This is a genomic window from Comamonas avium (assembly GCF_014836675.1).
Classification (GTDB): domain Bacteria; phylum Pseudomonadota; class Gammaproteobacteria; order Burkholderiales; family Burkholderiaceae_C; genus Comamonas; species Comamonas avium.
Genome location: NZ_JACSQK010000003.1, coordinates 240,434 through 298,104, shown reverse-complemented (window position 1 = coordinate 298,104; position 57,671 = coordinate 240,434). Strand labels below are relative to the sequence as shown.

Genomic DNA, 57,671 nt, shown 5'->3' with positions numbered 1-57,671 from the left:
CGATTGGACAAGCCCTCAGCCAGCAGCTTCAGGATCTGCAGCTCCCTGTCCGTCAGATCGTCTAGCCCCCCACTCACCTTCGCTTTGCCAAGCAAAGGCATGGCGCTTTTGGGAAAGAAAACATAGCCATCCGCAATCGTCTTGATGGCCTTGGTCAGCTTGTCGATAGGTTCACTCTTGCTGACAAAACCGCTTGCCCCGGCCTGCAGGCACCGCGTGGCATAACTGTCTTTGGACTGCGACGTAAACACAAGCACCCGGACGTCGAGTTTCTCTCTGGTAATGCGCTTGAGCACGGTCAGCCCATCAAGCTTTTCCAGCCCGATATCCAAAATGACGATATCTGGCATTAGCGACTCAATCATGCGCAAAGCATCAATGCCGTCGGCGGTTTCACCAACGGCCTCAAAGCCAATGGGCAGCAAAGCTTGGCGTATGGCCTCGCAAATCAATGGATGATCATCAACGATCAGGACTTTCTTTCGCATGGGGCCATCGCAACCTTAAGAAGTACCGCTTTTGCTCAAGCGGCAGGGGTAATTAGGCTTTTCTGTGACCTACTCCCCCAATAGGCGTGCCGGTACCGAGTGAGTAAGTCCAAGCTTTTAGAGGTTACTCCATCTCTAAAGGTTGCACTCGATTGCCTGTGGCAATTGACTTTTGATGACCTTTGCTAACATTTGCAGGCGCAGCAGCGCGCCTATTTTTATCAGCCCATTCATGGCGCAGCGCCTGCCCCGGCAAAACGTTGATGAGCCCGTCCGACAGCCTGTAGACATTGAATTTTTTCTGCACAAGCAAGCGCAGACCCATGCGCAGGCAAACGCAACCACCCCTGATGCCATTCAAGGCCGGTGCTGCAGTAACGCGCCAGCCTTGCTGCGAACGCGCCCCCTGCACGCACGCTAACGCTGAAGGGCCAAAGTGGTGAGCAGCGTGCACACCCTTGCTTTATCTGGCCCCACCCGCATTGCGTGCACCAGCTGCGGTTGCCTGCCGCCCGCCGATCACATCTGCCGCAGCCATCACAACCATCGCCTTCATCACAAGCATTGGGTTCACCGGGTAGCGTGGTCCGCGCTTAGGCTGTTTCAATGCCATGCTCCGCATCATAAAAATAATAGCTTCCATCGCTTACAAAAAAAGGTTTTCAGATAGTTTTATATCTGAAAACCTTTATGGGTAAGCCTTAGAAGCTATTAAAACAACTTAAGCGCCAATCACTCGGCCCTTGGAACTCAGTTGTAGTCAATCACGTAGTTCATCGTGCCATTCGCTTGGCCAGCCTTGACTGTGCTGTTACCGATACGCTCATAGCCCACATCCATGGGCAGTCTATAGCGCTCTCCACCAGACTCCGAGCGCATCCAGTCCATATCAACTGCACTCCCGGGCAGTTTCGCGCCATTCCTGCTCAAGGCAATTTCAACACCTGTTGCACCGCCTGGCGTAAGGCTGAGCCTGCCCGGACCATTGAAGCGGCCCTCAAAATAAACCTTGACTGGCAACTTGGAGCCAGCGGGCAACCCGGTACATACCACCTCCAGATTTAAGCGACGTGTTTTGCGCAGCGGCAAATCCGCCGCATTGACCTTACCTAGCGGGAAAGTGATGGTCTGGGCACCCGCGCAACCCGTGAAGTACTCCTTGGTGGTCAGCAAAACCCTGCTGTTGGCATAAAAGGTCAGTGCCGTCCAATCATGGTATCTGGCATACACCGTGAAATTCAAATCGACATTGCCAGTTTTAATTTCATATGCCGTGCGAATAAATTCCACATAGAGATCACTGATACCAAAAGCAAGAGCCACTGCGTTTTGCCTACTCCTGCTGAAAGGTACCGTGTCCGTGAAATAGTCTTTCTCCGCGAGCCTGAACCCTACACCGGGCACATTCGTTTTGTAGACATCGCTGTAGCCTGGCTCCAGTGTGGCCCCCTCCAGCCAATATGAAGTGTTTACTGTTGGCACTTTCAAATGCGGGCACTTAAGATATGGCATGCCCCTGAAGGCGTAGTCCAACCGAAAACTGCCCATAGATCGACCAACGGGAACAACCTTGAGCTCTTGCGTTGGAAGGAACACAAAGTTGGTGGTGCGCGATGCGGTGCCCGGGATTGAAGCTGCCGGTTGCTCGAGCCAATAGCATTGGTTCCTGTTTTGAGCGCTGGCGCTCAGGGCCGTGAACACCGTTGCTGCGGCAAGAAGAAGGTTTTTAATCACAGGGTGGCTCCGTGTTCAGCCTGCGCATCACCGCAGGTAACGTTTACTTGGTCATAGGTCAGAGCACTGTCCTTGGCTGGCAAGGTGTAGGGGGCTGAACAGACTCCCCCGCCCCAGCGCACAGTCACCCAGCCGTCATCCTTGATGCCAAATACCAGGGCGCGGGACTGGTGGTCAATCACCGCCAGCACGCTGCCCGCGTCATCCTCTACGCGGGCACCAAAAGGCAGTTTTTCGCCATCGCTTGTGGTCAGAACAAACTGCACACGCCGGCCCGAGGATGCGTCAAAGCTGGCCTTGACCACGGCACCGCGCCGCGGCACAACGTACTGCGATGTTTCACGCACATCCACGTCGGCACCCAGCGTCAGCGTGTCAATGCCAATGCTGTTGTAGCGATAGGGCTGCACATAACTCTCAATGGCATAGCCCGCCTTGTTCGTATGAGTGAGCGCTCCGTTCACGCTCACTCCCTCTACTCCGGGCACTTCCACCAGCGCAAAGGTTTCTCCCACCGGCTGACCGAAGGTGATGCCACCGGCATGCGCAACCACAGAGCCCGAGGCAGATGCATCAACGTGGCGCAATGCACCAGATTGCGAGTAGTTGCCAGCCAGCTTGGCCGCAGGTGCATCCCACAACACGCCACGGCTGCCAGAGCGCTGGCTGTCAGCCGAGCCCGCTTGCGCGAAGTAAGACAGCCTGCTGTCATCGTCCAGGTAGCCCGATACCCCAGCCTGTACGGTGTTGCTGCCGTCGCTCGAACGGGTCATCTGGCTGTATACCCGTTGTTGCGAGCGCGAGCCCAGCGGAATGCTCACTGATACGGCAAGCTGGTTTTCTGGCTTGCGCAAGGAGTTGGTATTTTTTGTGCGTGATGCTGAGATGCTGTAGCTGATGTTGCGAAAATTGCCGCTGTAGCCCAGTTGCATGCTTTGTGCACTGCCCGCACGGTCGCGGTAGCTGGTTTCACTCATGCTGGCGTATACCGAGCCATAGCTACCCAGAGGCTGGTTCAGGTTCAGGTTGATGCGTTTCTTGGGCCGGCCGTTGACGAATGGGTACAGATCAGAGCCGTTGCGCTCCTGAATATGTTCACGCACCGTGCGATAACCCACGGTGGAGTAAAGGTAGCCCGCCATGGTGAAGGCTGTGCTGGTGCGAGAGAAGGTTTTTGAGTAAAGCAGGCGTGTACTCTGACCGGTCGTGGTGTTGCCGCCATGACGGCTTCGAGACTGGCTGTTGGTAATGTCCAGCGACACACCACCGAATGCACTGTTCAAACCCAGGCCGAGGTTGATTGCGCGATAGCCGCTGGCGCTTAAAAAGCCACCAGAGACCGTCAGATTGTTGGTGGCACCATAAACCGCGGTGGCCTGCAGCAGATGGGGCGCCTTCAGGCCATCGGCGTCGTACTCACCCACCGACAGGCTGTATCGAAAGGCACCCCGGCGCACCATCACCGGCAGGTGGGAATAAGCTTGAGTGAATGTGCGCTTGCGGCCATCAGATTCAACGATTGTTACGTCAAGATCGCCGTTGGAGCCGCCGGGGTACAGATCGCGAATCTCAAAAGCGCCCGGCGACACGGTGGTGGAATAGATGACGTAGCCGTTCTGGCGCACTTCAACCGTGGCGTGCGTTTCGGCAATGCCATGCACCACCGGTGCGTAACCGGCCAGGTCATCAGGCAGCATGCCAATGTCCGAACCTAGCTGCACACCGCGAAAGCGGCTGCTTTCAAAAATATCGCTGTTCGTATAAAGCTGGCCAATGGCAAAACGACCTTTGAGCGAAGTGACATCACGCTCCACGTAGCTGCGGTTGCTGGAAAAACGACGCTTTACCCCCGTGCTCTGGCTCAGGGATGAATCGTTGCGCAGGCGCCATTGGCCAAGGTTTAAACCATTGCGCAATCCCAGGTACGCGTAGTCACTGCGGAAGTTGCCGCCCGTGTTGCGGTTCACGGTCCACTGGTAGTTCGTGAAGGCCGCTGGCACACCTGCATCCCAAAGTGAGGGGTCTACGTAGCCCCGCGAGTTACGGCTGATATACGCCTGGGGAACACTGAGAAAAAGGGCGAGCTTGGAGACATCCATCTCAACGGCAGAGCCCTCAATGCGCGCCAAAGTAACGGCCTCATCGTCAGCGCCGTTTTCAGACACGATGCCTTCTTTTTGCAGCCGCTCAATGTCCACCCCCATTTCGCGCAACAGGCCAATACGGATCACCGGCTGCACCTCTGAGCGCGCTCCCTGTGCAATGAAGTCCATGCTCTGGCGGCGTTCCAGGCGCTGATTCAGATAGAGATCGACGCGGTAGCTGCCGGGCACCATACCGTTGGACTTTTCAAAGAAGCGCAGATCAACATTGGCCCCCTTGTCTTTGAGGAACATGGGGTTGAACTGGATGGCGTTTGCGGGCGACACACTCATCAGGCATGCCACTGCCAGGCAAGGCAGTGGCGCGCCTGCCTGCATCCAGATGCGCTGCCTTCTGGGCTTTTCTTTGTTTTTTTCATCTGTATGCAACGCAGTTGGAGCCCACGTGAAAGGCACGTTCTGCGCAGAGGTAGTAGCCGCATCAAGTGAGTGAATGAAAAAAACTGGGCCAATACCGCGTCACAGACGCAGCGAGGCCTGGTGCTTGACCAGCCCCCCGTAGTCATTGATAGATTCCCAGCGCACTTGTGCATCGCCGCTGAACGTGGCGGGTAGCGGCAGGGTGAACGCCATGCGCTCGGTGCCCTGAGGCGCAACCATGGAAGGCTCCACCCCATACTCTTTCTGGTCCACGACGATGCTCACCTTGGCGAACGAGACATGGAACGCAGAGTCATTGCTGGCCAGCAGCACAGGAGAGCCCGAGGTTTTCTCGATGCGCCATGTCAGGTTGCGCGCAGCAGCATCGGCTGTGCCCGGCAGATCCTTGGGGCGATAAAACAGCTTTAACCGCTGCCGGATAGCGATCTGCAGACTGTTCTCAAACTCGCTGACCTGGGGAATTTCTTGAACGCTCAGCCACACCACTGACTCGCGGTCCTGCGGCAGACCCACGCCCTGATAGAAGATGCGCAGCGTCTGCTCTTTGCGGTGGCCCAGGCGAGCCAGCGATGGTGTGATGGCAAACGGGACATCGCTCTCAGCCTGACTGGGCATCGCCTCAATCCAGGACTGAATCATGATGTCGTTAACGCCTTCATTGCGTACCTGAAGCGTGGCCTCCTGCTGCGTGGCGGGAAAAATAACTCTTGTTCCGCCAATCTGGATGCCAGCCACGCCTATTGCTGTGTACGTCGAAAATACCAGTACCAGATATACGCGTAAAAATAACTTTATTTTCATTAACGGCTCGCTGAAACTGGGGGCATAAAAGCCCCCCGGCACAATTTATTCGTACGTCATGGAGAAAGGCAAAGTGCCGTCGGCTGTGCCAACCACCAGGGTCGCACCGTTAGCAACATACGAAGCACGCATGCGCAACTCGGCAGTAAAGTTGCCAGCGCCGGCATCCGTCAGTTCTGCAACATATGCCTGGTTGGCAGACAGATTAATGAGCTGGTTCGATTCGTCGTACAGCCCAATACCTACGCCTCGTGCCACACCGTCAGTTTTCAGAAGGCTGTTATTGCTCGCATCGATACCCGAGCCGGACATGGGATCAAATTTGAACTTAACTTTAGTCACGCCGGCTGCAGTGCAATCGAGTGACAAGTTAATCGACGCACCGGCAACCATATTGCCGGTACCAGCATTGGTAATACTGCTGGCACTGACCTTGCCCAGCGGCACGTTGATGTTCTTGCCATTGACATCGGTGCCAGCCCCGCCTGTTACCACGCACGAAGCGGAGGTGATTTCACCGGTGAAGTTAATGGTGCCATCAGCAGCCATTGCGGTACTGGTCAATGCGCAAGCTGCGCAGGCCGCAATAATGGTCTTCAATTTTTTCATAATTTAGAACTTCCATACTGTTCGCCGTTATTAGCGAGTGGAAATTCGCTAAATAATAGAAAATAAATGAACAAGAATTTTCTTGATAACAAATAAGACTCTTCTCCAATACACGAAATAAATGCAATGAGCGCATCCTCAGATTCAGTCACTTGATAATTCAAGAGCCAATATATTATCTATTCAACTTTAAGCAATAAATAATAAAGACTTTCATCAATAATTAATCAAGCATGATTTTTTACTGCGTAGTCTTAAGTCAAGCGGCACTGTATTTAAAGAAATATTTTCGAGAGTTACAATGAAATTTCGCACAACGAAACAAATACAGCATGGGCAACCCTTCCGACCGCAACTTGCCATTACGTTCTGAGATGAAATCCAATACAGCCTGCGCGCAGGTACAAGAAGTCAACGACCCAGACTCTGGTGCTGAACCTGAGGGCGCAATCCCATCAACGGGCAGCGTTATTGCGGTCATCCGGGCGATGAAGGTGCTGGATGCTTTTGCGTTGGGAGAGTCGCATCTGACGCTGGCCGAGCTCAGCCGGCGCTGCCAATTGCACAAGACCACTGCACTGCGCATTGCACGCACGCTTGCGCAGTCTGGATATCTGGTTCAGCGCGAAGACGGTGACTGGCGTCTGGGCCCCGCAACAGGCTGGCTGGGAGCGCGATACCAGGCAGGTTTTGACGTGCAAAACGTGCTTGAACCTGCACTGCGCGCCCTCACTCTGGCCAGCGGAGAAAGTGCTGCCTTCTACGTCAGAGAAGGCAATGTGAGAACCTGTCTTGTGCGTGTAGAAGGGCCACAAGCGCTGCGCCATCACGCACGCATGGGTGAAGGCCTGCCGCTGGACAAAGGCTCTCCAGGGCGCGTGATACTTGCTTTTTCTGGAGCGCCCGGGGAGTTATACGAAGCCATACGCCAGCGTGGTTTTCACTGGTCTATCGGAGAACGCGAGCAAGGCGTGGCCACCATTTCTGCACCCGTTTTTGGCAAGCACTGGCGGCTTCTAGGCTCCGTGTGCGTGTCTGGCCCTGCTTCACGCCTGCCTCAGCAAAAATTGGAAGAAATGGCCAAAACGGTGATTGCTGCAGCCAACCAGCTGTCCTATGCACTGGCCGGAAATACGGGCACAGCAGCACCTCTAGTCCGAGAAAGCTACTGGCACCCGTGATGATGGCCGCGCCCTCTTCCCTCAGAGGGGCTGACACAGGCGTGCAAATCAAAGGCTTGCGCTAGAGACAAGGCCTGAGCAGGTGCCCCAATTCAAGATGCTGGCGAGCAGCTGCAGGTGCTATGCATGGGGGTCATGGGGCCAGTAGTGGCTGTCCGGCACAGGGCGAGCACCAAAGATGGCCTGACCAACGCGCACCACCGTAGCGCCTTCCTCGATGGCGATCTCGAAATCACCGGACATGCCCATGGACAGTTCTTGCAGCCCGATGCAGGGGTGCGTGCTCTGCTGCAATTGGTCGCGCAGCTTGCGCAGCAGCACGAAGCACTGGCGCACGCGCTCAGCCTCGCTGGAGAACAGCGCCAGCGTCATCAGCCCGCGCACGCGCAGCGCAGAGAACGCAGGCAGCGCCTGCATGAAGGCCAGCGCATTCTCAGGAGCCACACCGTACTTGCTGGCTTCGCCCGAGGTGTTGACCTGCACGAACACGTCCAGCGAACGGCCTTCGATCTGCAGGCGGCGATCCAACGCTTGGGCAACGCGCAGGCTGTCCAGCGCCTGAAACTCGGTTGCAAACCGCGCCACCAGTTTGGCTTTGTTGGTTTGCAAATGGCCAATGACCGACCATTGCAGATCGTGCAGATCCTGCATGGCTTCGTATTTGCGGTGCGCCTCTTGCACCTTGTTTTCACCCAACAATCGGCAACCGGCAGCGTAGGCCAGCCGCAGGCTTGCCTCGGGCTTGGTCTTGCTGACCGGCAGCAGGCGCACGGTTGCAGGATCGCGGTCACAGCGGCGGCAGGCTGCCTCGATGCGCGTGCGCACTGCCGCCAGATTGCGTTGCAAATCTTCGACCGTGGTGGCCTCGGGGTAGTGACCATGCTGTGGCTGTGTTTCAGAAGGCTTGAACATCATCCCACTCTCTTGCCGGCTGGCGCCGGGGAAATGACAGCTGTCGAAGCTCTGTGCGGCAACCGGCCATTGAGCACTGCATATGCAACCAGCCCGATGACCAGGCCCCAGAACGCCCCGCCAATGCCTAGCAAGGTGATGTTGGCAGCAGCAGCCAAAAAGGTGATCAGTGAGGCCTCGCGTGTCTTGGGATCAGCCATCGCGCTGCCAAGGCTGGCACCGATGGTGCCCAGCAGCGCCAGACCCGCCAGCGTGGTGATGAAGGTTGCAGGAAAGGCCATGAAAACAGCCGCCAGCGTCACGCCAAACACCCCGACCAGGGTGTAGAAAATGCCTGCAGCAATGCCGGCAATCCACCGCTTGGATGGGTCTTCATGCGCCTGCGGGCCAGTGCAGATGGCAGCGGTGATGGCGGCAATGTTGAAGGCGTGCGAACCGAATGGAGCCATCAGCAGGGAGCCAAGTCCGGTCATGGCGACGATGGGGTTGGCACTGGTTTGAAAGCCATCGTTGCGCAGCACCAGCATGCCGGGCATGTACTGGCCCGTCAGGGTGATGAGAAACAGCGGCAACGCCACACTCAGCAGTGCGTTGACAGAAAACGCGGGCATGGTGAAGACCGGTGCGGCCAACGTCAGTGACAGCCCCGACAGATCGATACGCTCTTGAACCAGCAGGAAAACCAGCCCCAGCAACAAAATACCCACCACCGCATAGCGTGCGCAAAAGCGTTTGAGCACCACATAGGCAACGATTAACAGCCCGGCCAGCAGCGGCTCTAGGCTCATGCCGCCGAAGGCTTTGATTCCGAATTGCAGCAAGATACCTGCCAGCAGCCCCGCCGCCACGCCCGGCGGTATCAGGCGAATGACCCGGTCAAACCAGCCTGACAGGCCCAGCACCACGAAGGCGGCACCGCAGATCAGGTAGGCACCAACCGCTTGTGCGTAAGGCACGCTCGCCAGTGCTGTGACCAGAAATGCCGCCGCTGGTGTGGACCAGGCGGTGATGATCGGCTCGCGAGATATCCAGCTCAGGATGATCCCCGTTACCCCCACACCAATGGAAACTGACCACACCCACGATGCCGTCAGCTCCGCGCTGAGGCCGGCCACCTTGGCTGCCTGGAACACCAAAATGAAAGTACCACCGTAGTTGACGATGACTGAGATCAGGCCCGCCACGACGGGATGGGTGAAATCGTTCCAGCGAAACGACGAAGGTAAAGAAGCAGATGGCATGGCCTGACGGTGACTGCGAAAGCGTGTGCTGAGTGGATGGGGAAATGCATTTGTAGCTTTAAAATGGCCTGATGTTCCCCGCCATTTTTTTAATGAGATACCGGCCAATTGTTCAAACACGCGCAACTTGAATCCGTCAAAGCCTGGATGGGCGACCCTGCACACGGCGCTTTGCCACTGCATGCGCGTGTGCAACGTGCCATTCGCCAGTTAATCCTCGACGGTGCGCTGGATGTGGGAAGACCATTGCCCGCATCACGCGCGCTGGCAAAGTCGCTGGAGGTTTCGCGCGATACGGTCGAGTCGGCCTATAGCCAGTTGCACGCGGAAGGCTTCATCGAGCGGCGTGTGGGCAGCGGCAGTTTCGTATCGGAGCGGGTGCAACGCCTGCCGGGACGTGGCAAGCGCAGGAACATGGATGTGGGCCACAAGGAGACCCCGCGCCTGAGCCAGCGCGGCCAGGCAATGTTTCAGGATGGGGGCGTGCGTGACTTTCTGGCGCCGCGCCCGTTCGCGCCCGGTGTGCCCGAGACACGCAATTTCCCGCTCTCTACCTGGGAGCGGCTGGAGCGGCAGGTGCTCAAGGAATACGGCACGCAAGCGCTGCTGCATAGCCCGCCGCAGGGAATGGAGCCACTGCGCCGGGCCATTGCCGATTACGTCAATCTAGAGCGGGGGGCATGTGCCACAGCCGAGCGCGTACTGGTGCTGACCAGCTCACAGCAGGCTTTGACCCTGTGCGCCAGCGTGCTGCTGGATGCAGGCGAGCGCATCTTCATTGAAGACCCTGTCTACCACGGTGCACGCAAAGCGTTCGATGCCGCCGGGCTGCAATGCGTGCCGGTGCCACTGGATGCCGATGGCCTGCAGGTAGAGCACCTGCTTGAGGCGACGCAAACGCTTGGTGAGGCGGCCCGCGCTGTATTCCTGACGCCGTCGCACCAGTTCCCCACCGGGGCAACACTGTCGCTGGACCGGCGGCTGGCCATCATCGAATGGGCCAGGCAGCACCACAGCTGGATCATCGAAGATGACTATGACAGCGAGTTTCACTACGCGGGCAAACCCACCGCCTGCGTGCAGGGTCTCGATCCGCATGACCGGACAATCTACATTGGCACCTTCACCAAATCACTGTTTCCCGGGCTGCGCATCGGTTATATGGTGCTGCCGCCGTCGCTGGTCGCGCCCATGACGGTGGCCCGCACGCTGCTGGATGGACACAGCGCACCGATTCCGCAACTGACACTTGCACGCTTCATTGAAGGCGGCCACTTTGGTGCCCACGTGCGCACCATGCGCGCCGTTTATGCCGAGCGCCGCGATGTGCTGGCAAGGCTGATTGGCGAGCATCTGGCAGATTTTGTGGAACCACATGTGCCGTCAGGGGGCATGCAGATGCCCTGCGTATTCATCCGCGACATTCCCGAGCGAGAGGCGGTGGAGGCCGCACATCGGGCTGGTATCGACTTACTGGGCCTGACAGCGCTGCACGCATCGAGCCGGCACCAAGCGGGCTTTCTCATGGGGTTTGCCGCCCATGCGCCACACGAGCTAGAAACCGCAGTAAAGAAGCTGGCGAACGTGCTGCTCAAGTTGTGCCCCTAGCCCCCTTTGCACCTACTGGCAATGCAGGAGGAGAAATGGGTGGCAAGCCATAACACTTGCTTATGGTGACAAGACTGTTTTGGGGCGTTGCCCTGAAAAACCGCACAGGGGTCGGCAGCACTTCATGCGCTGTGTGATGGCGGACTCTTTTGCAGGACGGCCACAATCAGCACTCTGGGCTGGCTGAACAGCTCGGTGATGGACTGCTACCAGCCCTGCGCAGACCTCAGGCCTTTATCTCGACCACCTGCTCGAACCCTCCGAAGATCATGCGCTTGCCATCAAAGGGCATGGGAGGATTACCCGGAGAAGAGGGATCCATCCGGGGGTCTTCCATCATTTTTTTCATGGCAGCATCGCGAGTTGCCTTGTCCGGCCATTCGATCCACGAAAAAGCCACTGTCTCCTCTGCCGTAGCTTGAACTGAGCGCCTGAAGTCAGTGACTTTGCCATCGGGCACATCATCGCCCCAGCCCTCAATCACACGCAGTGCGCCCAGCTCGAGGAATATCGGATCCAGTTTGCGAGCATGCTCAATGAACTTTTCTTTGTTGGCCGTGGGAACGGCAATCACAAACCCGTCGATATATGACATGTTTTTCACTCCTGCTAAGTTGGCGGGTTGAGATTGATAAAGCGCCGCCACCCAATGCCCGCTCGATCAGCTGCTGCGCTGCGCACAGCGTAGACCGTTTAAGCGCCCAAGTCACGCTCATGCAATCCACGCAAGCATGGCCTTTACAGATGGTTCGCGAGATATAGCGCGCGAGTTTTAACCACTACGGCAACGCTGCTTGCGAGCACAAAATCAGGTGTGCTTGCCTGCCACTTCTGGCGCCTGTGTGAGTTCGGCGCGCATCGCAGCCAAGGCCGTTGCAATTGCTGACACGCCCCGAATGGCTGCTATCTGTGACAAGAACGAACAGGGAGCTTTCAGCCATGTGCAGCCATTGCACCTGCAGCTGCCTCTACGGCAGATTCAAGGCTATTCGGCAGCTTTTGGAGTGTTGCGAAAACTAATAGCCATCCGGTTGTAAGCGTTCATAAGGCTAATAGCCACGGTCAAATCAACCAGCTCTTTTTCGGTAAAAACAGCTTTAGCCTGTGAGTAGTCTTCATCGGGCACCCCTGTCTGGTCAACCTTGGTCACTGATTCAGCCCATGCAAGGGCGGCTCTCTCACGGATATCAAAAAGCTTACCTGCTTCTCTCCACGCCTGAACCAATGCCAGCTTCTCGACCTTCACCCCCTTAGCGAGCAAGTCGCGGGTATGCATGTCCAGGCAAAATGCGCAGTTGTTGATTTGCGAGACTCGTAGATAGACCAATTCCACCAACTCGGGCGGTAAGCCGCTTTTCATCACATAGCCATAGACACCGGCCAGCGCAGCAGATGCGCCTGGTGCAACAGTGTTGTAGTCAATTCTTGCTGTCATATTTACTCCTATCAAGACAAGATAAGCCAAGGAAAAACTCCTGACTGATCACAAAAATTAGTCCATGTTGTTGCATGGGCCCATTGGAGTGAAGAGTGCCGTGGGTCGACAGCACCTGTCCATTGCGAGTGATAGCGAACTTTCACCAACCCTTCAACTGCACGGCAGCCACTGTCTGGTGCTCAGCCTCAGGGCAGCAACTGCGCAGTTACAACTTTGTGTGAAGGCCTACCCCTTGAAAGCAAAAAAATTTCCCTTATTATTAGCACTCGATGGTGTTGAGTGCTAACAGCACCAACTCCTCACCAGTTAGAACCAATCCTGCCTTGGCAGGGTTTTAGATCTATTCACCTTGTTGATTGATATCTAGGAGATGTTATGAACCTGCGTCCTTTGCACGACCGCGTAATCGTCAAGCGCCTTGAGAACGAAACCAAGACCGCTTCGGGCATCTATATCCCTGACAACGCTGCTGAAAAGCCTGATCAAGGCGAAGTGCTGGCTGTGGGCCCTGGCAAGCGTAACGACAAGGGCGAGCAAATCGCTCTGAACGTGAAGGTCGGTGACCGCGTTCTGTTCGGCAAGTACAGCGGCCAGACCGTGAAGGTCAACGGCGACGAGCTGCTGGTGATGAAGGAAGACGACTTGTTTGCAGTTGTTGAGAAGTAATTTTCTCGCTTCTTTCCAACTTTCAAATTCATAGCTTCAAGCTCTTTATTTACAAGAACTTGCGGTTAAATTGAACCCAATTTGTAGGAGCCAAAAATGGCAGCAAAAGACGTAGTATTTGGTGGTGAAGCCCGCGCTCGCATGGTTGAAGGCGTGAACATTCTGGCCAACGCAGTCAAGGTGACTCTGGGCCCTAAAGGCCGCAACGTTGTACTGGAGCGTTCGTTCGGCGCCCCTACCGTGACCAAGGACGGTGTGTCCGTGGCCAAGGAAATCGAGCTGAAGGACAAGCTGCAGAACATGGGCGCTCAGCTCGTCAAGGAAGTGGCCTCCAAGACCAACGATATCGCTGGTGACGGCACGACAACTGCTACCGTGCTGGCCCAGGCCATCGTGCGCGAAGGCAGCAAGTACGTTGCCGCTGGTCTGAACCCCATGGACCTCAAGCGCGGTATCGACAAGGCTGTGGCCGCTCTGGTGGAACAGCTGAAGACCCAGTCCAAAGCCACGACCACTTCCAAGGAAATCGCTCAGGTTGGTTCGATCTCCGCGAACTCCGACGAATCCATCGGCAAGATCATTGCTGACGCGATGGACAAGGTTGGCAAGGAAGGCGTGATCACTGTGGAAGAAGGCAAGAGCCTGGACAACGAGCTGGATGTCGTTGAAGGCATGCAGTTCGACCGTGGCTACCTGTCGCCTTACTTCATCAACAACCCAGAAAAGCAATCTGCTGTTCTGGACAACCCCTTCGTGCTGCTGTTTGACAAGAAGATCAGCAACATCCGTGACCTGCTGCCTACTCTGGAGCAAGTGGCCAAGGCTGGCCGTCCTCTGCTGATCATTGCAGAAGACGTCGAAGGCGAAGCCCTGGCAACGCTGGTGGTCAACACCATCCGCGGCATTCTGAAGGTTGTGGCTGTGAAGGCTCCTGGCTTTGGCGATCGCCGCAAGGCCATGCTGGAAGACATCGCTATCCTGACCGGTGGCAAGGTTATCGCTGAAGAAGTGGGCCTGACTCTGGACAAGGTCACTTTGGAAGACCTGGGCCAAGCTCAGCGCGTTGAAATCGGCAAGGAAAACACCACCATCATCGACGGTGCTGGCCAAGCTGATGAAATCGAAACTCGCGTCAAGCAAATCCGCCTGCAAATCGAAGAAGCGACCAGCGACTACGACCGTGAAAAACTGCAAGAGCGCGTGGCCAAGCTGGCCGGCGGTGTTGCAGTGATCAAGGTTGGCGCTGCGACCGAAGTCGAGATGAAGGAAAAGAAGGCCCGCGTGGAAGACGCCCTGCACGCAACCCGCGCTGCTGTGGAAGAAGGCATCGTGGCAGGCGGCGGCGTGGCATTCCTGCGCGCCAAGCAAGCTATTGGCAACCTGAAGGGCGACAACGCCGAGCAGGATGCTGGTATCAAGCTGGTGCTGAAGGCCATCGAAGCGCCTCTGCGCGAAATCGTGGCCAACGCCGGTGGCGAGCCATCGGTGGTGGTGGACGCTGTGCTGAAGGGCCAGGGCAACTTCGGCTTTAACGCGGCCAACGACACTTACGGTGACATGCTGGAAATGGGTATCCTGGACCCAACCAAGGTGACCCGTACTGCACTGCAGAACGCTGCTTCCGTGGCTTCGCTGCTGCTGACCACCGAGTGCATGGTTGCCGAAGCCCCCAAGGCTGAAGGCGCTGGCGCCCCTGACATGGGTGGCATGGGCGGCATGGGTGGCATGGGCGGCATGGGCATGTAATTGCCAAGCTGCCAACCGAAGTGACAACACTTCGGTTGCTGCACACAATAAGACAAAAGGCCGCTTTCGCGGCCTTTTGTCTTAGCGGGCAACGCGGCTTTGACGCTTACCCGCAAAGCGTGGATAGCGCCTCTTTAATTGCCATTGACTGGCGACTCTGCCAGGCGCTGCATCAAGGAAACAGTCGATGGATCTACACCACGCCAGTCATCGGTTTGCTGGCAGACGCGCAGCTCCTGCGCCAGCTTTTTACCCAGCTCTACACCCCACTGGTCAAAGCTGTTGATGCCCCACACCGCACCAGAAACAAACACACGGTGCTCATACAATGCGATCAGCGCCCCCAAGGACGCGGGGTCCAGCGATTGCAGCAGCAAGAACGTACTGGGCCGGTTGCCTGGACAGTCCCGCTCCACGCCCTCGCCATGGCGTCCGACCATCAGCGCCTGTGCCTGGGCAATGGCATTGATTACCAGACTTTGGTGGTGTGCACCCAGATACTTGCCCCCATCGCGCAGCGCAATGAATTCCACTGGAATGACATCAGGGCCCTGGTGAAGCATCTGAAAGAAGGCATGCTGGCCATTGGTTCCGGGCTCACCCCAGACCACGGCGCAGGTGGGCACCTCCAGCTTGTGGCCATGGCGCGTCACGCGCTTGCCATTGCTCTCCATCTCCAGTTGCTGGAGATAGGCTGTCAACCGGCGCAACCCATGGCTGTATGGAGCAATGCAACGGCTGCTGAAGCCGCAAAAGTTGCGATTCCACACGTCCAGCAGCCCCAAGCGCATGGGTAAATTCTGCGCATCAGGTGCGGTAAAGAAGTGCGCATCCATTGCATGCGCGCCCTGCAGCAGGCGACGAAATTGCGTTGCCCCTATCGCAATGGCAATTGGCAAGCCAATGGCTGACCACAGAGAGAATCGGCCACCGACCCAGTCCCAAAAGCCCAGAGTGCGTGAAATACCGAAGGCAGCCGCAGCCTCTGTATTGGTTGTCAGCGCCACAAAGTGGCGATCAATATTGCACGCATCTTCGGCGCTGTCACTGCCCCCGTTGGCCAAGAACCACTCACGTGCGGAATGCGCATTGAGCATGGTTTCCGCCGTAGTGAAGGACTTGGACGCAATCAGAAAGAGGGTGCTCTCAGGTCTGACCTTGCGCAGTACATGCCCAAGTTCATGCCCGTCGACATTCGAGACAAAGTGAAATTGTTTGCCCGTATCGACCCAGTCTTCCAGCGCCTGCACCACCACTTCCGGGCCAAGGTGCGAGCCACCAATACCAATATTGACCACATCCGTGATGCGCGAGTCTGCGCGCAGTTGCTCCGCCAATTGGAGCATGGCATTCAAGGTGCTGTGAACATCACCCAATGCCTGGCGCATGTCTGCCGGCCATGCCTGCACAACTTTGTTTTCACGCAGCAAGCCACCATCTTGTGGCGTGCGAAGCAGCCAGTGCATGGCGCCACGCCCTTCACTTGTGTTGATGGCCTGCCCGGCCAGCATGCTGTCACGCAACGCATGTACCTTGCGTGCATGGCCCAGTTGGGCCAGCAGTGCTTCCGTATTTTCCAGCAGCCAATTTTTGGATAAATCTGCAAACACATAAGGCGCTTGCTGACTTAGTTTTTCCAGGCGCTGAGGATCAGCACCGAACGCTTGCTGCAGGTCAAAGCCTTCTTTGAAGGCTTGAAAGTGCACTTGCAGCTGCGCCCACTCTGGCGCTTCATGACAGACCAAATCCATGCTTGACTTAGCGCTTGCGCACTACCACGCTTCCCACGGAATACCCTGCTCCAAAAGAGCAGATCACGCCCGTATCACCGGCCAGCAGATCTGCACGGTGCTTGTGAAAAGCGATGATGGATCCCGCAGAAGCGGTATTGGCAAATTCGTCCAGAATCAGCGGCGCACGGTCAGCCGAGGCTTCTCCCACCAGTTTCTTCAAGACCAGCTGGTTCATCCCCAAATTAGCCTGGTGCAACCAGTAGCGGCGGACTTGCTCAGGTGTCTGATCCATTTTTTCCAGATGCGCTTGAATGTGTGCCGCAGCAATCGGCACAACTTCCTTGAATACCTTACGGCCTTCTTGCCGGAAAGTCTTGTCACGCGCAACAGGATCACTGTCTTCACTTCGATTCATGAAACCGAAGTTGTTGCGAATATTGTTGGAGAACTGTGTCGCCAAATGAGTGCCCAGCACCTCCCACGCATCCTGGCTGGTGGCAGTGTCTGCACGTTCAATGATCACTGCCGTACACACATCACCAAAGATAAAGTGGCAGTCGCGGTCACGCCATTCAAGGTGTGCAGACGTAATTTCTGGATTCACAACCAGTACACATTGAGCAGTGCCACAACGCACGGCATTAACGGCTTGTTCAATCGCAAATGTGGCCGATGAGCAGGCTACATTCATGTCAAACCCATAGCCCCCGGCCCCCAGGGCTTGCTGAATTTCCACTGCCATGGCGGGATAGGCACGCTGCATATTGGAAGCTGCGCACAGCACCATATCAATATCAGCACCCGTTTTACCGGCCTGCGCCAGTGCTTCATGGGCGGCGGCGACTGCAATTTCTGCCATCAATGACAGCTGATCGTCAGAGCGCTCCTGAAAACGTGGATACATGCGCTGCGGATCAAGTACCCCCGTTTTCTCCAACACGTAGCGTTGCCCAATGCCAGAGGCTTTCTCGATGAATTCCACGCTCGAATGCTGCAACGCCGGGCGGCTACCCGCTGCTATGTCGCTGGCGAAACGTGCATTTTGAAGATCCACGTAGCTATTGAAAGCCTCCACCAGCTCGGCATTGGTGATGGTGTGAGGCGGCTGATACAAGCCCGTACCGCTAATAACAACAGAATGCATAAAAATATTTCCATGACCCGCCAGCGCGGCGCAGCCTGCAAGTTTAACGATCAGGCCGCTTCGATGAGCTGTTCCAGCTTGATGGCATCGGCAGCAAAGGCTCGAATGCCTTCCGCAAGCTTCTCCGTGGCCATGGCATCTGCATTCAAGGCATAGCGAAAGCCTGCTTCATCGTAATGCTCTGCATGCAAATTAAGACTTCGTGCCTGCTGCGCATCCAGTGCCCGCTGCACCGGGGCTTGACTTTGACTCAGCTGCGCCAAGAGCTCAGGCGCAATGGTCAGCAAGTCGCAGCCCGCTAACGCCACAATTTGCCCCGTACTGCGAAAGCTGGCGCCCATGACTTCCGTCGTGATGCCGAAATGCTTGTAGTACTCATAAATCGCACGCACAGACCGCACTCCAGGATCATTGGCACCAGACATAGCGGCCTCATCCCACTGCGCGCCCGCCTGTTTCTTGTACCAGTCGTAAATACGCCCCACAAACGGCGATATCAGGCACACCTTGGCTTGTCCACAGGCAACGGCCTGCACTTTAGAGAAGAGCAAGGTGAGGTTGGTATGAATGCCGCGCATTTCCAGCAACCGAGCCGCCTCAATGCCCTCCCACGTCGCGGCAATCTTGATCAAAACACGGTCAGTGTGTATGCCCGCCGCTTGGTACAGCTCGATAAGCCGCTCTGCACGCGCAAGGGTGGCTTGTGTATTGAAAGACAAGCGGGCATCGACTTCTGTAGAGACACGGCCTGGCACCACCGACAAAATCTCGCAGCCAAACCTCACCAGCAAGCGATCCGTCACTTCCTCCAGAGATTTGCCTTGCCACTGGCGCGCCATATCCACCAGCAAAGGCCGATACTCTGGCAGCTGGACCGCCTTCAAAATCAGGGAAGGGTTGGTCGTCGCATCTTGTGGCTTGAACTGCGTGAGTTGCTGAAAATTACCGGTATCTGCCACCACCACCGTACATTGCTTGAGCTGCTCCAACTGGTTCATCTTGTCTCACTTCTTGTTGTGTGTTTTTCAAATCAAAAACCAAGTGTAGTGTGCGTTTTAGGCATACGGCTGCGCAAAACCTGCATCTGACTTGGTTTGTTGCAAGTGACGCAAAATTGCACCTTTTCCGACACTTCACCAAGGCCTGCACATGCTTGATCGAATTTCAGCCTCTCTCCCTTCGCTGGCGCCTGCCGAGCAACGGGTGGGGCAGCTTGTGCTGGCAGATCCTCACAGTTTTGCACGCCTGCCTGTCCGTGAGCTGGCAGAAAAAGCGCAAGTCAGCAAACCAACGGTGATCCGCTTCTGCCGAAGCCTGGGGTACGACGGCTTGGCCGATTTCAAGCTCAAGCTGGCAGGCAATGTGGCAGAAGGTGTTCCATTTGTACACCGCAGCGTTGATGCCGATGACAAGACTTCAGACGTCTTGGTCAAAGTCATCGACAACTCAGTCGCTGCATTCTTGCAGTACCGCAACGCTGCCAACGCAACGGCCATTGAACACGCGGTAGATGCCATCGTGAATGCCTGGAAGGCTAAAAAACGTGTGGAGATTTATGGTGTCGGCAACTCAGGCGTTGTTGCCCAAGACGCTCAGCACAAGTTTTTTCGCCTTGGCATCAGCAGCCAGGCCACCAGTGACAGCCACATCCAGACCATGGGTGCAACCATGCTCAGGCAGGGCGACTGCCTGATCGTCATCTCCAATTCTGGCCGCACACGAGAGCTGGTCGACGTGGCCCACATCGCCCGCTCTCAAGGCGCGACCATCATTGCCATCACATCCAGCCATACGCAGTTATCTGACAGCTGCCACATCCTGCTGGCTGCCGATAATCTGGAAGGATCTGACCTCTACAGCCCTATGGCGTCGCGCCTGCTGCACTTGCTCATCATCGATATTCTGGCCACCGCAGTGGCCTTAAAGATGGACGGCAGCTTGGCGCAAAATTTGCAGAACCTGCAAAACCAGCTGCAACAAAAACGCTATGGCATTTAACGCAGCCTGCACCACCGAGCCAGTCTAAGAGTTGCTGCGTTAACGAAGCGCCAAGCCCAAGCAGCAAGCAGCCCAAGTGGTGCAACACGGTCAAGCAGGGGCTTAGAAATAGGCCGATTGCGCACTCTCTGCTATTTCAATAGCTATCAAGGCTTAAAAACAAAGGACTTCAGATATAAAACTATCTGAAGTCCTTATGTGACAAGCGCTAAAAGCTCTTATTTTTTCTGCTTAGAACAAGGCCTTTAACATGCTTGAGCGCTGTTAACACCTCCCAGCAAACCACAAGTAGCTCAAGCCGTACGAGTACGGCGCGGCAACGCAAGGGCAAATTAACGACTGTGCTAGCAGCTCCAGGGTGCTGCAAACGAAAAAAACCGGCAGTAACGCCGGTTTTATGAAGCTGCCAATAGCTTAGAAGCGATGGCGCAGGCCTGCGGTGATGCCTGTCCGGCTGCGTGCCAGGCTGGCTGCATCGATATAGATCCTCTGCCCACCAGACACCTTGGTGTGATCTACCGCGAAATATGCATCAGTGCGCTTGCTGAATGCATAGTCCAGCGCTGCCACCATCATGTTGGACTTGCCATTGGAGACACCCGAAGTGGAGCCAGACTGCTTGGCATGAAAGTAATGCATGCCAGCATTAATCTGTGGCGTCACCTGGTAGCCAAAGCCCACTTTGATCATTTGGCGCTTGTCCGAATCACCTACTTGGAAACCACCATTGGTCTGACCTTGCCACATGTTGTTAATGATGGCCTGATCAACCAAACGGTCAGCCAGTGCGCCTACATAGGCTCCAACGGTCGTCGGTGTGCCGGGAGACTTCCACTTCACCTTGTTTTGTCCGTAACCTAAATTAAGGTACAAAGCCCCGGTGCGGTAAGAGCCGCCAAAAGTCCAGGCATCCAGATCAGAACCACCAGGCAGCGATGTTCTCAAGAAACCGCCACCGACTGAGATTCCATTTTCCGAATAGCGCAAGAAACCACCCATTGTTTTCAGCGCCCCTGATGCGATGCCACCAGCTGCAGTCGTCAGCGCATTGGGCGTGGTACTGCCAGTGGCTGCTGCAACAGCGTTATCAATGCCAGCCTTCACTGGAGCAGACAATGGTGTGGCGCCTGGGAATGGCAGCAAACCGAGCCCGACATTACGCACGTTGTCAGTGTTGTCGTTGCCTTCGGCAAACGAGTACTGCACCGTACCTACCCAGCTACGCGTAGGGGTGGCCAAGGTGTACTTCAGTGCATTGCTGGTACGTGCGCCTGCCGCCATACCCAACTCGGGCTTGAACGCTTCCATATAGGGCGAGTAAGGGAACGATGAATAAGTGCTGGTCACCACATCAAACAGCACGTTCCACTGACGACCCATCGTCAACCGGCCATAAGGTCCCTGCAAGCCCACATAGGCCAGCTGAAAAAACGGTGTGCTTACTGTGCCATCGTCCGCATTAAAGCGATTTTCCAACTCAACGAGCGCCTTGGTTCCGCCCCCCAAATCTTCCTCCACTTTGATGCCCCAGCGGCTTTGAGACATGCCGCCGCCGATCATTTTGGTCAGATTACCTTTAGCGGGACCTTCATTGTTGGTGTGGCGAATAGCCGCATCCACAATTCCCCACAGCTCCACCTTGCTAGCGCCAGTTGCCTGGGCCATGGCTGGCATGACAGTGGCACAAAGTATGCCTGCGGCGAGCGCTACGATTTTCTTTTGCATCTGCTTGTCTCCTCTTGAAGTGAAATTGTTCGATTCAGGATGCAATTTCATTCTAGAAAAGCACTGCCGTTCTAATTTCATTCTTAGCACGAAAACCACGCTCGTTTTCCCGCGCCACAGACGCTGCAAATGCAAAAAGCCAGCCCGAAGGCTGGCTTTTTTATCTAACAAAAACTGAGGCTAGCCCAGCTTCATATTAGAAAGCGTGGCGAACACCAACTTGCAGACCGTGCATCTTGCCGGAGTCATTAGCGCCATTAACGCCAGTGAAAGCACCGTTCAGACCGAAGTTAGCACCGTCCTTGTTCTTCAGGTAAGCGTATGTGCCGTACAAAGCTGTGCGCTTGGACATGTTGTGCACGTAGCCCAGCGAGAACTGGTTGGCCTTGCCGCCGTTGTCGCTGATCTTGTAGTTGTTGTAGGTGGCCTTAACTTCACCAGCAGCACCCACAGGCACGGACACGCCCACGTTGTACGACTTCAGACTTACGTCATCACCTGTAGCAATTTCGTTGTACTTGGTGTTCTTGTAGAAGGCCAGCAACTTGGCTACGCCAAAGTTGTAAGAACCACCCAGTTGCCAAGTCTTCAGGTCTTCAGTACCAGCAGCTGCCAAGCCGTTGTTTTGCTTGTCGTAACCCAGACCCAGGCTCAGAGGGCCGTTGTCATAGGTTGCGCCAACGCCCATGTAACGAGCTGTGCGGTTGGCTTCTTGCTCACCAAAACCGTAGTCGATACCCACGCCAAAGCCCGAGAACTTAGGCGAGATGTAGCTGATCATGTTGTTGCTACGGTTTTGGTAACCAGTTTGTGTACCGTTCCATGCCAGGGTAGAACCCAGACCCACGGTACCGAACAGGTCGTAACGGCTAACAGCGTTGTACGAAGCTGTCAGAGCACGGCCCAGACGCACTTGACCGAAGCTGCCGGACAGGCCAACTGTGGATTGACGCTTGAAGTTCAGGCCACCAGCAGTGCCGTCATCAGGCTGCAACTCGCCTTCAACAACAAACTCAGCCTTCAGGCCGTTGCCCAGGTCTTCCACACCGCGGAAGCCCAGACGGCTTGTAGCGTTGCCGCTGTTCAGCATGCCAGAAACGCTATCTTCACCCTTCACGTAGCCGATGCTGGTGTCAACAACACCGTACAGGGTCACGGAAGACTGAGCCATTGCAGCGCCGGAAGAGGCCAGCACGGCCAAGGCGATCAGAGATTTCTTCATATCAATTACTCCAAGGTTTATAGAGGGCACGCAGCAGCAGTTTTTTGTTGCCTTGACTCAATCAACTCGAGCCGGGCCTGTTGAGCGCGCCAACCTCCTGGTGGGGAAGTTGGGCTTATTGCACCAGACTGGACACCCTTGCGCAAAGAAAATCCCCTGCTCAGGGCTGAATTCATCCCATTCTGTTGCTCACGTGCAACAAACCACTCTCAAATGGTGTGTCGCACGGCAATGTCGCAATTTCAAATAAATAACGACACTTCTTCTGACTGCGTCGCAGCTACAGCAGTAAGTGCACACCGACATGAATTCACGCACCCTATTCACGCGAGCACTTCGCCGCCTCTGTGCATTCAATCGCCTGCGGTTGATATAAAAAATACATAAAAAAAGCGCCTTTTCGGCGCTTTTTCAAATTTTTAAAGCTTTTAAGCTTCGTGCAGCTCAAAGCTGGTGGTGATCTCAGCAGTCTTGCCCAGCATGATGCTGGCCGAGCAATATTTCTCATGGCTCATGGCAATCGCGCGCTCTACTGCGGTTTCGGGCAGGCCCTTACCCGTTACGGTGAAGTGCATATTGATCTTGGTGAAAACCTTGGGCTCCACTTCGGCGCGCTCTGCGGTCAGCTTGACGGAGCAGCCACGCACGTCATGGCGGCCACGTTTCAAGATGAGCACGACGTCATAGGCCGTGCATCCACCAGTGCCTGCCAGCAGTGCCTCCATGGGGCGCGGGGCCAGATTCTGTCCGCCATTGGCAGGATTGCGCTCATCCGGAGCACCATCCATGGCCAGTACGTGGCCGCTGCCTGTTTCGGCAATAAAACCCATTCCAGATCGTGTGCTTGCTGCGCCTGTCCAGCTTACGGTGCATTCCATGTCGTTTTCTCCTCAGAGATGTAGTCAGTTGGCCGGTTTGCCGCAACTCAGTCAGCGAATGGCAAAACTGTAGTTTCAGAAAACCTTGAAATCTTGTTGCAACGCAACATTTCTCGCGTTACAATGCGCTCCTGCGTTAAATCGCTGGTTCTACCCGGCGACACCACAGTCGGCATTGGCTACTGTAGCGCACCAGTTGTCTCCTCCACCTCCTCTAACGGTGGATTCAGCCCCAAGCCCTAGCGGCTTGGGGCTTTTTTTGTGCCGCGATGGCCGTGTTGCAGCACTGTCATGGCGCGCACGGCGGTCACATGCCTATGATGACGGATCTGGACTGTGCGCCTTCTTTGCGCCAGCACGCTTGATTTGTCGCCCTATGCCTGCACAAAAGACACTTACGCCCTTTGATTACCTCACCAAGATTCTGAACGCCCGCGTCTACGACGTGGCAATTGAATCTGATCTGGACCCGGCCAAGAACCTCAGCCGCCGTCTGCACAACAAGGTGCTGCTCAAGCGAGAAGACCAGCAGCCTGTCTTCAGCTTCAAGCTGCGTGGTGCCTATAACAAGATGGCACACCTGACGGCTGAGCAACTGGGCAAAGGGGTGATCTGCGCATCCGCGGGCAATCATGCTCAAGGCGTGGCCATGAGTGCCAAGAAGCTGGGCTGCCGCGCCGTGATCGTGATGCCCACCACCACCCCGCAGGTGAAGGTGGATGCCGTAGCTGCGCTGGGCGGCGAGGTCGTACTGGCGGGGGAAAGCTATTCCGATGCCTACAAGCACGCGGTCAAGCTGCAAAAAACCGAAGGTCTGACCTTTGTGCACCCCTTTGATGATCCGGACGTGATTGCCGGCCAGGGCACCATCGCCATGGAGATGCTGCGCCAGTTGCAAAAGTTGGGCAGCCAGCGCCTGGATGCGGTGTTTGTAGCGATTGGCGGCGGCGGCCTGATCAGCGGTGTGGCCAACTACATCAAGGCTGTGCGCCCCGAGATCAAGGTCATTGGCGTGCACACCAAGGATTCCAGCGCCATGCTGCAGTCGGTGCAGGCGGGCGAGCGCATAGAGCTGGCCGACGTGGGCCTGTTTGCCGACGGCACTGCGGTGAAGCTGGTGGGCGAAGAAACTTTCCGCATCGCCAAAGACCTTGTGGATGACTATGTGGTGGTGGACACCGATGCCGTCTGCGCGGCCATCAAAGACATTTTTGTAGACACGCGCTCCATCGTCGAGCCCTCAGGGGCGCTGGCTGTGGCGGCCATCAAGCAGTACGTGGCCAAGCACAAGACCAAGGGCGAGACCTACGCGGCCATTCTTTGCGGCGCGAACATGAACTTTGACCGCCTGCGCTTTGTGGCCGAGCGGGCCGAGGTGGGTGAAGAGCGCGAGGCCCTGTTTGCCGTGACCATTCCCGAAGAGCGCGGCAGCTTCAAGCGCTTTTGCGAGGTGGTGGGCAAGCTGCCCGGCGGTCCGCGCAGCGTGACCGAGTTCAACTACCGCATCAGCCACGACAGCAAGGCCCACGTTTTTGTCGGCCTGACCACACCCACCAAGGGCGAGAGCGAAAAAATCTGCAAGAATTTTCACAAGAATGGCTTTGATGCGCTGGACCTGACGTTTGACGAGATGGCCAAGGAACACCTGCGCCACATGGTGGGCGGACATTCGCCGCTGGCACAAGAAGAGCGCCTGCTGCGCTTCGTCTTCCCCGAGCGTCCCGGCGCACTGTTCAAGTTCCTCAGCCTGATGGCACCGACCTGGAACATCTCGCTGTTCCACTACCGCAACCAGGGCGCCGACTATGGCCGCATTCTGGTGGGCATGCAGGTGCCTGAGAAAGACAGCAAAAAGTTTGATAGCTTCCTCAAGCAACTGGGCTACCCATGGGTGGAAGAGACCCAGAACCCTGCCTACCAGTTGTTCTTGAAATAGCATTTCAAGCTTTTCCCTACCCAATCCTTTTCGCACCCAAGCGCTGATGCATAAAGCGCTTGCAGCCCACCTGTTTAAAAGCTTTCATGCAAGCCCTTCGCCATTTTTTGCTGGCCGTGCAGTTTTTCAGCCGCATTCCGGTCACAGGGCGCATGGCTGCGTGGGTGGGCTGGAGCGCCGAGATGCAGCGCGCCAGCGCAGCCCATCTGCCCGGCGTGGGCTGGCTGGTGGGGCTGTGGGCAGCACTGTGGATGGGTGGTGTCTGCTGGCTGATGCCAGATACCCCGTGGACGCCGCTGCTGGCAGCCGTCCTCAGCACGGCAGGCACCCTGTGGCTGACGGGGGGGTTTCACGAAGATGGCCTGGCCGATGTGGCCGATGGGCTGGGTGGCTTTGTGCCACCCGAACGCGCGCTGGAGATCATGAAGGACTCGCGCCTCGGTGCCTATGGCGTGATGACGCTGGTCATGGCCTTGCTGACCAAAGTGACCCTGATCGCTTTGCTGCTCAGCGCCATGCAAGACTTTTGGGGGCCGGTCCCCATCCTCGTGCTGGTGTGCTGCATCCACGTGCTGTCGCGCTTTGCGCCACTGGTGCTGATGCGCAGCCTGCCCCATGTCGGGCTGGCGGCCAGCAGCAAAACCCTGCACGTGGCGGGCCAGCAGATGGGCTGGCAAGGCCTGCTGACCGGGGCCTTTTGGTGCCTGCCTGCACTGGTACTGCTGGGCTGGCTGGGTATTTACAGTTTTGTCCTGGGCCTGCTGGCTGCCATGGCTGTCACCACATGGCTGCTGCGCTGCTGGTTCAAAAAACGTCTGGGCGGCATGACAGGCGACTGCCTGGGTGCATGCCAGCAGCTCAGCGAGCTGGCCATGCTGTTGGCCACGGCCCTGTATCTGGGCCGCCAGCTATGACGCTGCGATGAGCACGCTGTGGCTGGCGCGCCATGCACGCCCCCTGATTGACAGCGGCATCTGCTATGGCCGCCTGAATGTGGCTGCCGATGCGGCGCTGACTGCCGCTGCGGCGCAAGACTTGGTGAAGGCACTGGCTGCCAACACTGCAAAGAACTTTTCATCCCCCACCGCTTGCACCGTCGTGCTGCGCCACTCGCCCTTACAAAGATGTGAGCAACTTGCGCACGCATTGATTGAGCAACAGTCCCGCCTAGTTTTTCACCCCCACGCCGACACACGGCTGCAAGAGATGGATTTTGGCGCGTGGGAAGGCGTGGCGTGGCACGACATCTCCCGCGCACACGTTGATGCATGGGCCGCCGACCTGCCCCACTACGCCCCCGGCGGGAGCGAGTCACTGGCCAGCATGCTGCAACGCGTTCAAGCGGCGCTGCAGCACAGCTGGCTGGTGGATAGCCAGCAGGGCACGCGCGATGTCGTCTGGGCCACCCATGCAGGCGTCATCCGCTGCGTGCAGTGGTTGCTGCAACACGGCAACGCCCTGCCCAGCAGTGCCGCATGGACCCTGCCCGCGCCCGGCTTTGGGCAATGGCTGGCACTGCCGTGGGCCGCAGCCGCCCCCCGCCTTTCCCACCTGAACCCTTAACTGCGCTGCTTGGCGCTGAGAGCTACACCGCAATGTCTTTGCAACTCACCCCTGAATCCCAGCAACAGGCGATTGCCTCTATCGAACGCTATTTCCGCGAGCACATGGACGAGCCGATTGGCAATGTCGCCGCTGGCGGGCTGCTGAAGTTTTTTCTGCAAGAAATTGCCCCTGTCGCCTACAACCAGGGCGTGGCCGATGCGCAAGAGCGCCTGCAGCAACGTGTGGCAGAAATTGACATTGAAGTGCACCACGCCCCCTTCACCTACTGGCCGCAGCCCGCGCGCTCGCGCCGCAGCTGAGCGGCTGCTCACAGCGCATGGCTGCAACGCCGCCAGGTCTTGAAACTGCACAGATGCTGACTGCAGCTGCGCGCCTTAACTGCCAACAAATCTGCGCTGAAATGGCTGATGCCAGCAGCACCAAACCTTTGACACAGCCATAACCCGACACCATCCCGGGCTTGGCACCTGCCCCACAATGGCTGCATGTTTGAATCCCTGCGCACTTGGGCCACCCCCTACGGTGGCGATGCTTTTCTCTACATCACGCTCTTGGCCGTTGCCAGTTTCATCGCCCTTGTGGTGCTGAAACAGCGCCTGAGCACGTTCACGCTCAACCGCCTCATTCGCATGGGCGCACTGGTGGCATTGCCGCTGTCCTTTGTCGCGATGGAGATGGGCGACAACAACTGGGGCATCGCAGTCGTTGCCATTGTGTGGTGCGTACTGGTGGCCATCATCTGCAAGAACGAAACCAGCCAGCGCGCCATTCAACAAGGCGCATCTAAAAAATGAGCTTCCATCGCTTATCAGAGCTTGTTTTCAGATAGTTTTATATCTAAAAACAAGCATGCATAAGCGCTGATAGCTTCTATTTCAAGAGTGGAGCTTCCCATGCATTTCAAAACGCCCCGTCTGTCCATGCTTGACCTGGTGGCTGTGCGCGAAGGCGGCACCGTGCGCCAGGCGCTGAACATTGCCGTACAAACCGCACAGAAAGCCGAAGCACTGGGCTTTGCCCGTTACTGGCTGGCCGAGCACCACAACATGCCGGGCATTGCCAGCTCAGCCACCTCGGTACTGATTGGCCACATTGCCGGCAAGACAGAACGCATCCGCGTGGGCTCGGGCGGCATCATGCTGCCCAACCATGCACCGCTGGTAGTGGCCGAAGCCTTTGGCACGCTGGCCGAGCTGTATCCGGGCCGCATTGATCTGGGTCTGGGCCGTGCCCCCGGCACCGATGGAGCCACCATGCGCGCGCTGCGCCGTGACCGCGTGGAAACTGAGCAGGACTTCCCCGCTGACGTGGCAGAGCTGCAGCGCCTGCTGGGCCCCGCGCAAGAAGGTGCGCGCATCACCGCCACACCGGGCACCAACACCAACATCCCCATCTGGCTGCTGGGCTCCAGCCTGTTTTCTGCACAGCTGGCAGCCATGAAAGGACTGCCCTACGCCTTTGCCTCGCACTTTGCGCCGCGCTTTTTGCACCAGGCCATTGAGCTGTATCGCAGCATGTTTCGCCCCTCTGCCACGCTGGCAAAGCCTTATGTGATGGTGGGCGTGCCCGTGGTGGCAGCACCCACTGATGAAGAAGCGCAATTTCTGGCCACCAGCACGCAGCAGCGCGTGCTGGGCATCCTGACCGGCCAGCGCGGCCAGCTGCCTGCGCCCGTTGAAGGCTTCATGCAGCAACTGGGCCCGCGTGAGCAAGCCGCCATCAACGACTTTCTGGCCATGTCTGTGGTCGGTGGCCCAGATACAGTGCGCGCAGGCTTTGCTCGCATTCAGGAAACCACTGAAGCCGACGAGCTGATTTTGGTGACCGACGTGTACAACCCCATGCTGCGCCTGAGCAGCCTGGAGATTGCTGCACAAGCGCTCAAATAAACCCACGCCAGCTTGTGCGCATGAGCCGCCCGGCCCGCCTGCTTCAACTGCTGGATCTGCTGCGCCGCGCCCGCCAGCCGCGCAGCGGGCCACAGCTTGCGCAGACGCTGCAAATCAGCCTGCGCACGCTGTACCGCGACATTGCCACGCTGCGCGAGCAAGGCGCAGCCATTGTGGGCGACCCCGGTATCGGCTATGAAATGCGGCCCGGCTTTTTGCTGCCCCCGCTGATGTTCACCGCCGACGAGCTGGAAGCCCTGCTGCTGGGTGCCCGCTGGGCCCGCCAGCAGGCCGACCCACAACTGGCCAGCGCCGCTGGCACGGCCATGGACCGCATCCGTTCGGCCCTGCCGCTGGAATTGCGCATTGAGGTCGATACCACCGGGCTGCTTGTGCCACCCGTTGCTACGCCCGACCAGCAGCCCGAGCCCTGGCAGAGCTCACTGCGCCAGGCCATTCGCGCCCAGCACAAAGTGGTGCTGCACTACCAGGACCAGCATGGCGTGCTCACGCACCGCCCGGTCTGGCCCTTTGCCATGGCCTACTTTGAACGCTGCCGGGTGGTCTCCGCCTGGTGCGAGCTGCGCCAGGACTTTCGCCACTTTCGCGCCGATCGCGTGCTCACCCTGCACGACAGTGGAGAGCGCTACCCCCAGTCGCGCCAGCAATTGATTCGCCGCTGGCTCCAGCACACAGGCTACCAGGTGCAGATGGGCTGAGCCACTGGGGCGGCACTGCGGCCCAAGCCCGCCAGCCACCACTGACACAAACTGACAGCGTGCCTGCCTACAGTGCCCTGCATGGCTACTTCGCCATCGCAAACGGAGCACACAGATGCAGCAACACAGCACCCAAAAAACCAATAACAGCGACACCCTGCGCTTTTTCTTTCACCCCATGTCACGCGCCCGCTCGGTGCGCTGGATGCTCGAGGAATGCCAGGCCACTTACGAAGCCGTGCTGCTTGACTACGGCACCAGCATGAAGGCCCCCGCCTATCTGGCCCTGAACCCCATGGGCAAAGTGCCTGCGCTGCAGCATGGCCAGACAGTCATCTCAGAAACCGCTGCCGCACTGGCCTATCTGGCCGACCTGTTCCCTGAGCGCCAGCTGGCCCCCGCTGTGGGCAGCGCAGAGCGCGGCAGCTACTATCGCTGGCTGTTTTTTGTAGCAGGGCCGGTCGAAGCCATCACTACGGCACAGGCTGAAGGCTGGCTGGCCCAGCAAACGCTGCAGCAAGCCCAGACCGCCGGTTATGGCCGCATGGAAGATGTCATCGGCACCCTGCAGCTGGCTGTACAAGGCAAAACCTATGTCTGCGGCACACACTTCAGCGCGGCTGATATTTACCTGTCCACCTATCTGGCATGGGCCTGCCAGCACGGCCAGTTGCCCAAGCTGCCAGAGTTCGAACGTTACTACCAGCCCCTGATGGCTCGCCCCGCCGCACTGCGCGCCAAGCAGATTGACGACAGCCTGATCAGCGCTCAACCGTAGGCCACGTTCCGCAGAGACACATAGAGGCGGGGGCGACAGTCAGGCAGCAGGGAATGCAACCGTTATGCTTGGGCCAGCCCCCGTTTCGCTGCTAGGAATGTTTCATGTCCGTCTCACTGCAAGACCAGCTGGTGGTCGCCATCTCATCACGCGCCCTCTTCAATTTTGAAGAAGAAAACCAGCTGTTTGACCAAGACCCGGGCGCCTACGTCCAACTGCAGCGCCAGCGGCTGGACGTACCCGCTGCGCCCGGAGTGGCTTTGCCCCTGGTGCGCAAGCTGCTGGCTTTCAATCACAGCGGCAAGCGCCGCGTCGAAGTGGTGGTGCTTTCACGCAATGACCCGGTCAGCGGCATGCGCGTATTTCGCAGTGCCAGGGCACACGGGCTGGACACCCTGCAGCGCGGCGTATTCACCCAGGGGCGCGATCCCTTTGGCTACTTGCGCCCGCTGGGGGCTCACCTGTTTCTGTCCGCCAACGAGGCCGATGTGACCGAGGCTTTGGGCCTGGGCTACCCCGCAGCCCGCGTGCTGACCGAATCGGCCGGTGCCAGCAATGCCCACCCCCACGAAGTGCGCATTGCTTTCGACGGAGATGCCGTGCTGTTCTCCGACGAAGCCGAACGCGTGTACCAGGCGCAAGGGCTGGATGCTTTTTTACGCCACGAAGTTGACCACGTGGCCCAGCCGCTGCCTGACGGCCCCTTCAAACCATTGCTGGCAGCGCTGCACCGCCTGCAAAAAGCTGTACAAGCAGGTGACACCGGTGGCATGCACCTGCGCACTGCCCTGGTCACTGCACGCAGCGCTCCCGCGCACGAACGAGCCATTCGCACGCTGATGGACTGGCAGATTGAAGTGGATGAGGCCATGTTTCTGGGTGGCCTGCCCAAAGGCGAATTTCTGCGCGAGTTTGCGCCCGACTTTTTCTTTGACGACCAGACCGGGCACGTACAGTCCGCCAGCGCCCATGTGCCCGCCGGTCACGTGCGCAGCGGCATTGCCAACACTCGCACATAGCGGGTTGAACTGCGCCATTGCCCAGCCCTTGCTCCACCTCGCAGCGTCTGCTGCGTCTGCTGCGTCTGGGGCACCCAGGACATCAAAAAAGCCACCCGCAGGTGGCTTTTTCTGGAACCTGACTTCTTGTGCTTACAGACCACCTGTGCGCTTGACCTTGGGCTCTTCATAGGTCAGCGGCTGGGTGCGCACCTGCAGCATGTTGCGCTCTTGCTGGTCAGTTTTCTGGGCTTCCTGGGCCGCTTCCACGGCCATGGCGCTGGCGCGCCACATGGACTGAATGTGCTCAATCAGCTGCTTGTAGATAGGCTCTTTGGGAGGCTCTTCCACCTCTTCCTTGGCCTTTTTCTCCTGCACTTCGGTCCAGTCGCGGTCCGTCAGGCTCTTGTCGGTGGGCTTTTCCGGGTTCTTGATGGTGACCGTAACGCCTTCGCCCAACTGGTCGGTGGACTCCACCGCGTTGACGGCGTGCACCGGACGAACGGCTGCCGGCCCCGAAGCACCTGTGGAATACAAATTGGCACCCTGGGTATTCGTCCACTGAATGGGATTACGTTCTACAGGTGGTATTTGCATAGCTAGGCCCTCGGTTCACGGTCAGGATTGACGTCGACAATAATTGGTTCCGACCTTTTTATCGGCACCTTGCAGACAAACTTAAGGAAATTTTTTCGCCGTTCGTCGGAAATCCTTGAACAAGTAGAAACCCTTACAAGAACAATTCCAGAAACTTTTGCGACTGCCTGTCCAGCGCCCGGGAATCACGAATCCGGTATTGCACGCCATCGCGGCTGGTGATCAGCAGATCATGCCGCCCATCCAGCTTGCGAATGTCCTCTTCGGCCTTCAGCGCCAGATGGGTAAGACCCCTGTCCGTCTGCACAGTCCACACGCTGGGCACCGAAATGGCATCAATCGCCTCAATGCGCTGCACCTCGGGTACAAACTCGCGCACCGCAAACTCTTCTTGCAGCAACTGGCGCGCCGCAGCGGGCACGTCGCTCAGCTGGTCAATCCAGAACACCTCTTTGCCGTCTCGCCCCACCAGAGAAATGGACTCTTCAGGCGCCGCAATCGGAAATGCCCGCACAGGGATGAGCCCTTCGTGCTGCGTACCATCGCTCAGTGTCAAACACAGGCGGCCATGGGCATTGCGGCTCAGCGTCATGTTTTCGGCACTCATGCATTCTCTCCTTCACGGGCCAAGGTAAGGCCAGCGGCTTGCGCATCTTCTTCTGCCCGGCGGGCTTGCGCTTCATACAGGCGCCAGTAAGCACCCTTGGCTGCCATCAGTGCGTCGTGCGGGCCCACTTCTACGATTTCGCCGCGGTCCATGACCACCAGACGGTCGGCCTTGCGCAGCGTCGACAAACGGTGAGCAATGGCAATCGTCGTGCGCCCCTTGACCAGGTTGTCCAGCGCTTTCTGGATTTCCTTTTCGGTCTCCGTATCCACGGCCGATGTCGCCTCATCCAGAATCAGCAGGCGCGGATCAATCAGCAAGGCGCGTGCAATGCTGATGCGCTGGCGCTCACCGCCCGACAGCCCCTGACCCCGCTCACCCACCACCGAGTCATAGCCGTGGGGCAACCGCAAGATGAATTCATGCGCATGGGCTGCACGCGCTGCGGCCACAATCTCTGCACGGCTCGCCAATGGCTTGCCATAGGCAATGTTCTCGGCCACCGTGCCAAAAAACAGGAACGGCTCTTGCAATACCAAGCCAATGTTGCGGCGGTAATCCGCTACGGCCAGACGGCGCACATCCACACCATCGAGCTGGATGCTGCCCTCCGTCACATCGTAGAAACGGTTGATCAGGTTCACCAAGGTGCTCTTGCCTGAGCCGCTATGCCCCACCAGACCAATCATTTCGCCAGGCTGAATATCCAGATTCAGATTGCGAATGACCTGGCGGCTGCCGTAGCGAAAGCCGACGTCATGCAAGGAAATGCGTCCCTTGACAGGCTGCGGCAGCTGCACCGGGTTGACCGGCTCTGGCACGCTGCTGACCTGATCGAGCACATCAAAAATACGCTTGGCACCTGCAGCAGCCTTTTGCGTGATGTTGACAATGCGGCTCATGGAATCGAGGCGCGTATAAAAACGCCCGATATAGGCAATAAAGGCAGACAGCACACCCACCGTAATCTGGTCGTGCGCCACCAGCCAGATACCAAAGCCCCAGACCACCAGCAAGCCAATCTCCGTCATCAGCCCCACAGTGGGCGAGAACAGAGACCACACCTTGTTCACGCGGTCATTGGCTTCCAGATTGCGTACATTGGCTTCGCGAAAGCGCTCAATTTCATGCTCTTCTTGTGCAAAAGCCTTCACCACTCGCACACCGGGAATGGTGTCGGACAGCACATTCGTCACGTCGGCCCACACCCGGCTGACGCGGTCAAAACCCACACTCAAACGGCCACGTACCTTCTGAATCAGCCATGCAATGAAAGGCAGGGGCACCAGGGTCACCAGTGCCAGCCAGGGGTTGATGGAGGCCAAAATTACCGCCGTCATCACAATCATGATCACGTCGGTCACAAAATCCAGCGCATACAGCGACAAAAACATGTTGATACGATCAGTGTCTGCACTGATGCGGCTCATCAAATCGCCTGTGCGCTTCCCGCCAAAGTACTCCAGCGACTGCTTCATCATGTGGGCATACGTGGTGGTGCGCATGTCCGCGCCAATACGCTCGGACACCTTGGCCATCACCCATGTTCGTGCCCAGCTCAGCCCCCAGGCCAGCAATGCCGACAGCAGCAGCCCCCCCAGATACAGCGACACCAGGTACGGATCGACCGGCTGACCGCTCTTTTGGTAGGGGATGAGAATGTCATCCATGATGGGGATCGTCAGGTAAGGCGGCACCAGGGTGGCCGCCGTAGCCAGCAGCGTCATGACGAAGCCCAGAATCAGCATCCCTTTGTAAGGGGTTGCAAAACGCCCCACGCGCAGCAACACCCAGGTGGAGGTTTTAGGCCCTGCCAGCCGCGCACAGGCCGGGCATTCATCACTGTCCGGAGGCAAGATTTCGCTGCATACACTGCAGCGGCTTTCATCCACGGGCACCAGTGCTTGATTCAGATTGCCGGCGGCCGCTGCATCGCGCAATTGTTCAAAGCGCAGCAAAAACCGCAGTACCTGGGCTTGCTGCCCCAGTGTGAATCGCCACAGACTCAAGCGCTGGTGACGGTCGTGCAACTCCAGCGTACCCACGCCGGCGTGATCCATCAGCCGCAGTTGCAAATCTTCAGACAGCGGCCAACTTTGCCACTCACTGTCCGCATCTTTGCCCACAATACGGTTTTCTGTGAGCACCAGCAGCCCCTGCGCAAAGCGAAGCGACACCGTCAGGTCAACCGACAAGGCGGCTTGCACGTTCTCATGGGGTGCGAGCTGTGCCCGCAATTCAGCCCCCAAAGGGCCATTGAAGATACCGGAGGCATCTACAGGATGGTGATGTTGCATGTTGAATCGTTAGAACCCGGCGTTGGCCAATCTGCCAAGGGGTGGGGGCATGACGTATTCTCTGCAGAACCACACCATGCCCGAGTAGGAGCTATCCCCTTCAACGCATTAGCTGCGAGTTTGGCTGACAAACAGCCACGGCTTTACCTCCCGCACACAATGGCCCTCTTTTTCCCAGACTGTGGCCTCTGACCCCAGCCTCACACTCTAACGCTGACATTCATGGCGACATTCAAAGACATCCAACTGCTTCGTACCACCTACCTGCGTGGCCCCAGCGTCTGGACTTACCGTCCGGTCCTTGAAGTCTGGTTGGACCTCGGTGAACTGGAAGATTACCCTTCCAACAAGATCGACGGTTTTACCAAACGCCTGACCACCTGGCTGCCCGGTCTGATTGAGCACCACTGTGGCGTTGGTCACCGTGGCGGTTTTCTCGAGCGGCTGACAGAAGGCACCTGGTGCGGCCATGTGCTGGAGCACACCATCATTGAGCTGCTGAACATGGCTGGCATGCCCGCCGAGTTTGGCCAGACCCGCAGCGTGTCGCAACACGGCGTCTACCGCATGGTGTTTCGCTGCCCCGAAGAGTCGGTGGCCCACGTGGCATTGCAGCAAGGCCATGCGCTGTTGATGGCCGCCATCAACAACCAGCCTTTCGACGTTGCCGCCGCTGTAGAGGCCATCAAGGCCGAAATCGAAAATCGCTACCTCGGCCCCAGCACCGCCAGCATTGTCAATGCCGCCGCAGAGCGCCGCATTCCTTGCATTCGCCTCAATGACGGCAATCTGGTGCAACTGGGCTACGGTGCATCACAACGCCGCATCTGGACCACTGAAACCGACAAGACCAGCGCCATTGGCTTTGGCATTGCCGAAGACAAAGACCTGAGCAAGCAACTGATCAAGGCCTGCGGCGTGCCCGTACCCGAGTGGGAACTGGTCAAAAGCGCCGACCAAGCCTGGGAAGAAGCGGATTACATGGGCCTGCCCGTCACGGTCAAGCCCTACAACTCCAACAAAGGTCAGGGTGTTGGCGTCAACCTGAACAGCGAAGCCGAAGTGCGCGCTGCCTATGACGAAGCCCGCAAGCTCACACGCTATGTCATGGTGGAGCGCCACATCCCCGGCCACGTACACCGCCTGCTGGTGGTGGGAGGCAAGATGGTGGCTGCCTCGCGCGGCGAATACCCTGAAGGCCGCCACAATCCGCGCGCCAAGGTCGTCACCGTGGACTGCACCGACGAGGTGCACCCCGACACTGCCTACATGGCAGCGCTGTCGGCCAAGGTGGTGGGATTGGACATTGCCGGCGTGGATCTGGTCTGCCAGGACATTACCCAACCCCTGCAAGCCCAGGGCGGAGCCATTTTGGAAGTCAACGGCGGCCCGGGCCTGCTGATGCACCTCAAACCCAGCGTGGGTGTGGCACGCCCTGTGGGGCAGGCGATTGTGGAGCACCTGTTTCCCACCACCGACGGTGACAGCGATGGTCAGACCTCGCGCATCCCCGTGGTGGGCATTGCGGGCACGCGCCATAACGCATTCATTGCCCGTCTGGTGGGCTGGTTGCTGCAACTGAGCGGCAAACGCACAGGCGTGGCCAGCAGCGAAGGCACCTTCCTGGAAGGCCGCCTGACTCAAAAGGGCGACAACACCAACTGGCATGCAGCACACCGTCTGCTGGTCAACCGGCTGGCAGAGGCTGCCGTGATTCAAACCACGGCCCGCTCCATCTTTGAAGAAGGTCTGGCTTACGACCGCTGCCAGGTGGGCGTGGTCACCGACATGGACGGCTTTGAAGGCCTGGCCGACCACGACGTGCTGGAAGCCGATCAGATGACCCGCGTGATGCGCACCCAGATTGATGTGGTCCTGGGTCAGGGCGCTGGCGTGCTCAACGCCGACGATGAGCAAACTGCCGACCTTGCACGCCTGTGCGATGGCCAGGTCCTGTTCTACACCCACGACCCCAAGAACTCAGTTTTACTGACCCATCGCGAGGCCGGTGGCCGCGCTGTAGTGCTTCTGGGCAACGACGTCTTGCTGGTGCACGGCAACACCGAACGTGTTTTGGCCAAGCTGCAAGCGCTGCGCCCCGTCAACGGTTTTGAGCCTGACACCTCCGCCTTGCTGGCCGCGATTGCCACCGCCTGGGCGCTGGACATCACGCCTGAACTGATTGCGGCTGGCATCAAGACTTTTGACTACCAGCCTCTGTAATTTAAACGATAGCTATCAGCGCTTGTCACATCTACGTTAGAAGCCAATTTGACTAAAATTTTGGCGGAAAGACAGACCATGGAAATTTCTCGCTCCCGCGCCTTGCGTGGCCCCAACCTCTGGAGCCGCAATACCGCTATCGAATCCATCGTGCATTGCACGCCTGAAGAACAGAACTTCACACTGATACCTCGTTTTGAAGACAAGGTTCGTGCCCGCTTTCCTGCCATTGGCGGGCTGCAGGGCCAGGGCATGGACAACACCTTGTCCATCGCCCATGTGCTGGAAGCCGCTGCGCTGTCCATGCAAGCCCAGGCGGGCTGCCCCGTCACCTTCAGTCGCACACACGAAACCGTAGAGCCCGGCACATTCCAGGTCATCGTTGAATACACGGAAGAAGCCGTAGGCAAGCGCGCAGTAGAGCTGGCGCAGCAACTGATCAATGCAGCCCTGAACGACACGGACTTTGACGTCAAGGCCGCCATCAACGAGCTGCGCGAGCTGGACGAAGAAGAGCGCGTCGGCCCCTCCACCGGCTCGCTGCTCAACGCAGCACTGGGCCGCGGCATTCCCTTTCGCCGCCTGACCGCCGGCAGCCTGGTGCAACTGGGCTGGGGCTCCAAGGCGCGCAAATTTCAGGCCGCCGAAGTCGACCAGACCAGCTCAGTGGCTGAGACCATTGCACAAGACAAAGACCTGACCAAACGTCTGCTGCACGCTGCTGGCGTACCCGTGCCCATGGGCCGCCCCGCCAAAGACGTGCAAGATGCCTGGGCCATCGCCCAAGAGGTGGGAATGCCCGTGGTGGTCAAGCCCCAGGACGGCAACCAGGGCAAGGGCGTCACAGTCAACATCACCACCCGTGAACAGCTTGAAAAAGCCTACGCCACTTCCATGGAGTTTGGTACCGTGGTGATGGTGGAGCGCTTTTTGCCCGGCCACGACTTCCGCCTGCTGGTGGTGGGCAACCACCTGGTGGCAGCGGCCCGCCGCGACCCCCCTCAGGTACTGGGTGATGGCGAGCACACCATCCGCGAGCTGGTTGACATCGTCAACCAGGACCCGCGTCGTGGCTCCGGTCACGGCACGGCACTGACCAAGATTCAGCTCGATGGCATTGCCATTGGCCGCATCGCTGCCGAAGGCCTGACCCCCGACTCGGTACCCGCTCAGGGCCAGCGCGTAGTGCTGCGCAACAACGCCAACCTGTCCACAGGCGGCAGTGCCACCGACGTGACCGATGACGTACACCCCGACATTGCCGCGCGCGCTGTAGAGGCCGCCGCATGCGTAGGCCTGCACATCTGCGGTGTGGACGTGGTGTGCGAGACCATGCTCAAGCCACTGGAAGAACAAAACGGCGGCATTGTGGAAGTCAACGCAGCCCCCGGCCTGCGCATGCATCTGGCACCTTCGTTCGGCAAACCGCGCAACGTGGGCGCACCCATGGTGGACCTGCTGTTTGGCCCCGGTGAAGATGGCCGCATTCCCGTGGTAGCTGTCACCGGCACCAACGGCAAGACCACCACGACCCGCCTGATCTCGCACATTTTTTCCGCACAGGGCCTGCGCGTGGGCATGACCAACACCGACGGCGTCTATGTCAATGGCCGCCAGATCGACAGTGGCGACTGCTCTGGCCCCAAGAGCGCCCGCAATGTACTGGCCCACCCCGAAGTAGATGCAGCCATTTTGGAATGTGCCCGCGGCGGTGTGCTGCGTGAAGGTCTGGGCTTTGACCGCTGTCAGGTCGCCGTAGTCACCAACGTGGGTGAAGGCGATCACCTGGGCCTGAACTTCATCACCACCGTCGAAGACGTCATGGTCTTGAAGCGCGTGATCGTGCAGAACGTCGCTCCCAATGGTTACGCCGTACTCAACGCGATCGACCCCCACGTAGCCCCCATGGCCAACGTCTGCCAAGGCAAGGTGATTTACTTTGGTGCAGATCGCCACCACCACGTCATGGCCACACACCGCGCCCAGGGCAACCGCGTGGTGTATGTGGATGATGGGCACATCATCTGTGCCGAAGGTGCATTCAAGGAAAGCGTTGCGCTGGCAGATATCCCGCTGACCCGCAATGGCTCCATCGGTTTTCAGGTCGACAACGCCATGGCCTCGATCGGCGCGGCATGGGCTGCCGACCTGCCATGGGACACCATCCGCCGTGGTTTGGCATCGTTTCACAACGACTCATCCAACGCCCCCGGTCGCTTCAACGTGATGGACTACAAGGGTGCCACCATCGTGGCGGACTACGGCCACAACCCCGATGCAATCCGTGCGCTGACCCAAGCTGTCTCCAGCATGCCCGCCAACCGCCGCAGCGTGGTCATCAGTGGTGCGGGTGACCGCCGCGACCAGGATATCGTCGAGCAAACCCGCATCCTGGGTGCATCGTTTGATGATGTCATCCTCTACCAGGACGCATGCCAGCGTGGCCGTGAAGACGGCGAAGTCCTGGCCCTGCTGCGCAAGGGTCTGGAAGGGGCAACCCGCACCAGCTACACCACCGACATTCATGGCGAATTCATAGCCATTGACCATGCCCTGAGCCGCTTGCAACCTGGCGACCTGTGCCTGGTACTGGTCGATCAGGTGGAAGAATCACTGGAACACTTACGCAAGCATGTGCAAGAAGCCAGCAAGGCCTAAACCTCTGCGCTTGATGCAGCAAAAAGGCTCCTCATAGAGGAGCCTTTTTTTATCGCCCAAAGCAGTGTCTGCATCCAGCATCCAGCATCCAGCATCCAGCATCCAGCAGCCTGATGGCATCGCGATTGCTGATACCCGGCAATCACTTGGCCTGGCGCGCCTTCTACAATGGCCCACTGGATATCAGCCTTGCAAGCGGCAATACCCTTCGCACTCAACGCTGATCGTCAAAGCCCTCTAGCCCTATACGACCCGTTTGTTATGCAACTGCCCATCCACGTCATCGACGCTTTCACCTCAGAACGTTTCAAGGGCAATCAAGCTGCGGTTGTTCCACTGGCCCAGTGGCTTCCCGTGTCAACGCTGCAGGCCATTGCCACCGAAAACAACTTATCTGAAACCTCTTTTCTGGTCTGGAGCGCTGAGCGCAGTGCCTTTGAAATCCGGTGGTTTTCTCCGCTCAAGGAAATTGATTTCTGCGGCCATGCAACGCTTGCCAGTGCATTCGTTCTGTTCGAATCTGATCCCACGCTTCAAAGCATTACGTTCTGGACTGCAGCGGTTGGAAATGTCTTGGCAACGCGAGAAAGCAACGGACGCATTCTGATGACCTTCCCTCGCCGCGATGCGCGAGCTCTGGATGCGCCCCCGGCGGCACTGCGTGAGGGCCTCGTCCCGCCACCATCCTGCTATCTGGTCAATCAGCAGGCCTACGTTGCGGTTTACCCTTCTGAAAACGACGTCCTGGCAGTCAAGCCTGATCTGGAGCGCCTCAAGTCACTGGGTCCACTGGACGTAGTGGTCACCGCACCAGCCAACACTGGCGCACCCTATGACTTTGTCAGCCGCTACTTCTGGCCCGCCAACGGTGGCGATGAAGATCCGGTCACTGGCTCCATCCATGCGGCTTTGGCACCCTACTGGGCCAGCAGACTCGGCAGGAACAGTCTGATTGGCCATCAGGCATCGCGGCGCACTGGCACATTGTTCTGTGAAGTGACGCCATCCAGCGTGAAGGTGGCAGGCCACTGCGCTCGATACCTGAGCGGCACCATCACTATCTAGCCTGAATCGCCAGTCGCTAGGCGCTAGGCGCTAGCAGCTACACGCTGCAGCCAATAGCAACACCCCCGCCTTCTTCGCCGCTCATAAGCTGCCGGTCACTGACTCAGTCTGTGCCTGCCGCAGGTCGAGCCGCTTCAATCGCCTGACCTGCAGCGGGCAGCGGCAACTGCTTGGTACCGCTCATCAAACTGCACGATGGTTTATGCGCCGAGCGCTTCAAGCTCAGCAGTACGGAAATCAGCACTATGGAGCCAACAATGAGCAGCGACCAATGCACCGGCATGTGAAACCAGGGCATCGCCAGCATCTTGCCCCCAATGTAGATCAGCACCAGAGCCAGTCCGTACTTGAGAAGGTGAAAGCGTTCGGCCATATCGGCCAGTAGAAAGTACAGCGCCCTCAAGCCCAATATCGCAAAGATGTTGGACGTAAAAACAATAAATGGATCTGTGGTGACAGCAAAGATGGCCGGAATGCTGTCTATGGCAAAGACAAGATCACTCGCCTCAATCATCAAGAGCACCAGGAACATCGGTGTTGCATGGCGCAAGCCATTGATCCGGACGAAAAATGACTGCCCATAAAACTCTGGTGCAATCCGCATGTGGCCGCGCAGCCAGCGCAACAGCGGGTTCTTTACCAGGTCAGGTTTCTTATCCGCCATGAACAGCATCTTGGCCCCCGTGACCACCAAAAGCAGCCCAAAAACGTAGAGCACCCAGGCAAATTCAGAAACCAGCCATATGCCCCCCAAAATCATGACGGCGCGCATCACGATGGCCCCCAGCACCCCATACAGCAGCACACGGCGCTGCAGCTCTGGGGGAACGGCGAAGTAGGTAAATATCATCACAAACACGAACATGTTGTCTATCGACAGTGCCTGCTCAATGAGGTAGCCGGTAAAGAACTCCAGCGCCTTGCGGTTGGCCATTTCTCGGCCAGCCGTCATGTCCAGATACCACCACAGCAAAACACCGAATGTGGTGGCGAGCGTCATCCAGGTCACAGTCCAGCAAGCGGCTTCCCTGACCGACACCCGGTGAGCCTTGTTACCGCCCAGAACAAACAGATCCAGGGCCAGCATGACCAGCACAAAGGTGATGAAGCCCAGCCACATCGGGCCGTTGGCCAGTGTTTCGAGGTTATTCATAGCAGTGCTCCAGGCGCAGCTTTGCCTCTTCGCTCTTATTCAGGAATATGTGACCTGCACTTGATCGTCGCTGCGGCGATATTTCAACTGGAGGCCATCCACAAGGCAACGATGCCCGCGCCTGCACCCACGCCCGCGGGAATACCTATGCGCTCAAACCTGGAAGCTGCTTGCCCTGCAATCACTTCCACGGGAACGCTCGTTCGCTCCAGGACCTGATTCGTGACCGAGTTTTCAACCAGGCGTATCAGAGAGCTTTTACGCGCAGTGCTCATGATGATGCTGTCGCACTGGAGCCTGCGAGCGGCATCCACAATACAGTCCACCTTGTTGCCAAGTTCTGCGTGCACGCTGTAGGGAATCCCGGCAGCATCCAGCATTTGCCGCGTCGTCAAGAGCGCCGCGTCAGCCTGCTCCTGGTGAAAATCCATTCGATCACTCTTGTCGATGTAATCCGTGATGAGCTTTGAAAAGAGCGGCTGCACGTTAAGCAGGTGAATCTCAAGATCTTGGCGCTTCTTGAATTCGTCGATCACGTAACGTATGGCGTACAGCGAATTGGCGGAGCCATCTGATGGGACAAGAACTCTCAACATGGTGCTTCTCCTTACATGCAATGAAGCCAACCATAGCGATGCCTCAGATTTGTAAAAGCAGATAATTAAGAAGTAATAGCTCTGTAAAGCCGAACAATGAGTCCTGGCTTCAGTTACCGGCATCTTTACTACTTCTGGGTTGTCGCCAAAGAAGGTGGCATGGCCCGTGCTGCAGAGCGTTTAGGCATGGCAGTGCAAACCGTGAGCACCCAGGTTCGCCAGTTAGAACGCTCTCTCGGCTATGTCTTGCTCAAACCAGCAGGGCGAGGGGTTGTACTGACGGATGCGGGGCTGGCCGCCATGCGGCAGGCAGAAAAAATTTTCCAGCTTGGCGAGCAGCTACCTGCGGTTGTGCGTGATGCCGTGGGTGCGCCAAGCGTGCGCTTGATTGTTGGAATCTCCGACGAATTGCCCAAGTTAGCCGTTCAAAGCCTGATGCAACGCGTGATGCAGGAGCCCAACCTCAAGCTTCTGTGTCTGGTTGACGAATTCGAGGATTTGCTGGGTGATCTTGCGCTGCACCGGCTGGATGTTGTCCTTGCAGACCGGGCCGCTCCGCTCAACCCCAATCTCAAGGTCTACAGTCAATCACTGGGGTCATCTCCCATCGCCTGGTACGCGCCAGCATCGCTGTATGCCGCTGCCAGCAATAGCTTTCCCCAGTCACTGGCCCAAGTTCCAGTGCTGCTGCCCACCAGACATGCAGCCGTTCGGTCAAGGCTCGATCAGTGGTTTGAGCGTATCGCCATACAGCCGCATGTGATCGGAGAATTTGAAGACAGCGCACTGCTCAAGACATTTGGTGCCGCAGGCATGGGCGTCTTTCCAATGGCGAGCTTGGTGCACGAAGATTTGACTAGTCGCTATGCAGTAATGCGCTTGGGCGACTGCGAGGGCGTTGAAGAGCACTTTTTTGCCATTGGGGCAAGCAGGCAGGTGCTGCATCCGCTGGTGCAAAAGTTTTTCCCCGCCCAGGACTAAACACCCGGTGTACCTGTCACGCCCATGCAGCAAGCCACTTTTCTCAGAAGAATTTGCTGTAGCTCACCGATAGCCCCATATTGAACTCGCTGGAAAACGCATCCCGCTCAGCGCCAATGTCAACGGCCACGGCACTGGCAGCGTCCAGGTGGTAAACGTATCCGGCAGAGACGTATGGGCGCAGCGCTTTGCGCTTCAAAGCACTTTCCAGATTAAAGGTCTCGGCCCCTGGCACATCTGAGGTGCCAGCAAACTTCATGCGCTGAACGCTCAGGTCCTGCTCAAGCCCCGCCGCCAGCCGAAGCTGTGTCTTACTGCCCACGGCCTTTTGCGCCGTCACACCCAGCCCCAGCACCGTGGCCTTGAGGCTGGCTTTTTGATAAGAGGCCCGGAAATCGCCATGGGCCTCGTCATAGGCGGCAAACTTGCTGTGCTGCTGCGTCAGAGCCACTTCTGGCGTGACCAGCCAGCCGTTTGCATGGCGCACGCCAAAGCCCAGCGCCACGCGGGCAGCCAGCGCATCTAAGTTTGCAGAGCCGCTTACCAGCTCAACGTTGCTCAGCGCCTGTCCCCGTGTAATGGTGTTGTTTTGCTTGATGTAGCCCACCGAAGCTTGCAGCTGCCAGCCGTTGCCCGCCTGCCCAGACTGGCTATAGGCCAGCCAGCCGCTAAGGCCATAGGTGCTGTCAGGGTCTACCGCGCTATGGCGCAAGCTGGCGTGCCCCAGCAGCAGGTTGCCACCCCATGTCCACTGCTCACTCAAGCCGTAGCCCAGCGTCACCACCCCCTGTGTCTGCTGACGGTGGCCAATGCCTGCGTCAGCGCCCACCGCATCAAAAGAGCCCGTCACTTTCAGACAGCTCACACCGGCCTTGCCAGTGGCGCACTGCGTTTGCAGCAGCCGAGCCATGCGCATTTGTTGCCGGGCTGCGGCCAGCTCTTTATCTGCCGCAAGCTTTGGCAGCGAAGACAGTAAATTACTAAAGTCTTGCATGCTCGTGCGGTAGATAAAGGCACGATTTACCCCTTGGTCGTTGCTCGCACTACCCACCACAGTGCGGCCATCGGCACTGACCCCATTGGGCGAACTCCAGCCCGAGCCATCGGCTGTGAAATCGCCCAAGCCTTGCATGCCGCCATCACTGCTCCAACGAAAAGCGTGCTGACCTGCGATGCCATCGCTCGCATCTCCCACCACCACACTGCCATCGGCACTGACCGCCTTGGCCACACTCCAGCCCGTGCCACTGGCTGTTAAATCACCCAGCTCTTGTATGCCGCCCTCAATGGTCCAGCGAAAAGCGTGCCTATTTACTCCTGAGCCATAGTCAGCCCACCCCACCACAACGCGGCCATCGGCACTAACCGCATTGGCCATACTCCAGCCCGTACCGTTGGCCGTGAAGTCACCCAGGTCCTGCATGCCGCCGTCACTGCTCCAGCGAAACGCGTGATAATTTGCGCCAGAGCCGTATTCCGCTTGCCCCACCACCACACTGCCATCGGCACTGACCGCACTGGCATTACTGCCCCCCGTTCCGCTGGCTGTTAAATCACCCAGGTCCTGCATGCCACAGCGCTGGTCCAGCGAAAGGCATGCGCATCTGCACCGGAACCGTATGCCGCCTGTCCCACCACAACGCTTCCATCAGCACTGACCGCAGTGGCCGCACTCCACTCCGAGCCAGTGGTCGTCAAGTCACCCAGGTCCTGCATGCCCCCCTCACTGGTCCAGCGAAAAGCGTGATACACCCAGCCAGGGCCGTAGTCAGCCTGCCCCACCACAACGCGGCCATCGGCGCTGACCGCATAGGCAAAACTCCTACCCCTGCCGCTGGCTGTTAAATCGCCCAGGTCTTGCATGCCGCCATCACTGGTCCAGCGAAAAGCATGCGTCTTTGTAGCGAAGCCGTAATCAGCGTTTCCCACCACCACACTGCCATTGGCACTGACCGCACTGGCCGCACTCAAGCCCGTACCATTGGCTGTGAAATCACCCAGGTCTTGCATGCCGCCATCACTGGTCCAGCGAAAAGCGTGCATACCATAGGCGGAGTAGCTAACGTGCCCTACTATGGCGCTGCCATCGGCACTCACGGCATTGGCATTACTCCCCATGCCGCTAGATGTGAGGTCACCCAAATCTTGCATGACATTCCACCCCTGGGCATGTACCTGTGCATGAGCGGTTACTGCCAGCAGCGGTAAAAGCAGATTGGTCAAGTTTAGTTTTTTCATAAAAAATCCTTTCAGACCATGAAACGATATTTATAAAACCATATAAACATCAATCTATCGCGCATGCTCTTTTCATTAGGCAAGACATTTGCGAGAGATAAAAAATAAGCTTCAGATGGTGATTTGCAAAAATTAAGCCTGAGCCAGGCTACATAAATCCAGCCACGGCTTTGCAACTACTGATATTGAAAGGGACAGCCCAATTCAATCAATCGATTGGATATGCAGGTTGCATGCCCTGCCCATCAACAGCAAAGTGATGCTTGAGGCATAAAGCAGCCAGTACCAGTGGGGCATCCGGTGCTGCAATGCATTGATGCACCAGCGAAAATATGCCATTGACTCACAGGCTTCAGCGAGGGAAATATTTTACAAACGGCAGAAAGAAAATAAACAATAAATATCTTGTTAGCAGGCAAGAAACTTCTTGTTTTGCACATCAATATTTTGTGCTTTGAAATTTTTTTACTTCGAATAAATTTAAAAACAAAATACATTCACATTGAAAAACACAATCATTGACAGATTTTGACTAGAAAAATAGCCAAATATCAATTACTGATTATCTTATTTTTCATCAGCACTAAAAATAGATAAAGTTGACTCAGATAATTTAAAAAAACAGACCCATATTAATATTTATTGAATTTAGATATTTTCATCAATCAAAGGAAAATTTCCCCTGTCAGGGGCGTTGGTGCATAAACCGGGGGGCGCAACAGGCTGCGAGCTTGCACAGACGGATTGATGCAGCAAGCTCAGGCCAGCGCACGATCAGCGCAAAGCTTCGTGTACGGCTTCTCGAACACGCACTTGCCGCGAAGCAAGCGCACTCGGAATCTCTATGCCGATTGCGTTGCCCGTATCCTGGATGTGCACAAATACGGTTCCGCCGTGCATGCGCGCTATGGCGTGAACAATCGAAAGCCCCAGCCCATGGTGGACCGTATGGTCTGAACGCGAGGCATTGGCGCGAAAAAATCGGTCAAACATTCGGCTCGCTACATCGTCGGCAATTGCGGGGCCTGCATTGAATACCCAGAACCTCACTTTTCCAGGCAATGCCTCAAGGTGTAATTCAACGTTGTGCTCACCCTGAGCATGCCGGATTGCGTTAGACAGCAAGTTGGCCATGGCGCGTTTGATGAGCGCTTCATTGCACACGGCAGATGCGCAGCCGATGCGCACAGCCTGCAGCCCGGCATCATCGAGCAGTGCGCCGCAGTAGCTGATCATGTCATCGGCCAAGATGCTCAGATCTGCTCGCTCCAGACTTTGAGCACGCTCGCCTCGGTCTGCTCGCGCAAGAAACAGCATGTCGTTGATGAGTTTTTTAAGGCGCTCGCACTCTTCCAGGTTAGAGGCCAGAGCGTCTCTGAGCTCTTCGCTGGAGCGCGGCCTGCTCAGTGCCAGCTGTGCGCCACCAATCATGGTGGCAAGCGGGGAGCGCAGCTCGTGGGCAACATCAGCACTGAACGATTCAGACTGCCGATAGGCTGCTTCGCGCTGCGTGAGCACGCTGTTAAACGCTTCGACCAGTTCAAGCAGTTCGGCATCTACGCCTGCCAGTGAGATGTGACCGCTTTGACCAGCCGCATGGGCCTGCTGTGACAGGTGTCTGAGTCGCCGGTTGCTCCAGCCCATACTCACAATGGACAAAACTGCAGAAAGCAATATGCCCATGCACACAGCCAGTATCAGGATGCGGGCCAGTGAATGCAGCGCTTCTTGCCTCGGTAGTGCAGAAGCCATGAGCCGCACTTGTAAAACCGCATGACCTTGGGTTGTGACCTCCAGGTCAATGGCATCGAAGGGCTGGCTTTCTTGTGTGATGGCAAAAACAGGCGCTGTCTGGGTGTGTTCGATTTCAGTGGAATCACTGCCAGCAACGGTTTGCAGGCTCACGCGAATGCCGGGATACATGCTTTGCAGCGTGTTCAGTCGATCTTGCAGACCGCTTGAGCCGCCGTCCCTTGGGCTAGCCCCTATCCACAGTGCCTGCTGCCGCAAAAAATCATGGTCTCTGGCAATCAAAAAAGACTGGATGACTTGGAAAAGTATGGCTCCCGCAACAACCATGACCACGGCCGCCGCCACTGTCTGTGCGATTGCCCAGCGCAAATGCAATGAATTGCGCAACCAAGTCACTGGCTCACAGCCCGCTGCGGGAGCTGCCCATGCAATAAAAAACGCTCACCGAAGTTCGAGCACATAGCCCATTCCACGTACCGTGTGCAAAAGCTTGGCTTCCTCGGGCTGATCGAGCTTCAGGCGCAGACGCCGAATCGCAACTTCGATCACATTGGTATCGCTGTCAAAGCTTACGCCCCATAGTTGCTCTGCAAGCTCATTGCGTGAAAGAACCGTTCCCTGGTTGTGCAGCAGCAGTGCCAGCAACGCATATTCCTGCGCTGTCAGCATAATTTGCCGGCCAGCGCGGCAGGCACGACGTCGCCGGGGATCAAGCTTGAGGTCTTCTAGCTGTGGCTGACTTTGACTGTTTTTTCGGTGTGCCTCGCTGCGGCGCAACAATGCTTGTACCCGGGCGAGAAATTCGGGAAACGCAAACGGCTTGACCAAATAGTCATCAGCACCATTGCTCAGCCCATGTACGCGGTCTTCCACCCGGTCTCGCGCAGTGAGCATCAGAACCGGTGCCGTTGAAAAGCCCCGGATTTCCGTCAGCAGGCCGAATCCATCCAGGCCGGGCAGCATGACATCAAGCACGAACAAGTCATAGTGCTCGGCCCTTGCGCGGCGCAGCCCCTCATCACCACAAGAGGCGACATCGACCGCATGCTCGCCTGCTTCCATCAATCCACGGCGCAGGTGGTCGGCTTGTTTCCAGTCGTCTTCTACGACGAGAATTCGCATTACTGTCTAGCCTCGCTGGCTGGAGAGTTCAAGCTCATAGTCTTAAGGTTTGCGCAATATGTCTGCGCCCATGTGAGGCCTGGGCTACTGGTTTGCACATATTTTCGCGCAGCGTTGCGGGGCTCTCCCAGTATTGAAGCATTCCGCCAGACAAGCTGCCTATGCGATCTGCAATGGCAAATGCCTCCGCCTGGTTGTGCGTGACCAAAATGGCCGTATGCCCTGTGCAGCGCAAGATATCGCGCACTTCTTCTGCCAGATGTTCACGCGTATCGGCATCAAGGTTGGAGAACGGCTCATCGAGCAGCAGCAACTCAGGAGACGGTGCCAGAGCACGCGCTAGAGCAACGCGTTGCTGCTGCCCACCGGAGAGTTCATGCGGGTAGCTGTCTCCGGCTTTTGAAAGGCCAACCATCTCGAGCATTTCTGCAACCCGCCTGTCACGCTCGGCGCGGTCTTGGCGGCGCAAACCGAAGCCCACATTGCGCGCAACGTTCATGTGCGGGAAAAGAGCGTAGTCTTGAAACATCATGCCTACGTGCCGAAGCTCAGGCTCTACTTGCTGCTGCGGTGAAGACAGAAGCTTTCCCTCAAGCAGGATGCGGCCCTGGCGCACAGGCTCAAAGCCTGCAATGGCGCGCAGCACCGTGGATTTACCGCAGCCTGAAGCACCCAGCAGGCAGCCTATATGCCCACGCTCCAGCTGCAAATTAAGGCTGGGCGTGACTGTACGCATTCCGCGAGGAGTGTCGTAAGCAAGGCATACATGATCAAGTTCAAGCAGGACAGACATGGTGAATCAAGAATCCATTCGCAGATCAGTGCGCGCCAGAAGTATGACAGGCAGCAAGCCAGCCACAACGATGGCCAGCGCTGCTACAGCGCCTTCTTCATAGGTGCCACGGGCCGCTTCGGCATACAGCCAGGTGGCTAACGTGTCAAAGTTCAGAGGGCGCAGCAACAAGGTTGCAGGCAGCTCTTTCATTGTGTCGACAAACACCAGTAGCGCACTGGCTGCAAGCGCTGGCTTGAGCAGCGGTAGGTGTACACGGCGTAGCGTGCCGCCCGAGCTTTCGCCGAGGAGACGCGAGGCCTGTTCCAGTGAAGGGGGAATGCGGGTGAGCCCCGCTTCAATGCTTCCTGCGGGAATCGCAACGAAGCGAATGATGTAGGCAATGACAAGCCCGGCGGTACTGCCCATCAGCAGCAAACCCGGATAGCCAAAAAGCTGCCCCAGCATGCGGTCGGTAAACAGTAGCGGCGTGAGCAACCCAATGGCCAGCACAGTGCCTGGCACGGCATAGCCCAGGCTGGCCAGACGCACGCAAGCTCTGGGCAGGTTGAAACGAGCACTTTCACGCATGGAACGGCTGGCCCACGCAAGCATCAGCCCGCAGGCAACAGCAAGCAGCGTGGCAGTCGTTGCCAAGAACAAGGTATTGGTCAGTGCGCGCAGTAGCTGCTCGGAAACACCGCCGACCAAATTGAGACGATTGAAAGTCTCGCCCACCAGGTAAGCCGAGGGTATAGCGAAGCCCAGCAACACAGGCACAGCACCCAAAGCCAGAGCCCCGAAGGCTGCCAGGCCACGCAGCCTGCGTGGTTGCATGGGACGCATGCGCTGCGTGCTTGCAAAACGCTGTCGCCTGCGCCCATGGCGCTCCAGCATGATGAGCACAATGATGATGCACAGCATGGCCAGCGCAATTTGTGCAGCGGCCCCCAGATCAGAGCGCGTTGTCCAGGTCGTATAGACCGACACGGTCAACGTCTGTACGCCCAAAAATTCAGAGGCACCGATGTCGTTGAGCGCCTCAAGCAGAGCCAGGCTCAGGCCCACAACGATTGCTGGCCGTGCCAGCGGTATCACCACTTCGCGAAATACCTCGCGGCGACTGGCGCCCAGAGTACGTGCTGCCTCCAGCAGGCTGGCCGCCTGGCTCATGAACATCACGCGGGTCGCCAGATAGACGTACGGGTACAGCACAAAGCCCAAAATGAAGATTGCACCCTGCAAAGAGCGCAGATCAGGCAAACGAAATTGGCGTGGGCTGTCGTAGCCCAAGACTGCACGCAAAAAAGTTTGCACCGGCCCAATCGGATGCATCAAATCCAGGTAGGCAAAAGCGACGATATAGGTGGGTACTGCCAGCGGTAGCAGCAACGCCCAGGTGAGCACGCTGCGCCCAGGAAAATCGTAGGCAGTTACCAGCCAGGCGCTTCCTGTACCCAAGGCTGCACAGACGATGCCAACCCCCAAGAGCAAAAGCAGGGTGTTCCACATCGCCTGAGGCAGAACATAGCTTGCCAGATGCGCCCAATGCGATGAGTCGGCCATCAACGCATGGCCGGCGAGTACCAATACAGGCAACACCACCAGGAACGCAACGGCCATCGCGCCAAAGAGCGCTGCACGCCCTCGCCCGCCGGTCAGCACCGCTTACCTTTTATCCACATGTTCAGATCCTTGCATGTGCACGGGGTGCGCTGCCGTAACGGCAAACGCATTTCAGCCCTGAGCGAGCTCAGGCAACGCTTGAAAAACCCCGTGCCGCATGATTGCAGCTGTTAGTTGTCGAAGCCGACCTTGTCGACCAGCTGGCTGGCTTGTTTGCGATATTTGGCAATCTCTACAACGGACAGCGTATCTATTTTCAATGGCCCCATGGCCGACATCACGGCATCTTGCTGCACGTTGGCGCGGATGGGATATTCATAATTGGCGCGGGCATACAAAGCCTGGGCAGGCTCAGATACCAGGTACTCCAGCAGCGTGACTGCATTGCTCTTATTGGGAGCATGTTTGGCTACCGCTGCACCAGAGATATTGACGTGCGTGCCACCGGTTTTGGCAAAGGTGGGACGGATGGCCTGAATGCCATCGCCCCATTTCCGGTTGTCAGTGCCTGCAGCTGCGTTCTTCATCTGGCCAACATAGTAGGAGTTGGCAATTCCGATATCGCAAATGCCGCCCAAGATGTCACGCGCTACATCGCGATCGCCACCAGCGGCCTTGCGTGCCAGATTGGCCTTGACACCACGCAGCCATTGTTCAGCCTCTGCGGCACCATCGTTCGCAATCTTTGCGGCGATGAGCGCCGTGTTGTACGGATGCTGCCCCGCACGGATGCAGACTTTGCCCTTCCACTTGGGGTCTGCCAGCTCTTCATAGGTGAACTGTGTGATGGGCAAATTTTTGTCTGCATACAGCACGCGGTCACGCAAAGACAGCGCAAACCAGTGATTCTGAGCATCACGCAGATTGGCTGGCAATACGGATTCAAGTGTTGCAGACTTGATGGGCTGCGTCACACCACCATCGACAAGGTCTACCAGGTTACCAATGTCTACCGTCATCAGGACATCTGCAGGAGAGCGCGCTCCTTCTGCCTTCACGCGCTCGAGCAAGCCATCTTTGACAAACACCGTATTGACCTTGATCGCGCCATCTTGCTGCTTGGTGAAAGCGTCAATCAAAGGCTGAATCAATGCAGGTTCACGCGTTGTGTACAGGTTCACTTCACCTGCAGCCATGGCGGTGTTTGCCAGCGAGACGGTCGCAGCACATATGGCCACAAGTGCAAGAGAGGGAGAAGCAAATTTCATGGCAGCATCCTGAAAAAATCACTGAACACGCACCATTTGGAGAGGCATGGCGGTGGCTGGCCGCGATTTTATAGAGTGCGATTAATGCGCATTCTCATTACCCATTGGACTTGCATCGACTCTCGTTATCTTTCTGTCATTTTTCAATGCGGGCCCGTGTGGTTAAGGCAGAGCTGTACTGCAGGCATCGGGGGCTGACGAGCTAGCAGGCTTTTTGACACCACCACCTTGAATCAGGAAAACGCCACCCAGGATCAGGAGTACGCCCAGCACGCGCATGAGATTGACTGGCTTGGGCTCAAGACCCATCAGGCCAAAGTGATCCACCAGCACGGCCATCACCATCTGACCTGCGACCACCGCAACCAGAAAACCACCAGCACCCAGCCTGGGGGTCAACATTGTGGCGCTGATGATGTAGAAAGCACCAAGCACGCCACCAATCCACAGCCACCATGGGCCGTGCAGCGCATGTGCAAAATTCGGCACAGGTGCTTTGGCCAGTATCAGCATGGGAACCATGACAGCAAGACTGACGATGAGCGATGTGGCTGCACCCCAGAAAGCGTGCCCCAGTGCCCGGCCCACGCCGACATTCGCAGCTGCCTGAAAGGGCAGCAGCGCACCTGCCAGCAGCGCTATGCCCAATGAGGCCACCGTCATCCATACCATTTTGTTGTCCATACCTGCGACTCCATCAAGCGTCAAAAACCAAGAGCTGCATGGTCTTGCATCTGAGTGATTTATGAAAATCGCTTCTGTGCACATGTACTATTCGCCGCATGGATGAACTGCGCCGTATTGACCTCAATCTCTTGCTGGCACTTCATGCGCTGCTGACTGAAAAGCATGTGACCCGGGCAGCGCTGCGCCTGCACAAAAGCCAGCCGGCAGTCAGTCATTCGCTGTCCCAACTGCGGGAGCATTTCAACGACCCTTTGCTGGTACGCAAGCAGGGCAAGCTGGAGCTGACGACAAAAGGCAGCATGCTTTTGCAGCCGCTGTCCGAAGCGCTAGGGAACCTCAATACTTTGCTGGGGGCGCCTGCGTTCGACCCGCAGCATGCTCAGCGCAGATTCCGGCTTGCACTGTCTGACTATGCGGCTCGTCTGGTGCTGCCCAACCTGCTGCGACATGTCCGCAAACACGCTCCGGGCTTTGATTTCGCAATCAGTCTGGCCAGTCGAGAGGCGATGCTGGTTCAGCTTGCTGATGGTGAGCTGGATCTGGCGCTCGGCATCTTTCCTGACCGCCCTCAGGACATCCAGTTTGAAACACTGTTTGAAGATGATTTCATCTGCCTGGCAGACAAGACCACCGTCCCCGCAAAAGGAGGTCTGACGCTACAGCAGTGGCTGGAGCGCCCGCATGTCATGCTGGCAGTGAGGCCGGACGCCTTTGATGAAATTGAACGGGCACTGGCAGCTCTGGGGCGCAAGAGACGGATCGCTGTGACCTTGCCGCACTGGAGTGCTGCGCTGGAGTTGTTGCCGGAAACAGATTTGGTACTGACGATTGCCCGCCGTGCAGTCAGTTCGCAGCGCTTGTCTAAAAACTTACGGCAGTTTGCACCGCCGCACCAGCTGCCACTGGCAAAGATGGCGTATCAACAGGCATGGCATGCGCGCAAAGACAATGACCCCGGATTGTCCTGGCTGCGGCAGGTCATCATGAACAGCTGCCAAACCAATTTAGGCTAAGAGATCAACCAGCATTTCCGGGATTGAAGAGGTGCTCTTTCCTAGAGAAATTTCTGAATAAATTGCTTTTATTTTTTTGAACCACCACTTTAAAACAGCTTCAGGGTCACCGTCATCAGTCGGTAAAGCAAGGCTTAAAGCTGGCAGCTGCCGATCACCTCAGAAATGCCAAGGACTGCTTTTGGCGCAAGCAGCCATCGCGCCCAGACGCACTCGGTGATCGGCTCTGCACCGCAAATGCAGTCCAGAAAAGGCCGCTCGATTCATATGCATTTTTGACAAGGCTAAGAGCTACGGTTTTATCCGAAGGCTCTTTGCCCTGCGCCAGCTCTTGCCTGATGCGAACTTACTGGTTCGCTTTGAAGCCTGACTTCTGCACCACGGGGCGAAATGCTTCACGCTGCGTGTGAATGGTCTGGCTCAACGCGCTGGCAGGCAGGCCTGTGGTCACCAGGCCCAGCTGTGCCATGCTGGCCGAGAAATCGGGTGTTTTCACAATTTTGATCAAGACCGCTTGCAGCTTCTCTACCACGGGCGCCGGTGTGCCAGCCGGGGCAAACGCGCCATACCAGGCAGTCGACAGCTCAAAGCCAGGTGCACCACTTTCACTCATGGTGGGTACGTTGGGCAGCAAGGGCGTGCGCTGGGTGCCTGTTACGCCCAAATACTTGATCTTGCCGGAGCGCTGCAGCTCGCTTTGGCCTCCCACCGTGTCAATGCCGATAGGCAGTACACCGCCGATTTCGTCGGTCAGCATGCCAGGTGCTCCTTTATAGGCTACGGGTTGCAAGCTGTGACCTGTGTTTTTGTTGAGATTCAACAGTCCAAAGTGCACGGTGCCACCGAGTGAAACCATGCCCACGCCTGTCTGGTCTTTTTGTTGCTTCACCCAAGCCAGGTACTCTGACATGGTGTTGTAGGAGCTGTTGACAGAGGTTGAGGCCACCATGGGCGCGTCGGCCAAATGTGCAAGAGGGATGAAGTCCCGATCCGGGTCGTAGCCCAGCTTGTCATAGGTCAGCGGAAAAATGATGAAAGGTGTGGCTGGTGAAATCAAGATGGTGTTGCCATCAGGGGCGGCCCGCTTTACGGCTTGAACAGCCAGCTGGGTGCCTGCGCCGGGGCGGTTTTCCACAATCACGGTGGTGCCCAGTTCGGTGCGCAGTTTTTCGGCCAGTGCGCGCGACATGTTGTCTAGGCCACCGCCAGCAGAAAAACCAATCACGATTTTGAGCGGTGTGCTGCTTTGCGCATACAGTGTGGGCGCCGAAGTGAGCGCGCCTGCTGCCAAAGCCATGTACAGCGAAGTTTTAAGGATAGATTTCATGCTTGTCTCCTGGTGCTTATTGTGAGAAGGGCAGAAGTACTGCCTCGGTTTAGCGCTTGAAAATCGAATGCAAGGCCAGCGAAATTCCGCTGAGTACAAGTAAAAAGCCGATGATTTTCTTCACCCTCTCTGGCGTTAGCCTGCGGGTGAGGCGATGGCCGATGACCACACCGAGCAGCGCCACACAGAGCAAAACTGCCCAGCGCTGCCACAGCACGGCATGGCTGAGGCGTCCTGACAAGCCCATGGCCAGAAGCACGGTGCAGGCGGCCACTGCAATGACCAGGGGAATCGTGGCGCGCAAGGCAGCGATGTGGGACAGGCGCCGGCTGAGCCAGACCGCCACGACCGGGCCTGCGGTACCAAACAGCATTTCAATCAAGCCAATCAGCAAGCCTGCCACAGGGCTCCAAGCTGCAGTTGCGACAGTCTGCGGAGCAACGCGCGGGCGCAAAGTCATGGCTCCCACGGCGGAGATGTACAGACCCAGCGCCAGCAACGGCCACTGCGGTGCCAGCACGCCGCTGAGCCATAGCCCCAGCAAGGCGCCAGCCAGTACACCGGGCAACAGGCGTTGCAGCTCTGAGCGGGCTACGTTTTTGAAGTTCAGGCCAGCTTGCAGCAAGGATGCAGGCACATCCAGCAACAGAGCCAGTGCCACCACTTCGGTGAGTGGCCACTGCCAGCTGAGCAGCGGCACGATGACGAGCGCCGATCCAAAGCCTGTGATGCCGAGCACCACATAGCCCAGCAGCACGGTCAGTGCAGGGTAGGCAAATTCGAACATGTGGGCGCTTAAGTGGCGAGGGCTGCCTGCGGTGCAGACGACCAGCGCACCTCACTGCTGCGCGTGGTGCCTGGGTCCAGCGGGTAGATGGGGCGGTTCAGGTGCTCGAAGGGGAAGATGTCATAGTCAGAGCTGCAGACACCGGGGCCGCTGATCAGCACAATGTGCTTGGCAAACGCTTCAAATCCTGCACGGAAATGCTGGCGCGATTTGATCAGCACGTATTTGCACTGTGCGGGGTCTACCCCCGCATGGGTGAAGACGCCGGTGTCGTAAGGCTCCTGAGGACGTTCAGAAATAAAAATACGCACGGATGTGCCCACTCGCAGGACGGCGGTGCGGCCCAAGCTGAGTTTGATGCCAGTGAACATCGGGCCAGTCACGGTGTATTGACCGTCTGTGAGTTGCTCAACCACTCCGCAAAGTGGCAGGGGCTGCCCCTGCAAATGCAGGGCGGGTAAATCGGTTTTCCCTCCCACATTCAGCGAAACGCTGGCACCTACACCTTGGGCAAACAAGTGTTCCACGGCAGCAGGGTCGCAAAATGGGCCGGCCACTACGTCTTCCAGCCCCTGTGCCAGTACCTCTTGCAGTACCGCCATGACATCGGTGGTGCCACCCGCGCCGCAGTTGTCACCGTGGTCGACCAGGATCACCGGGCCTTCTTGCAGCGTTTTGGCGTAGGCAATGGAGGTATGGATGGGCTCGGAGGGAAAGACAAAGTCAGCACGGCGCTCCCAGGCCATGTCGGTCAGCTGTGTTAGCAGCTGCTCGGCGTAGGCCACTTGAGAGGCATCTGCGATCAAGACAGTCGATAAGCCTGCACAGTTCACATCAGACAATGGGAACCCGCCAAACACCGAGGCGTTGAGCAATTGTCCGCTGCGCTCTGCCTCCATGGCCAGGTCCATGATGTCTTTCATGGGCTGCATGGCAGGGGTTTGTTTGAGCATGTGTGTGAGCATCGGCAGGCGGCTCCACAGCATCACGGGATTCACGCGGCCTTCTAGCTGCGCCCGGATGGTGCGCCCCACGCGCGCACCAGTTTCATAGATATCCACATGCGGATAGGTGCAGTAACCAGCAATGACTGAGGCGTTGCGTACCAAGGCTTCGCTGAAGTTGGCGTGAAAGTCCAGAGCCACGCCAATGGGCAGGCCGGGGGGCGTACATGCCCGCAGACGGCGCAGCAGCTCGCCTTCGGCGTCTTGAATCCCGTCTACCACCATGGCGCCGTGCAAGTCCAAAAGAATGGCGTCACAACCTTGCCGTGCAGAATCGGTCAAAGCGCTGGCCAGCGTTTCAAAAGCATCGCGGGCGACCAGCCCGCTGGGCACTGCGCTGGCACACACGGCAAACTCCACCTCAGCGCCCATGGCTTGAGCCAAATCCAGGAAAGCTGCTGCTGC

At 57.5% G+C, this 57,671-nt stretch carries 52 protein-coding genes (2 of these 52 running past the window's edge); 19 read left to right on the top strand and 33 right to left on the bottom strand.

Translation table 11 applies throughout. The features are described from left to right. From H9646_RS06645 to H9646_RS06620, 7 genes are all read right to left on the bottom strand, one after another. Positions 1-488, bottom strand: the 5' portion of a protein-coding gene (locus H9646_RS06645; RefSeq protein WP_191722559.1) for a response regulator transcription factor. It extends 130 nt beyond the left edge of the window; 488 of the gene's 618 nt are visible here — the first part of the coding sequence; its start codon is at positions 486-488; the stop codon falls past the left edge of the window. 124 nt (positions 489-612) lie between these two features. After that, positions 613-813 (bottom strand): hypothetical protein, encoded by a 201-nt coding sequence (locus H9646_RS06640; RefSeq protein WP_191722558.1) that lies wholly within the window; start codon positions 811-813, stop codon positions 613-615. A 138-nt stretch (positions 814-951) separates the two neighbouring features. Beyond that, positions 952-1,131, bottom strand: coding sequence for a hypothetical protein (locus H9646_RS18380; protein ID WP_225214026.1), 180 nt, complete (start codon positions 1,129-1,131; stop codon positions 952-954). Between the two features lie 107 nt (positions 1,132-1,238). Then, positions 1,239-2,222 carry a fimbrial protein gene (locus H9646_RS06635; protein WP_191722557.1) on the bottom strand — a complete coding sequence of 328 codons (984 nt, stop codon included), beginning with the start codon at positions 2,220-2,222 and terminating at the stop codon, positions 1,239-1,241. Further along, positions 2,219-4,657, bottom strand: coding sequence for a fimbria/pilus outer membrane usher protein (locus H9646_RS06630; protein ID WP_225214025.1), 2,439 nt, complete (start codon positions 4,655-4,657; stop codon positions 2,219-2,221). The genes H9646_RS06635 and H9646_RS06630 overlap by 4 nt, the downstream gene beginning before the upstream one ends. A gap of 186 nt (positions 4,658-4,843) precedes the next feature. Further along, positions 4,844-5,566 (bottom strand): fimbrial biogenesis chaperone, encoded by a 723-nt coding sequence (locus H9646_RS06625; RefSeq protein ID WP_191722555.1) that lies wholly within the window; start codon positions 5,564-5,566, stop codon positions 4,844-4,846. Between the two features lie 45 nt (positions 5,567-5,611). Then, on the bottom strand, positions 5,612-6,175 hold the full coding sequence (locus H9646_RS06620; protein ID WP_191722554.1) for a fimbrial protein: 564 nt from the start codon (positions 6,173-6,175) through the stop codon (positions 5,612-5,614). A 374-nt stretch (positions 6,176-6,549) separates the two neighbouring features. Here H9646_RS06620 and H9646_RS06615 point away from each other — a divergent pair, with 374 nt between their 5' ends. Further along, the gene (locus H9646_RS06615; RefSeq protein ID WP_225214024.1) at positions 6,550-7,356 is read left to right on the top strand and encodes an IclR family transcriptional regulator; all 807 of its coding nucleotides are present in this window, start codon (positions 6,550-6,552) and stop codon (positions 7,354-7,356) included. Between the two features lie 120 nt (positions 7,357-7,476). Here H9646_RS06615 and H9646_RS06610 read toward each other — a convergent pair whose 3' ends face one another. Both H9646_RS06610 and H9646_RS06605 read right to left on the bottom strand, forming a co-directional pair. Continuing rightward, a complete protein-coding gene (locus tag H9646_RS06610) occupies positions 7,477-8,271 on the bottom strand; it encodes a YggS family pyridoxal phosphate-dependent enzyme (RefSeq protein ID WP_404813085.1) in 795 nt (264 codons plus the stop codon). Beyond that, positions 8,268-9,509, bottom strand: coding sequence for a benzoate/H(+) symporter BenE family transporter (locus tag H9646_RS06605; protein WP_191722552.1), 1,242 nt, complete (start codon positions 9,507-9,509; stop codon positions 8,268-8,270). Before H9646_RS06605 ends, H9646_RS06610 begins: the two co-directional genes overlap by 4 nt. A 108-nt stretch (positions 9,510-9,617) precedes the next feature. Between H9646_RS06605 and pdxR the strand changes: the two genes are divergently transcribed. Further along, positions 9,618-11,117 (top strand): MocR-like pyridoxine biosynthesis transcription factor PdxR, encoded by a 1,500-nt coding sequence (gene pdxR, locus H9646_RS06600; protein WP_191722551.1) that lies wholly within the window; start codon positions 9,618-9,620, stop codon positions 11,115-11,117. A gap of 226 nt (positions 11,118-11,343) precedes the next feature. Here pdxR and H9646_RS06595 read toward each other — a convergent pair whose 3' ends face one another. Together H9646_RS06595 and H9646_RS06590 are read right to left on the bottom strand one after the other, a co-directional pair. Next, positions 11,344-11,712 (bottom strand): DUF1428 domain-containing protein, encoded by a 369-nt coding sequence (locus H9646_RS06595; protein ID WP_191722550.1) that lies wholly within the window; start codon positions 11,710-11,712, stop codon positions 11,344-11,346. A gap of 390 nt (positions 11,713-12,102) precedes the next feature. After that, positions 12,103-12,552 carry a carboxymuconolactone decarboxylase family protein gene (locus H9646_RS06590; RefSeq protein WP_191722782.1) on the bottom strand — a complete coding sequence of 150 codons (450 nt, stop codon included), beginning with the start codon at positions 12,550-12,552 and terminating at the stop codon, positions 12,103-12,105. A gap of 378 nt (positions 12,553-12,930) precedes the next feature. Between H9646_RS06590 and groES the strand changes: the two genes are divergently transcribed. After that, on the top strand, positions 12,931-13,221 hold the full coding sequence (gene groES, locus H9646_RS06585) for a co-chaperone GroES (RefSeq protein WP_191722549.1): 291 nt from the start codon (positions 12,931-12,933) through the stop codon (positions 13,219-13,221). Positions 13,222-13,317: 96 nt separating this feature from the next. Beyond that, on the top strand, positions 13,318-14,967 hold the full coding sequence (groL, locus tag H9646_RS06580; RefSeq protein WP_191722548.1) for a chaperonin GroEL: 1,650 nt from the start codon (positions 13,318-13,320) through the stop codon (positions 14,965-14,967). 134 nt (positions 14,968-15,101) lie between these two features. On the opposite strand, the gene pgi is transcribed toward groL, so the two are convergent. The 3 genes from pgi to tal are packed head-to-tail and all read right to left on the bottom strand — an operon-like array spanning position 15,102 to position 18,842. After that, on the bottom strand, positions 15,102-16,718 hold the full coding sequence (pgi, locus tag H9646_RS06575) for a glucose-6-phosphate isomerase (RefSeq protein WP_191722547.1): 1,617 nt from the start codon (positions 16,716-16,718) through the stop codon (positions 15,102-15,104). A 7-nt stretch (positions 16,719-16,725) separates the two neighbouring features. Beyond that, a complete protein-coding gene (locus H9646_RS06570) occupies positions 16,726-17,844 on the bottom strand; it encodes a beta-ketoacyl-ACP synthase III (protein WP_191722546.1) in 1,119 nt (372 codons plus the stop codon). 50 nt (positions 17,845-17,894) lie between these two features. Continuing rightward, complete coding sequence (gene tal, locus H9646_RS06565; protein ID WP_191722545.1) at positions 17,895-18,842, bottom strand: transaldolase; 948 nt, start codon at positions 18,840-18,842, stop codon at positions 17,895-17,897. A 151-nt stretch (positions 18,843-18,993) separates the two neighbouring features. On the opposite strand from tal, the gene H9646_RS06560 reads away from it, so the two are divergent. Beyond that, positions 18,994-19,842: a MurR/RpiR family transcriptional regulator gene (locus H9646_RS06560; RefSeq protein WP_191722544.1), complete on the top strand. Its 849-nt coding sequence runs from the start codon at positions 18,994-18,996 to the stop codon at positions 19,840-19,842. 414 nt (positions 19,843-20,256) lie between these two features. On the opposite strand, the gene H9646_RS06555 is transcribed toward H9646_RS06560, so the two are convergent. The 3 genes from H9646_RS06555 to H9646_RS06545 form a co-directional block, all read right to left on the bottom strand. Then, complete coding sequence (locus tag H9646_RS06555; protein WP_191722543.1) at positions 20,257-21,567, bottom strand: porin; 1,311 nt, start codon at positions 21,565-21,567, stop codon at positions 20,257-20,259. Between the two features lie 196 nt (positions 21,568-21,763). Beyond that, positions 21,764-22,789 carry a porin gene (locus tag H9646_RS06550; RefSeq protein WP_191722542.1) on the bottom strand — a complete coding sequence of 342 codons (1,026 nt, stop codon included), beginning with the start codon at positions 22,787-22,789 and terminating at the stop codon, positions 21,764-21,766. 428 nt (positions 22,790-23,217) lie between these two features. Continuing rightward, a complete protein-coding gene (locus H9646_RS06545) occupies positions 23,218-23,667 on the bottom strand; it encodes an OsmC family protein (protein WP_191722541.1) in 450 nt (149 codons plus the stop codon). Between the two features lie 376 nt (positions 23,668-24,043). Between H9646_RS06545 and ilvA the strand changes: the two genes are divergently transcribed. From ilvA to H9646_RS06500, 9 genes are all read left to right on the top strand, one after another. Further along, positions 24,044-25,603 carry a threonine ammonia-lyase, biosynthetic gene (gene ilvA, locus H9646_RS06540; RefSeq protein ID WP_191722540.1) on the top strand — a complete coding sequence of 520 codons (1,560 nt, stop codon included), beginning with the start codon at positions 24,044-24,046 and terminating at the stop codon, positions 25,601-25,603. Positions 25,604-25,689: 86 nt separating this feature from the next. Next, complete coding sequence (locus H9646_RS06535; protein ID WP_191722539.1) at positions 25,690-26,517, top strand: adenosylcobinamide-GDP ribazoletransferase; 828 nt, start codon at positions 25,690-25,692, stop codon at positions 26,515-26,517. A 7-nt stretch (positions 26,518-26,524) separates the two neighbouring features. Next, positions 26,525-27,166 (top strand): histidine phosphatase family protein, encoded by a 642-nt coding sequence (locus H9646_RS06530; RefSeq protein WP_191722538.1) that lies wholly within the window; start codon positions 26,525-26,527, stop codon positions 27,164-27,166. A gap of 32 nt (positions 27,167-27,198) precedes the next feature. Continuing rightward, on the top strand, positions 27,199-27,468 hold the full coding sequence (locus H9646_RS06525; RefSeq protein WP_191722537.1) for a DUF2164 domain-containing protein: 270 nt from the start codon (positions 27,199-27,201) through the stop codon (positions 27,466-27,468). 186 nt (positions 27,469-27,654) lie between these two features. Next, positions 27,655-27,963 (top strand): hypothetical protein, encoded by a 309-nt coding sequence (locus H9646_RS06520; RefSeq protein WP_191722536.1) that lies wholly within the window; start codon positions 27,655-27,657, stop codon positions 27,961-27,963. Between the two features lie 99 nt (positions 27,964-28,062). Continuing rightward, positions 28,063-29,058, top strand: a complete 996-nt coding sequence (locus H9646_RS06515; protein WP_191722535.1) for an LLM class flavin-dependent oxidoreductase — start codon at positions 28,063-28,065, stop codon at positions 29,056-29,058. A 20-nt stretch (positions 29,059-29,078) separates the two neighbouring features. After that, the gene (locus H9646_RS06510; RefSeq protein WP_191722534.1) at positions 29,079-29,777 is read left to right on the top strand and encodes a helix-turn-helix transcriptional regulator; all 699 of its coding nucleotides are present in this window, start codon (positions 29,079-29,081) and stop codon (positions 29,775-29,777) included. A 115-nt stretch (positions 29,778-29,892) separates the two neighbouring features. Then, entirely contained in the window at positions 29,893-30,555 is a 663-nt protein-coding gene (locus H9646_RS06505; RefSeq protein ID WP_191722533.1) for a glutathione S-transferase family protein, read from the top strand. Between the two features lie 104 nt (positions 30,556-30,659). Further along, the gene (locus H9646_RS06500) at positions 30,660-31,574 is read left to right on the top strand and encodes a 5'-nucleotidase (RefSeq protein WP_191722532.1); all 915 of its coding nucleotides are present in this window, start codon (positions 30,660-30,662) and stop codon (positions 31,572-31,574) included. A gap of 132 nt (positions 31,575-31,706) precedes the next feature. On the opposite strand, the gene H9646_RS06495 is transcribed toward H9646_RS06500, so the two are convergent. The 3 genes from H9646_RS06495 to H9646_RS06485 form a co-directional block, all read right to left on the bottom strand. Next, positions 31,707-32,150 (bottom strand): hypothetical protein, encoded by a 444-nt coding sequence (locus H9646_RS06495; RefSeq protein ID WP_191722531.1) that lies wholly within the window; start codon positions 32,148-32,150, stop codon positions 31,707-31,709. Positions 32,151-32,283: 133 nt separating this feature from the next. Beyond that, a complete protein-coding gene (locus H9646_RS06490; RefSeq protein WP_191722530.1) occupies positions 32,284-32,757 on the bottom strand; it encodes a cyanophycin metabolism-associated DUF1854 family protein in 474 nt (157 codons plus the stop codon). After that, on the bottom strand, positions 32,754-35,054 hold the full coding sequence (locus H9646_RS06485; protein WP_191722529.1) for a cyanophycin metabolism-associated ABC transporter: 2,301 nt from the start codon (positions 35,052-35,054) through the stop codon (positions 32,754-32,756). Before H9646_RS06485 ends, H9646_RS06490 begins: the two co-directional genes overlap by 4 nt. Positions 35,055-35,276: 222 nt before the next feature. Here H9646_RS06485 and H9646_RS06480 point away from each other — a divergent pair, with 222 nt between their 5' ends. From H9646_RS06480 to H9646_RS06470, 3 genes are all read left to right on the top strand, one after another. Next, entirely contained in the window at positions 35,277-37,277 is a 2,001-nt protein-coding gene (locus H9646_RS06480; protein WP_191722528.1) for a cyanophycin synthetase family protein, read from the top strand. A gap of 78 nt (positions 37,278-37,355) precedes the next feature. After that, entirely contained in the window at positions 37,356-39,935 is a 2,580-nt protein-coding gene (gene cphA, locus H9646_RS06475) for a cyanophycin synthetase (RefSeq protein WP_191722527.1), read from the top strand. Positions 39,936-40,196: 261 nt separating this feature from the next. Continuing rightward, the gene (locus tag H9646_RS06470) at positions 40,197-41,000 is read left to right on the top strand and encodes a PhzF family phenazine biosynthesis protein (RefSeq protein WP_191722526.1); all 804 of its coding nucleotides are present in this window, start codon (positions 40,197-40,199) and stop codon (positions 40,998-41,000) included. Positions 41,001-41,103: 103 nt separating this feature from the next. Here the strand turns inward: H9646_RS06470 and H9646_RS06465 are convergent, their stop codons facing one another. After that, positions 41,104-42,153, bottom strand: a complete 1,050-nt coding sequence (locus tag H9646_RS06465) for a TerC family protein (RefSeq protein ID WP_191722525.1) — start codon at positions 42,151-42,153, stop codon at positions 41,104-41,106. Between the two features lie 83 nt (positions 42,154-42,236). Then, entirely contained in the window at positions 42,237-42,749 is a 513-nt protein-coding gene (locus H9646_RS06460) for a universal stress protein (RefSeq protein WP_191722524.1), read from the bottom strand. Positions 42,750-42,845: 96 nt separating this feature from the next. On the opposite strand from H9646_RS06460, the gene H9646_RS06455 reads away from it, so the two are divergent. Further along, positions 42,846-43,730 carry a LysR family transcriptional regulator gene (locus H9646_RS06455; protein ID WP_191722523.1) on the top strand — a complete coding sequence of 295 codons (885 nt, stop codon included), beginning with the start codon at positions 42,846-42,848 and terminating at the stop codon, positions 43,728-43,730. 43 nt (positions 43,731-43,773) lie between these two features. Here the strand turns inward: H9646_RS06455 and H9646_RS06450 are convergent, their stop codons facing one another. The 8 genes from H9646_RS06450 to H9646_RS06415 form a co-directional block, all read right to left on the bottom strand. Continuing rightward, positions 43,774-45,300, bottom strand: a complete 1,527-nt coding sequence (locus H9646_RS06450; RefSeq protein WP_191722522.1) for an autotransporter domain-containing protein — start codon at positions 45,298-45,300, stop codon at positions 43,774-43,776. After that, entirely contained in the window at positions 45,279-45,968 is a 690-nt protein-coding gene (locus tag H9646_RS06445) for a hypothetical protein (RefSeq protein WP_191722521.1), read from the bottom strand. The genes H9646_RS06450 and H9646_RS06445 overlap by 22 nt, the downstream gene beginning before the upstream one ends. Positions 45,969-46,742: 774 nt before the next feature. Continuing rightward, positions 46,743-47,891 (bottom strand): ATP-binding protein, encoded by a 1,149-nt coding sequence (locus tag H9646_RS06440; protein WP_191722520.1) that lies wholly within the window; start codon positions 47,889-47,891, stop codon positions 46,743-46,745. A 270-nt stretch (positions 47,892-48,161) separates the two neighbouring features. Next, positions 48,162-48,842: a winged helix-turn-helix domain-containing protein gene (locus H9646_RS06435; RefSeq protein WP_191722519.1), complete on the bottom strand. Its 681-nt coding sequence runs from the start codon at positions 48,840-48,842 to the stop codon at positions 48,162-48,164. Positions 48,843-48,876: 34 nt separating this feature from the next. Then, entirely contained in the window at positions 48,877-49,635 is a 759-nt protein-coding gene (locus H9646_RS06430; protein ID WP_191722518.1) for an ABC transporter ATP-binding protein, read from the bottom strand. Between the two features lie 6 nt (positions 49,636-49,641). Further along, a complete protein-coding gene (locus H9646_RS06425; RefSeq protein WP_191722517.1) occupies positions 49,642-51,237 on the bottom strand; it encodes an ABC transporter permease in 1,596 nt (531 codons plus the stop codon). A 173-nt stretch (positions 51,238-51,410) separates the two neighbouring features. Continuing rightward, complete coding sequence (locus H9646_RS06420; protein WP_225214048.1) at positions 51,411-52,376, bottom strand: extracellular solute-binding protein; 966 nt, start codon at positions 52,374-52,376, stop codon at positions 51,411-51,413. 234 nt (positions 52,377-52,610) lie between these two features. Next, a complete protein-coding gene (locus H9646_RS06415) occupies positions 52,611-53,132 on the bottom strand; it encodes a DMT family transporter (RefSeq protein ID WP_191722515.1) in 522 nt (173 codons plus the stop codon). Between the two features lie 98 nt (positions 53,133-53,230). On the opposite strand from H9646_RS06415, the gene H9646_RS06410 reads away from it, so the two are divergent. Continuing rightward, positions 53,231-54,148 carry a LysR family transcriptional regulator gene (locus H9646_RS06410; RefSeq protein WP_191722514.1) on the top strand — a complete coding sequence of 306 codons (918 nt, stop codon included), beginning with the start codon at positions 53,231-53,233 and terminating at the stop codon, positions 54,146-54,148. 346 nt (positions 54,149-54,494) lie between these two features. Here H9646_RS06410 and H9646_RS06405 read toward each other — a convergent pair whose 3' ends face one another. The 3 genes in view from H9646_RS06405 to H9646_RS06395 are tightly spaced (at most 49 nt apart) and all read right to left on the bottom strand, a layout consistent with a single transcriptional unit that may run on beyond the window. Next, entirely contained in the window at positions 54,495-55,475 is a 981-nt protein-coding gene (locus tag H9646_RS06405) for a tripartite tricarboxylate transporter substrate-binding protein (protein ID WP_191722513.1), read from the bottom strand. Positions 55,476-55,524: 49 nt separating this feature from the next. Beyond that, positions 55,525-56,262 carry a sulfite exporter TauE/SafE family protein gene (locus tag H9646_RS06400; RefSeq protein WP_191722512.1) on the bottom strand — a complete coding sequence of 246 codons (738 nt, stop codon included), beginning with the start codon at positions 56,260-56,262 and terminating at the stop codon, positions 55,525-55,527. Between the two features lie 8 nt (positions 56,263-56,270). Continuing rightward, positions 56,271-57,671 carry the 3' portion of a M81 family metallopeptidase gene (locus H9646_RS06395; RefSeq protein ID WP_191722511.1) on the bottom strand. It continues 150 nt past the right edge of the window, so 1,401 of the gene's 1,551 nt are visible here — the last part of the coding sequence; the start codon falls outside the window, past its right edge — the gene reads right to left on this strand; it ends in the stop codon at positions 56,271-56,273.

Excerpts from the sequence above, each read along its gene's own strand:
- H9646_RS06640 (WP_191722558.1), bottom strand. The coding sequence starts at position 813 with ATGGGTCTGCGCTTGCTTGTGCAGAAAAAATTCAATGTCTACAGGCTG.
- H9646_RS18380 (WP_225214026.1), bottom strand. The coding sequence starts at position 1,131 with ATGGAAGCTATTATTTTTATGATGCGGAGCATGGCATTGAAACAGCCT.
- H9646_RS06630 (WP_225214025.1), bottom strand. The coding sequence starts at position 4,657 with ATGAGTGTGTCGCCCGCAAACGCCATCCAGTTCAACCCCATGTTCCTC.
- H9646_RS06625 (WP_191722555.1), bottom strand. The coding sequence starts at position 5,566 with ATGAAAATAAAGTTATTTTTACGCGTATATCTGGTACTGGTATTTTCG.
- H9646_RS06620 (WP_191722554.1), bottom strand. The coding sequence starts at position 6,175 with ATGAAAAAATTGAAGACCATTATTGCGGCCTGCGCAGCTTGCGCATTG.
- H9646_RS06615 (WP_225214024.1), top strand. The coding sequence starts at position 6,550 with ATGAAATCCAATACAGCCTGCGCGCAGGTACAAGAAGTCAACGACCCA.
- H9646_RS06610 (WP_404813085.1), bottom strand. The coding sequence starts at position 8,271 with ATGATGTTCAAGCCTTCTGAAACACAGCCACAGCATGGTCACTACCCC.
- H9646_RS06605 (WP_191722552.1), bottom strand. The coding sequence starts at position 9,509 with ATGCCATCTGCTTCTTTACCTTCGTCGTTTCGCTGGAACGATTTCACC.
- H9646_RS06595 (WP_191722550.1), bottom strand. The coding sequence starts at position 11,712 with ATGTCATATATCGACGGGTTTGTGATTGCCGTTCCCACGGCCAACAAA.
- H9646_RS06590 (WP_191722782.1), bottom strand. The coding sequence starts at position 12,552 with ATGACAGCAAGAATTGACTACAACACTGTTGCACCAGGCGCATCTGCT.
- groES (WP_191722549.1), top strand. The coding sequence starts at position 12,931 with ATGAACCTGCGTCCTTTGCACGACCGCGTAATCGTCAAGCGCCTTGAG.
- groL (WP_191722548.1), top strand. The coding sequence starts at position 13,318 with ATGGCAGCAAAAGACGTAGTATTTGGTGGTGAAGCCCGCGCTCGCATG.
- pgi (WP_191722547.1), bottom strand. The coding sequence starts at position 16,718 with ATGGATTTGGTCTGTCATGAAGCGCCAGAGTGGGCGCAGCTGCAAGTG.
- H9646_RS06570 (WP_191722546.1), bottom strand. The coding sequence starts at position 17,844 with ATGCATTCTGTTGTTATTAGCGGTACGGGCTTGTATCAGCCGCCTCAC.
- tal (WP_191722545.1), bottom strand. The coding sequence starts at position 18,842 with ATGAACCAGTTGGAGCAGCTCAAGCAATGTACGGTGGTGGTGGCAGAT.
- H9646_RS06560 (WP_191722544.1), top strand. The coding sequence starts at position 18,994 with ATGCTTGATCGAATTTCAGCCTCTCTCCCTTCGCTGGCGCCTGCCGAG.
- H9646_RS06555 (WP_191722543.1), bottom strand. The coding sequence starts at position 21,567 with ATGCAAAAGAAAATCGTAGCGCTCGCCGCAGGCATACTTTGTGCCACT.
- H9646_RS06550 (WP_191722542.1), bottom strand. The coding sequence starts at position 22,789 with ATGAAGAAATCTCTGATCGCCTTGGCCGTGCTGGCCTCTTCCGGCGCT.
- H9646_RS06545 (WP_191722541.1), bottom strand. The coding sequence starts at position 23,667 with ATGGAATGCACCGTAAGCTGGACAGGCGCAGCAAGCACACGATCTGGA.
- ilvA (WP_191722540.1), top strand. The coding sequence starts at position 24,044 with ATGCCTGCACAAAAGACACTTACGCCCTTTGATTACCTCACCAAGATT.
- H9646_RS06535 (WP_191722539.1), top strand. The coding sequence starts at position 25,690 with ATGCAAGCCCTTCGCCATTTTTTGCTGGCCGTGCAGTTTTTCAGCCGC.
- H9646_RS06530 (WP_191722538.1), top strand. The coding sequence starts at position 26,525 with ATGAGCACGCTGTGGCTGGCGCGCCATGCACGCCCCCTGATTGACAGC.
- H9646_RS06525 (WP_191722537.1), top strand. The coding sequence starts at position 27,199 with ATGTCTTTGCAACTCACCCCTGAATCCCAGCAACAGGCGATTGCCTCT.
- H9646_RS06520 (WP_191722536.1), top strand. The coding sequence starts at position 27,655 with ATGTTTGAATCCCTGCGCACTTGGGCCACCCCCTACGGTGGCGATGCT.
- H9646_RS06515 (WP_191722535.1), top strand. The coding sequence starts at position 28,063 with ATGCATTTCAAAACGCCCCGTCTGTCCATGCTTGACCTGGTGGCTGTG.
- H9646_RS06510 (WP_191722534.1), top strand. The coding sequence starts at position 29,079 with ATGAGCCGCCCGGCCCGCCTGCTTCAACTGCTGGATCTGCTGCGCCGC.
- H9646_RS06505 (WP_191722533.1), top strand. The coding sequence starts at position 29,893 with ATGCAGCAACACAGCACCCAAAAAACCAATAACAGCGACACCCTGCGC.
- H9646_RS06500 (WP_191722532.1), top strand. The coding sequence starts at position 30,660 with ATGTCCGTCTCACTGCAAGACCAGCTGGTGGTCGCCATCTCATCACGC.
- H9646_RS06495 (WP_191722531.1), bottom strand. The coding sequence starts at position 32,150 with ATGCAAATACCACCTGTAGAACGTAATCCCATTCAGTGGACGAATACC.
- H9646_RS06490 (WP_191722530.1), bottom strand. The coding sequence starts at position 32,757 with ATGAGTGCCGAAAACATGACGCTGAGCCGCAATGCCCATGGCCGCCTG.
- H9646_RS06485 (WP_191722529.1), bottom strand. The coding sequence starts at position 35,054 with ATGCAACATCACCATCCTGTAGATGCCTCCGGTATCTTCAATGGCCCT.
- H9646_RS06480 (WP_191722528.1), top strand. The coding sequence starts at position 35,277 with ATGGCGACATTCAAAGACATCCAACTGCTTCGTACCACCTACCTGCGT.
- cphA (WP_191722527.1), top strand. The coding sequence starts at position 37,356 with ATGGAAATTTCTCGCTCCCGCGCCTTGCGTGGCCCCAACCTCTGGAGC.
- H9646_RS06470 (WP_191722526.1), top strand. The coding sequence starts at position 40,197 with ATGCAACTGCCCATCCACGTCATCGACGCTTTCACCTCAGAACGTTTC.
- H9646_RS06465 (WP_191722525.1), bottom strand. The coding sequence starts at position 42,153 with ATGAATAACCTCGAAACACTGGCCAACGGCCCGATGTGGCTGGGCTTC.
- H9646_RS06460 (WP_191722524.1), bottom strand. The coding sequence starts at position 42,749 with ATGTTGAGAGTTCTTGTCCCATCAGATGGCTCCGCCAATTCGCTGTAC.
- H9646_RS06455 (WP_191722523.1), top strand. The coding sequence starts at position 42,846 with ATGAGTCCTGGCTTCAGTTACCGGCATCTTTACTACTTCTGGGTTGTC.
- H9646_RS06450 (WP_191722522.1), bottom strand. The coding sequence starts at position 45,300 with ATGCAGGACCTGGGTGATTTAACAGCCAGCGGAACGGGGGGCAGTAAT.
- H9646_RS06445 (WP_191722521.1), bottom strand. The coding sequence starts at position 45,968 with ATGAAAAAACTAAACTTGACCAATCTGCTTTTACCGCTGCTGGCAGTA.
- H9646_RS06440 (WP_191722520.1), bottom strand. The coding sequence starts at position 47,891 with ATGTATCCCGGCATTCGCGTGAGCCTGCAAACCGTTGCTGGCAGTGAT.
- H9646_RS06435 (WP_191722519.1), bottom strand. The coding sequence starts at position 48,842 with ATGCGAATTCTCGTCGTAGAAGACGACTGGAAACAAGCCGACCACCTG.
- H9646_RS06430 (WP_191722518.1), bottom strand. The coding sequence starts at position 49,635 with ATGTCTGTCCTGCTTGAACTTGATCATGTATGCCTTGCTTACGACACT.
- H9646_RS06425 (WP_191722517.1), bottom strand. The coding sequence starts at position 51,237 with ATGGCCGTTGCGTTCCTGGTGGTGTTGCCTGTATTGGTACTCGCCGGC.
- H9646_RS06420 (WP_225214048.1), bottom strand. The coding sequence starts at position 52,376 with ATGGCTGCAGGTGAAGTGAACCTGTACACAACGCGTGAACCTGCATTG.
- H9646_RS06415 (WP_191722515.1), bottom strand. The coding sequence starts at position 53,132 with ATGGACAACAAAATGGTATGGATGACGGTGGCCTCATTGGGCATAGCG.
- H9646_RS06410 (WP_191722514.1), top strand. The coding sequence starts at position 53,231 with ATGGATGAACTGCGCCGTATTGACCTCAATCTCTTGCTGGCACTTCAT.
- H9646_RS06405 (WP_191722513.1), bottom strand. The coding sequence starts at position 55,475 with ATGAAATCTATCCTTAAAACTTCGCTGTACATGGCTTTGGCAGCAGGC.
- H9646_RS06400 (WP_191722512.1), bottom strand. The coding sequence starts at position 56,262 with ATGTTCGAATTTGCCTACCCTGCACTGACCGTGCTGCTGGGCTATGTG.